Raw genomic sequence first — 57,671 nt, 5'->3', positions numbered from 1 at the left:
ATATAAATAGGTTCTATACTAAATGTTGGGGTGTCCACTTAAAAATGGGCAAAAAAAAGAGCACACAAGCTCCTAAATTTCTTATACTTGAATTGACGAGAAACAAGATAGAAATGGAGATGTGTGCACTTGCATTTTAACATGATTCTGCCCGGACTTGAAGGGGCAACCATCATCAAAACCGACATCAATGAAGGAATCTACCAAATATATATTGAAATGCCGATTAAGGACCATGCCTGCCCTTCCTGTTCGAAGGAGACCAAGCGTGTCCATGATTACCGTATCCAAAAGATTAAGCATCTGAAAATGGCGGAACGCCCCACCATGATTATCTATCGGAAAAGGAGATATGCCTGCTTGTGCGGGAAACGTTTCTATGAGGAAAATCCTTTTGTGGAGAGGTATCAGCACCATTCGAAGGAATGGAATCAACAGGTCCAGATCCGTACCGTCAAAGCCAAGACATTCACCGAAATTGCGGCCCAATACCATACATCCGTCAGTACGATCATACGGCGTTTTGACCGGATTATCCCCCAATCAATCAAGGGAGAGAAGGCCTTGCCCAAAGCGATTGCCATCGACGAATTCAAAGGGGATTCCGGAAAGGAAAAATATCAATTGATCATTGCCAATGCCGTGACCCGCGAACCGATCGACATCCTGCCAAACAGACGGAAAGACACAATTAAAGAGTACTTGCGGAAACATGGGGCCAAGGTGGAAGTGGTTGTCATGGATATGAGCCACGCCTTCAAGGCAGCTGTCAAACAGGCCTTGGACGGTCCTGTGATCGTGGCGGATGGGTTTCATTTCGTCCGGTATATGAATTGGGCGCTCGACAAGATCCGTGTGAGGGAACAAAACGAGTGGCATGCATACGACCGTAAAAAGTGTAAGAAGGTCCGTTACGTCTTTCATAAAGCTTCCCACAAGCTTACAAAAACAGATAAATGGTATCTGGAAAGATACTTTGCGCTGTCCCCTGAATTAAAAATAGCGTATGGGTTGAAAGAGGCCTTTTATGAGTGGTTTAACGAAGCCAAACGGCGGGGGCCAGGCCATATCGAGAAGACAAAAGAAGCGCTGCATGCGTTTTATGAAAAGGTGGAAGAAAGCAGGATTCCTGAGTTCGTGAAAACCGTCCAGACCTATCGAAATTGGGAAACGGAAATCCTTAACCGTTTTGAATTTGGGTACTCCAATGGGTTTGTGGAAGGGTTGAACAACTTGACAAAGGTCATGAAACGGAATGCCTTTGGGTTTAGGAACTTCGCTCGTTTTAGGGCACGAATCCTCCTGCATCACCACTATAAATCAATAGGCAATTCATTAGGATAAAGGGGCAGAGAAATGTTCTCTACCCCAACACTTGAAAAAGAACCTATAAATAAAAGTTATCTCAATAATCAATATCGTTATATTATCCACATATAAAACAAGCCTAGATTTGTTGCTGATTGGATAAAAAATATTGGCAGCAATAGATAGTATCGCCATCAAAATATTCACTAGAATAACATATCTTACTTGAATCCTACTGGAAAGGATACCAACAATAACCGTAGCGAAGAAGGGCAACCAAAAAAAGGCTACAGCTGTCGAATGATAGGACTCCATCTCCCATTCAAACATGAAAGAATCCAACCAGAGAATCAAGTATGGGACAGGGAGTATAGCTAGGATCGCCCAGATCAGTTTGCCCATTCATTCTATCCTTCTTTCATGCTTTATTTTCTTCATATATCAAATCAAAATTGTTTGATAGGATATCCGGCTTTATTTCCAGAAACGTTCTATCCAAAACCATGGATAGTCCAGAGAGGTACTAATGTGGATAACCTGCCCTTTTTATGCCCATTTCAGCACGAATATATGTTAATATAAGTAAAATAAGGTTTAATTATACATATAGAATAAAACTTTTTGATCCGTAATAGGTTTCATTCATTTACCACCGATCAATAGCAAAACAAACCTAAGTGCTTATTATCGCTTAATCTCCTGCTTATCTATCTTCGCGCATCTTCTGAGGCGGGAGGGGACTTAGTGCCAGTTAGGAAAAGAACCGTGGAAAGGATTAAACATATTGAAAACGTTCATTCCCAAAACCGTTGCTGCTTTGGCCGGCTGCCTGATTGTTTTTTTTACCATATGTTCTATCGTATCTGTACCTGCCTTGTTTTTCAAAAGCGGGAATCCGGATGCTTTCGTGACCGATTTTGGATTCTATCCCCATCAATTCTTGTCATCACTGCTAACCGTCATCAGCTCTACACTACAGCCTTCTTCCATTACAATCACTGATTTTAACGGCCAAAATCCTGTTTCTATATGGACATTTGCGAAGGAACCATTCCAATATTCAATGACCATTCTGATTGTCTCGATTATGATCACAATTCTGCTTTCATTGATTTTAACAAGCATCTATTACATATCCCACGCCAGCATAAAGAAAGGATTTTTGCGTTTTTTGACTGTCACAGAAGCCATACCTGATGTTTCCGTTATTTTAGGTTTCCAATTCATCATCATTCTTTTATTCCAAGCTACCGGCCTTAAGCTTTTTAAAGTGTTCGGTTTTTTTGGGAATGTCTATTTTCTGCCGATTGTTTGTTTGTCTCTCGTGCCCATATTCCTGCTTACGAGAACCTTGATTTCGATTGTGGAAGAAGAGCATGGCAAGACCTATGTCGATTTTGCAAAAGCAAAAGGGCTGTCTTCAAAGGAGATTTTTTACAGGCACCTTTTACGAAATCTAATCTACTCCTTTACGCAACAATTCACTATTATCTACTGGTATGCCATTTCCAGTTTGTTTTTAGTCGAGTATCTCTTCCAATTAAAAGGATTCACCTCTATGTTAGTGTACTCATCCAACCCGATCGAAATTGCGGTATGCCTGTTTGTATTCATCCTTCTCTATATCGTATTCAACCTATTTATTAGCGCGCTGCAATATATCCTGGGGGGGAAGAATACATCATGACGAAAAATAAACCGCTTCTCTTTTTAATGATCTTGCTCTTGCTATTATTATGTTCAAGCATTTTCTACAACATTGCATTTAAAGATACCGTCAAACCAGTTACCTTAAAATATAATGACAATGGAGAAATCATTATTGGCCCTCCTTTTTCGCCCTTGCATGTACCGCCCTTCGGGACGGACCGCGGCGGCAACAACCTAGCATTACGGCTTATTCAAGGGTTCCAATACACATTTCTGATTGTGGGCATTGTCACTTTATGCAGGCTTCTTTTTGGCGCTGCCCTTTCCTATCTGCTGGTTTTCCCATTAAAAAAACTAAGGAAATGGGTCCATTATTTCTTTTTGCCTTTTTTATATTTACCGGCGTTTATTCTTGTTTATATTTTTACAGGCTACCTGCCATTGATTCAAGATGTCCTGTCTACTGAGCAATTAGTCGTCTTCCAAATATGCATATTCATTCTGGTAGGAATCCCTGTGATCACCAATACGTTTACCAATGAAATGAACCAACTATTAAAAAATGAATTTATCATCGCTGCTAGAACGTTGGGAGCTTCTGATTGGCGGATATTCACTAAACATATAATCCCACTTTTCAGGCCGCGATTCACCTTAATATCTTTGCAGCAGATAACAATCAGTTTTCTTCTATTATTGCAGCTTGGGGTATTTTCCTATTATATCGGCGGATCGCAAAAATTCGCTGTTAATGAAGAAGACCGTAAATTATCGATGACAGGCGAATGGGGCGGAATGCTAGGAGAAAGCAAAAAGGATTTGATGTCAGCTCCCTGGATTTTCCTCATCCCTCTCCTTCTATCCACTTTGCTTTTAATATTCATTAATATCGCCATTCGGAATAAAAAAGAATCGGAGGACCACGCGGGAGTCCACATCATCCAAGAGAATAAAACAAGGACCGAACATACTCATCTATCATCTAAATGGAATAATATAAAAAAATAAGGTAGATCAAACGTAAACGCTTTTAGCAAAAGGAAAATATTTCTTTTTATTATTTTCAATATGAAATTATGGCGTTTTTGTGACATAAATAGTACAATAAACGTAACGAAAATGCGTATAAACTATTAGACAGAATACACGAAAAGGGGTAATTACGATGAAAGGTCCATTATTTTACTTTGGATTGTCCATGTTCATTGTGTTTGGGGGAGCTTTCCTAGTCCGTTATATGCAAAACAGCAGTTTCTATGTCGTTGAAGCCGCCATGGCAGCGATCGGTGTCATCATGTTCCTAGCCAGCTTCTTTGCCAAAAACGAGCCTGATCACCGTTCTGAAGTGGAATCGCTTTAATAACTGCTTATTAGTGATCATTCACAATACGTAAACAAAGTCAATCATAAACTTATGGATAGCAGTCAGTGCTTAAAAAGGTACTGACTGCTTTTTTATGTGCGAATAAGGGTGGAGATACTGTTTATTTTCTTCTTATATACTTTTCCGGACAGTCCATGGCAGTCGGTGTTCTAATAACATTTCCGCCTCATTTTGGGGAGCTTCTTTCTGTAGGAGTACCGGGATCCCTTTTTTCACTTGTCTGCCCCCCCTTGATTGAAAGATAAAACAAGGATTGTTAGTTATTTTTTCTCAGGACTATTGTAATCCTTTTCATTGCTGTCATTATTGATTTTTTGAATATTTTTCAAAGAAAGAGTGCGACAAAGCAGAATTTTTTCATTTGACATAACACTATATTCACAGTAATATCGTTATTTGTACAAGCATCAATACTCTAAACAGAGTATTTTTTTTAAAGTGCTTTTCTCAAAAAATAAACAGAGGGTGATATAGTGGGGTTTTTAAAATTTTTAAAAAATAAGGGCGTCATAGCAGCGATATTCATGGCGATCTTTTATCAAATCATCATGATGGGCAGCTTTATGCCTGGTTATAGTGCCATTCCAAAAAATATGGACGATTTACATGCAGCCATCGTCAACGATGACACGCAATATGGTAAGCAAATAGCCAAGCAGCTAAAAGAATCTCTTCCTTTTAAGGAAATTGCGACTGATAAGTCATTGAAAGAAAGTAAAAAAATGCTGGATGACCGCGATATTCATTTGGTGGTCCATATTCCAAAAGATTTCTCTGCCAACCTTCAAAGCGGGAAGGCACAGCCAGATATCGATTTCTATGTAAATGAAGCAAACCCGGCAATGGTTTCAAGCACAATGCAATTCATTGTAAAAGAAATCGATTCAAAAATGAGCGAACAATTTTCAATCAACAAAGCAAAAGGCATTTTCGCTACTTTGAATGTTCCTGAAAAACAAGCGGATGCAATGGCTAAATCGATTGAAAACAGCTTTGATGCAAACTTGATTTCCATTAATAAGGTTCCACAAGGATTGCATAATCAAATGGCTCCGTTCTTCCTTACAATGGTTTCATATGTTGGGGCAATGATTGCATCCTTAATGCTGGTCGGGGTATTTAACGGCATGAAGAATATCCTCGGTAAATGGAGAACCTATGCTTATATTCAAATTGTCTCTGTCATATTGTCAGTGGTAGCACCATTAATCGGGATTGCGATCGTGTATATCATGCATGGTTACGGCACCGAAACATTCTTCCAACTATGGGTGAACCATGCGTTGCAGCTATTTGTTTCATTGCAATTCACGCTGATTTTCTCCTTCCTGTTCGGCCAAGGCGGTATGTTGATAAACCTTCCATTGCTATTGATTCAAACAATCGCAGCCGGCGCAGTAATGACAAGAGAAGTCATGTTTGGATTCTTCCGGGCAGTCAGCTATATTTCGCCTATGTATTATAGTGTACAGGCAGACTTCACGACCATGTTCGGCGGAGGGCACTTAGCCGAATATCTTGGACAATTGGCATTGATCGGCGTTGTTGCTCTTGCCATTAATACGTTAGCAGTAGCTTTCGGACACAAAGACAATGCACTGCCAAGACCTTTAGACAATTCTGTAGAAAAAAATGCCTAATTCACCTGAATTTTTGCTATGATGGAATTGAACAATGCAAGGAATCGTTTTCAAGAAGGGAGTTTCATAATTGTCTATCCGTTTATTTATATTAGGGACATTGGCCAAAGGGAACAATTATCCTTATATGATAAAAAAGAAGCTGCTTGATGCTCTTCCAATTAATAATCTCACCGGAATGAGCGAAGGAAAGTTCTACTATAATTTCGAAGCACTTCAGAAAAAAGGGCTCATCGAATCGGTTGAAATAATCCACGAAAAGAACCGTCCGGATAAAACGTTGTATACGATCACAAAATCAGGAAGGCAAGCCCTTGAACTGGATATTTATGATAGCTTCAAGAGTCTTACAAATATCCAGGACCTCTATATTTCCATCTATTTATTGGATTTTGTCGATCCCGCCAAGGCTGCCTTCCTCTTTGAAGATACCATTCAAAAAGAAAAACAGCGCTGGCAGGAATATTCCGCTCTGAGAGAACAAGAAAATGACAAATTATGCGACGAAAAAGTTCAATTCATCAGTGATCATGCATTCAGTAACTCGGCATTCAACATCCAGTGGATGGAAAAACTGCTCAAGCTTATCCAAACGTATTGACTGACAACCTAATGGCCAAAAAATCACCAAATAGAAAAAGGAGCTGGCAACAGCTCCTTTTTCTATTTGGCTTTAAGCAGACATCCTTAAACCTGCTTTTGTAATAATCCTATTTTCTTTACTATAGAAGCAGCTGTTCTTCGCCCATTCGTGATGCAATCAGCAATACCAACTCCATAATAAGAACAGCCAGCAAGCATTACTCCAGGAAAAAGGGCACTCATTTTTTCTTCTAATTCCTTCACTGCTTCCGGATGAGACAAATTATAAACAGGCATTATATCCAGCCATTTAGTCACCTTGGTGAACATAGGGCGGGCCGATAAGGATAACCCTTTCTGGACATCTTGCAAGGCAGTCTCTATGAGTGTTTCTTCATCCATCTTTAGCAGTTCGTCAAAATTGCTTAACGTATTCTTATAAAAAAGCCGTACTAGCAAGCGCCCATCCCGAGACGTATTCGGCCATTTAGCGCTGGTCCATGTGCATGCATTGCACAGCAATCCGCTGTCTTCTGCAGCAATAAACCCAGTACCATTTGCAGGAAGAACGTTGCCTGCCACATCAAAAGCCATATAGATACTGATTAAGGATTTATCATGGAAGGAGTTGAATACCTGATCCAATTCCTTGGAAGCAAGCATCTGCTGCGCAGCCTGGTGCTCTGTCGCCACAACGACGTAATCCGCCTCAATACTTGCGCCATCTTCAAGCTTGATTCTATATCCCTCCGAAGCCGGCACAATTGAAGTTGACCCTTGCCCTTTATGAAAAGAGACATCGGAAAGAACTTCTTCAAAGGCATCAACCACGGTTGATAAACCATTTCTAAAAGAGATGAATTTTTTATTGCCAGCACGCTTAAACTGTGCTTGATTAGCTTCTAACCCTTTCAAAATGCTGCCGTATTCATTCTTATAATCTAGCAAAAATGGCAAGGTGGATTCGATCGATAATTGGTGCAAATCGCCGGAATATACGCCCGACAAAACGGGGGCAATTTGCCTATCCACCATTTCCTTGCCAAGGAAGTATTCCAGGAAATCTCCAATTGAATCCTCTTTAGTAAATGAACGATTGGGCAGGCTTGCCTCCTTCAGCACTTCTCTTTTTGCGTTTTCCGATAGAAGGGTCGAAGCGTGCAGTGCTTCTTCATTCAAAGGGATGCCAAAAACCGAGTCCTCAGGGATAGCATGCAATTCCCCATCCGTGCAAATATAAGAAAGCCCAGTCGCATTATATACAAGATCATCTTGAAGGCCGAGTTCGTCCACCAGGTACATCACATTATCTTTACGCGCCACAATGGAGTCAGCTCCCGTTTCCATAATGAATCCATCTTTATGATAAGAAGCAATCTTGCCGCCAAGGCGACTGTTCTTTTCAATCAAGATCAGTTCTATGTCCAGATTCTGCCTGCGCTTTGCTTTCTGCAATTCATATAAAGCAGTTAAGCCCGTTATTCCCCCGCCGATCACCGCTATTCTTTTCACATATGCCACTTCCTCTGCATTCGCTTTTTTCTTTACCTGTCTCTTTTTCTCCAAATCTATTATACTATACCTCCTCCTTAGACAATTTTGGCAGTTTCGACAATTTTACGATTGGAGTATAAAGTGAAATTCTCCACTAGTACTGCAATAAAAAAAGCTGCCCCTATAAATCACAACCGTCAATAAAGATTGTATCTATGAAATCAATAAAATCCTCAGAGACATTAAGGAAAGAAAATCGAATTATGTTAGCATTCTAGCCGTTTAAACTAAGCAACTTTTCATGGGCATACATTTAAGCTCGGATGATTTCAAATAGCTGCCTTTTGTAACATAAACAAAGACAAAAAAACCACCCGGCTTCACCAGGTGGTTGAGTTTTGTTCGTTGAGCTTGACGAATCCATATCCTCTCTTGGCAGCAAGTGTCTCCAGTGCCTGTTTGAAAGTGAGATAGGTTTCCAGATTTTTATCGTTTGCCAGATCGGACTGCAGTAAGGTAAGAGTCAACTTAGGGCCAAACCCGACAAAGACTAATTTCACACCCATCAAATGCAGGGCCTCCTTCAAGTCGTTTGCATGATGGGCAAAGCTTTCAAGGCCTTCCAGTTCCTTTTCCGTGATGGCTGTAAAATCCATGACGACAGTCGTTACATTTTCTGCATTAGCCGCTTTCAAAACTTTTGCATTAATGACATCAAACCGTTCAGGAAATAAATTGCCTACAATCGGTACAAGAATCGTCTCTGGAAGGATAGATGGTATAATCGGAGCCGATATGTCTTTAACAAGGCTCTGGCTTTTCTCCAATTCCTCTCTTAAACGATCATTCTCTTGCTGTAAAACCTTTAATTGGTCCATAGTGCCTCCTCATTTGAACACGTTCATTCTTACAATCTTTATTCATCCTATTCTATCACTTAGATGAGGCCGATCCTAAAGAATTTGTTTTGCCCCTTTTCTTCTGCTCTTAAAAACACGGCAATACCCCCCTGCTTCTTTGCCATTCCTCAATAGTCAACTGCCAATTATCTGGGCTTTTAACTGAGAAAATCCTTTCGAGGGATTGCCTCCAAAAGGATGATTGCAAAAGTAATTTGGTCTCAATAGTAGAAAGGTGCATCGCAGTAAAACCTTCTTGGATCATTAAAGGAATCACTTCGGATATATACGCTTCCCCCGTAGGCAGGTTTCCTTCCAAAATGGCGTGTTTCCTGTCAATATGCCAGATTGGAAAACCGATGAACCCAAGCAATTTTCCATTCTTTTTAGCCCAAATCTGCCATATCCTAAAGCTGACAATGCCGTTCTTGCCGTTATATGTATCAAATTTTTCGATAAAATGCTTAAACTGTCTTTCTTCTTCAAATTCCAGGAAAGATAAAGCTTCATTGAGTCTGTTACTATGGCTCAAATACAGAAGAATGGATGGATTAAACTCCCTCATGAGAGTATGCTCCGTCTCCATTATATGAAGATCGCCAGAATAATGCTCAAGTTTATCCAACATGCTGCCTTCACCCTCTGTCTCCTAAGATGATGTCTTTCCTTCATCATAGCAAAGAAGCCTATCATTTCCCACTATTTTATAATAGCGAAATATTAAAAATAATCAGAATGATGCAGCTTGGCATACCTATTATTTCGTTGATTTCTGAAAGACACACATTTTTTTGGCATCGCCTTTATTCTGAACCATATTCACCTGTTCGGACTTGCAGCTGATTTCTTTTTGGCCTTCAAAGCGATAGATGAGGTTTGCGTTTTCCACATGATTCTGCAAGTAAATAGCCGTTTTGTCAATCTGGTTCCAGAGCTTATTGTCATTGTTCAACTTTCTGTCAGTCATAAAAATAACGGTAAACAAGGCATTGCTTTCAGAATAGGAACGGTTTGTTTGGTTTTTCATATAGTAGCGTAGCCCCCCTTTGACATTGACTTTTAATGTAGTCATTTGCGGGTTAAGTTTAGTAAGGCCTTCATCCAACTCCGTATGAAACTGTCCCAGCCATTTTTGCGGCATGTAATCGTCCTGCACTTCGTTCAGAAGGCGATTCTTTTCCCCTTTAAATGTAAGTCCAGTGTTGCCTTTTGACGAAACGATGATTCCATAATCGCCTGTATGTGGATTCTTATATTGTTTATGGATAATAAATGCTTCATGATAACGATCTTCTAGTATATTTTCTATTTCATAGGCAACGGCCTTTTTTTTCCAAGGAAGTCCATTCTTCATGCCATAAACGGCCGATCCTCCGAACAATAAGAAGGCTAGTGGAATGTACTTTAAACTCTTCGATATAGTCATTGTTTTTTCCCCTTTAGCACATCTTTTCATTATACTGAGAAAAGGAGTTCATATCTATTTTAGATCATTAATCCCCTTAAATTAGGTGGATATACCGAGGCTTCCGCCAGTCACGTCTGCGACCGAGGGCCTTTCATTCAGTCATTTAGCCCCATTCCACATTCTTTTCTGTCATAGCTAGCTTATATCCACCCCAAAAGACAGAAACACAGACATAGATCGTATCAAAAAAGAAGGGGGCATCTTGGGGAAAATTCAATATTTGCTTTCTGCGAAAAAAGCAAAAAAATAAAAAGCCGCAGACAGGCATGTTCCTGTTTACAGCTTTTAATGACTCCAAAACTCTTCCAGTTGACGCTGAAAAAGAGGCGGAACAGACACGATATGATGCCCATTCCACTGTTCTGGGAAGAGTTGCCGATATGTTTGCGTCTGGTAGCGGCTATCGATTAAGAGAATAACACCTCTGTCGCTATCATCCCTGATGACACGGCCCGCAGCCTGCAGGACCCGGTTCATTCCCGGGAATGTATAGGCAAACTGGTAGCCCATGCCCCCTGCGGCATCATAATACCTTCTAAGAAGCTCTCTTTCTCGATCGAACTGCGGCAGCCCGACCCCTACAATGATAGCCCCGATCAGACGGCTTCCTTTAAGATCGACCCCCTCAGAAAATATTCCTCCCAAGATACAGAATGCAATCATTGTCTCATTTGGATCTTCAACAAATGATGATAGAAAATCCTCGCGCTCTTTTTCCTCCATGCTGCTTTGCTGGAGAATCGTTTTCACGTCCGGATAAAGTGAGGCAAAAGAGGCATGTACCTCTTCCATATATTTATAAGACGGAAAAAAGACCATATAATTTCCTGTTTTAGCTTTTGCCATCTGACCAATCGCTTGCGCAATCGGTTTAAAGCTGTCTGGACGGTCTCTATATTTAGTGCTGATGGAACCATTTATGCATATAAGGGCAGAAGCTGGATCAAAAGGAGATGAAAGCCTGTAATGTTTACTATCTTCATCCCCTCCAAGAACGGCAGAGAAATAGTCCAAAGGCGTCAGCGTGGCAGAAAAAAGAATGGTGGATTTAGCCAGCTTCATCACTTTCTTCAATAAAAGCGACGGATCTAGGCACAAGAGCGACAGGGTGGAATCATACTTATCCTTTTGAACAAAGATGCGGTATTGCTCTCCGTATAGGCCGGAAATTTTTTGGAAGGCCAATAATTGAAGATAGACCTGCAATACCTCATTTCCCACTTCTTCCCCGATACGCTGCAGTAAAAATTCCTTACATGCCAGCACTGCTTGTTCAATCACTTCATCCAAATCGGCAGGCATTTCGCTTTGTGTATAGAAACCTTCCTCCCCACACTTTTTTTCCAACTCAAGAAAATAGATGTGTAGCCTATTAATAGCTTTTCTCAGTTTCTTTTCGCTTTTGCTGATTGCTTTGCGGAGCGACAGGAACATGGATTTTTCCAATTGGAAGGAATACATCTCTCTTGCCCGGTCAACCAGATTATGCGCTTCATCAATCAGGAATACCCCCGTCCGTGCACCATCCATAAACAACCGCTTTATATAAACATGCGGGTTGAAGACATAGTTATAGTCGCAAATGATAATATCGCACCAAAATGTGGCATCAAGCGACAATTCAAACGGGCAGAGTGCATATTCCTTGGCGTAATGTTCAATCACGTCCCTTGAGAGATGATCATGGTTTGTGATCATGTCAAATAAGGCATCATTGACGCGGTCGTAATAACCATCGGCAAAAGGGCAATACTCAGGCGTACAATTGCGCTCTTCCATCAAGCATATTTTATCTTTGGCTGTCAGCACCAAACTCTTGATGCGCAGGCCTTTTTCCTTCATACGAAGAATTGCTCCTTCCGCTGCCTGTCTGGTGATGGTCTTGGCTGTCAGGTAAAAGATCTTTCCAGTTTCTCCTTCCCCCATTGCTTTAATGGAAGGAAATAGAGTAGACATTGTTTTCCCGGTTCCGGTGGGGGCCTCAGCGAAAACTTTTGCTTTATGCTTAATGCCCTTATAGACTACCCCGGCAAATTGTCTCTGGCCTTTTCTATATTGGCTAAACGGAAAATCAAGGGCCTTGATTGAAGCATCCCTTGTTTCTTTCCATTCGAGCTGGAAGCGTGCCCATTTTTCGTATAAATCAATATAACGAATAAACTCTTTTTCCAGTTCTTCATACGTATAGATATGCTCGAATGCTTTCACTTCCTCAGTACCTGCCTCAATATAGCGGAGACGGATATTCATCTCCTTCAGGCTCGTTTCCTTGGCATAAATAAATCCGTAGCAAATAGCCTGTGCCCAATGTCTCGGATTATGATATTCGTCTATCCGGTGCAGTGGAAGGCTCGTTGACTTTATTTCATCGACAGCATACATTCCCCTCTCTTCATAAATGCCGTCCGCACGCCCTTCTATATGATACGTAATGCCTTTGTAAGCATAATCGACTGCTAACGGGACCTCTGCTTGATAATGGTCTCCCTCCCGCTTCTGCAAAAGTCGATGCAGCCTTGTCCCTTCTGCGGCTCTATCCTGTCCTGCCACGAAAGCTGTATCAATGCTTCCGCTTTTCAGGACAAATTCAACCAATTGTTTGACGGATATCGAAATAATAGAGTTCATCCCATCCCCCTCTCCTGTCACGGATTCTCTATAACATAACGCCACACTAAAAAAATCGCCAGGCGATAATCTTAGCCTTGGCAGCACTTTTGTTTCATTCATCTCATGCTAACCGGCTCTAAGACATAAGCGGAGTAATCCGGTTTTCAACGAATGATCAGTGTAGGATAAACTAAAATCCCAACGATCAAGCTTCACTTTATAGCTGAAAAGCTGCCTATCGATTAGGAAGCTTTCATTAAACATCCGACCAAAGCATAGCTTTATTTTACTGGATTCGTCCTTAATCTTATACAATAACGCCCGAATTCTTTACTTATAATGATAAAGAAACGCCCACTTCAACACGGGAGTGAAGACAAGGAATAGTAAGTTTCAATTTATTGCAATTTTAGTAAATTGATACTGTTATCAATAATCTTCAAAATATGGTAAACTAAAACATATTGTTTGTAATAAAAATATAACCTTGGTAATAATATTGTAATATCGATTTCATTCCCTTGCACTTCTGTGGGTTACATCAGATTAGCAATCTACCTAACTGGAGGAATTTTATACTGATATGAAAAAAATATATATGTGGATCATCACTGCGACCATTGTTGTGTTAGCTGCTGGAGGGGCCATTTATGGATATATTTACAAGACTGCCAATCTATACAATGATACCTTCTATCCGCATGTGACAGTAGAAGGCCAAGACTTAACGAACAAAACAAAAGAAGAAGCAACAAAATTGCTTGCAGCTGTCACCGCTAAGCACGATTTAATTAAAGTGAATGTGAAGGTGGGTAATCAAACATTTACCACTTCCTTAAAAAATATAGGCGTCCAGTACGACACAAAACAAAAAATGGATCAAGCCTATTCCTTCGGCAAAAATGAGGGCTTACTGGCCCGATATAAACTCGCTAAAGAAAAAAAAGGAAAAGAATATCATTTAACGTACACAATCAATGAAAATCTCTTGAATAAATGGGTTGGAAATATCGAACAAAAAATGAAGAAAGCACCGCAGAATGCCAGCATTTCTATCCGAAACGGCTTTGTATCCATTAAGGATGACACGAAAGGTTATCAGATTAACCAAGATCAGCTACGGCAAGATTTGTCAGCAGCCCTGCAAAAAAACAACAAAGAAGATATAACAGTCGCAGCCCAGTTGCAGCAAGTACCGGCAAAAATCACAAAAGAAACATTAACGACAGTCCATAATGTCATCGGCAGTTTTACGACGAACTATACAACCGGTGCCAAGGAACTGAATAGAAACACAAATATAAAAATAGCAGCAGAGACCATTGACTCTTATTTATTGATGCCTGGCGAAAGCTTCAGCTTCAATGATTTTGTCGGAGACACAACGGCCGATAAAGGATATAAAGCAGCTGGAACCTATGAAGGGGGCAAGGTCGTAGAAAGCTATGGAGGCGGGGTTTGCCAAGTAAGCACCACACTGTACAACGCCATCATCAAAGCAGGCATCATCCCTAATAAACGCTATAACCATAGCATGACCGTAGGCTATGTGCCTGTCGGCCAAGACGCAGCTATCGCATTTCCCTATAAAGACTTGGAGTTTAGCAATCCATATCCCTTCCCTGTTTATATCGAGGGCGTTGTAGGACCGGGAACACTGACATTCAAAGTCTATTCATCCGCCAAGGCCAAACCGGCAAATGTCGATTACCGCCTGGACAGCTCAATTGTCAGCAAGACGCCTGATCATACCCAAAGTGTCACCTATCTAGAAACCCTCAAGAATGGCAAAATGATCGAGCGTAAAGTCATTAACAGAGACCATTATTTAGCGCATAAATAAAAACAAGCAGCCCCAGCTCAAAAATGGAGATGGGGTTTCTTCATTAGCTAGCTATTTTTTTGCAAGGCAGAGGAAATAAAAACGAATCATAAAATAACTCAGAAACAAATTTTTTTATATTCCAAGGTTATTTTTGTGCAAAACGGGTATTGAATAATGACAGGATAAAAGAAATAAACATCCTGTCGTGAAACATATACTGGTGGTTGGTTGCAAGCTTTTAGAAAAGGTCCATTTAAAGCATGCAGAAACACTTCTTTTCATCAGATACATGCGTTTTTGCCAGTAGCTGATGGTACTTTCCGGCAACGGCACACTTAGTGAAAAGCAAGATGTTTCGCCACGTATCTTTTTTCGTTTACACATTCTATGCTATTCAAGTAATGAAAACGGCCCAAACGATTGTACTTGTTCGGTGGCTGTTACGAAAAGACGGCACACCATGAACCAGTTCATTCCCGGGATGCAAGTTGTTGCAAGGCTACTTGATTAGATGGCGGCGGAAAAAGAGAGACAACTGAATAGAGAATAAGAGAAATAAACAAGCAGCCAAACCACCACTTTTCATACATATTTCCAAAGGATTCTTGATCAAGAATCCTTTTTTTAGTTCTCCCGGCACTCGTTCTATATGCACGATTAACCCCCATATTTCCAGAACTTAATCTAGTCTCCTTCGTTTTGCTTAATTTCCTGATTTCTTCTTCCCCAGCACTAGTTAATAGGCATTATTTATTATAATCCACGCTATTGCAACAAACATAATGCTGATTTTTCTCAAAAAAGTTGCATGCAGCAATTATGGCAAGGAAAACTCTATATTCACCGTGTAATTTTACTGAAAAGACATTCTATTTTAATTACTATATAATTTAACTATGCACCTTTGGCAGCCGGATCAGTATGTTGTTGACCTTGCATCAATAAACTCTGCATTTTAGCAAAAAGGAGAATCAACTATGAACCATTCCATCCATGAAATCTCTGCTTTATTATTGACTGAAAAAGAATCGATTACAGATGAAATCCTTAGAAAGACAATTAAAAAAAATCATTTGCATATCAATCATACCGAAATAGCCGACCATAAAAGAATGATCTGTTCATTGTTGACGAAAATCGGCAATTCACTGGTAACAGCCTCCGAGGAGATGCATACAGAAGCGGAGCATGAACAAGCAAGATTACATTTTCAAATTTACCCTCTTCCCTATACACTTAAATTATTGTCTTGGTTTAGAACTGCCCTTTTTGAAATATTGAGCAATAAATCCGATACCTTCCAATTACCAAAAGAACAAGTGATTGGGCTTATAGGGAAAATTCTTGATATATTCGATTCCGAAGCCCATAGTATCACCTATAACTCTATGATCTCCGAAAAAAGAATACTCAAGAATATGAAAAAGGAAATGAATGAATTGGCCGCACCTATCGTTCCCATCAGAACAGGCATAGCTGTGATGCCCCTGATCGGTGAACTACAGGAGGAACGGGCCAACTATATTACCACAGAAGTGTTGCCGAAAGTGGCGGGCATGGGAGTCGAAATATTGATTTTAGACTTTTCCGGCATCAAATCTTTCGATACATATGTTGCCCACCATCTCTTTCATATTTCAGATATCCTGCAGCTTTTGGGCATTGACACCATCATCACGGGAATCAATCCCCACTTGGCTCAGGTTGCCGTCCAACTTGGTATTGAAATCCGCATTAAGACGTATAAAAATGTCCAACAGGCTCTTGAAAAAATCCTGGCAAATCCAAATTAACAAAAGCGCCAATGAAAAATGGTGCTTTTTTCATTGGCGCTTTTCCCGCTCTCCACCCACTGAAATCAACTAAAAAATTCAAAAATACTTCACAGAAAACATACAAATATAAACTATCCTAAAGGTATCAAAACATCAAAAAAAAGCGAGCACTCATGAAAAAAATTTTTATCTCTTATTATACAATTTTATTACTAATAGCCACTCTCTCCATTTTCTTCACTTATATCTGTAATTCCCAGAAAAACATACACTATTTAACAAATGTATCAAACTACATTGTTAAAGAACATTCCCCTAAAAAAACCATTAGCAATCCTACTATTCAAATTAAAGAAAATACTATTAAAATTCGCTTCGATTTAAACAACAGATTCGAAAAAATGGATGCATTCTACCAATTTGCTGTGTTTGAATTTTTCACCAAGCACTTACGCTACCTATTATTTTCAGACTTTAAAAAATCAAAATTTGAAACATATGATTATGTTCTCTCAGCACATACTGAGCAGAATTCCTACGTGCATCGTAGTAAACTATCCAATAAACAATTGATTTACAGCAATGAAAGTTCATTATCCAAAAACCAAAAAGTCATCTACACATCTAATGAGTTTAAAAAACAACATAAAAAAATAGCTACTCTCTTCAAACGTGAAAAGATAAATGGATATGATGATTATGAAATATTCATATACGGCAGGAATTTTTTCAACACAATGACCAAAAACGGAAGATACTACAACCCTAAAATCGATAATCAGCTCGTCATAAATGCGGTCACCAAAAAGTTCGGCATCACCGTCGATGATTATGCACAGCTCCAAAAAAAATATTATATCCTTTATTAGCCGCTCCCGCCCATGGAAGTGCAGTCAGAATAAACAGGAGCTGATATCCGTTCCTGTTTATTCATAAATATTATCTTTTGCTAAATCTCGGAGCTTTTGAAGATTTTTAATATGAATGGAACCTTTTGCCCTTTCAATTACCTGCTCATTACACAATTTCTGAATCACCCTGTTTAAGTGTCTGTAACTAGTTCCGATCATATCGGCAATATCGGCTAAGCTTGAGTGTTTCATTTCTTCACGAAATACAGTTCCCTTGCTATCCGTCGAAATGGACAATAAATAACTGGCAAATCTTACTTCCACAGGATAAAGAACGTTGAACGTGGTGAAATTCGTCTTTGTCCTGAATTTATGTGAAATCGATTGAAGCAAGAAATAGAGAAAGCTTGGATTTTTTCCGATTGTTTCTTTTAAATAGTTGTATGGAATGCTTAGAACAAGACAATCAGTGATTGCTTCCACTGAAGTAATCGCATTTTCTTCATTTGCAAATTCAATATCCCCTAACATCGCAAAGGCTTTAAGAAATCGAATGATCAAACGTTTATCCTCAGCTGTTACTGTAAAGATTTTCACTTTTCCTTCCACAAGGAAAAGCATTTCCTGAAGGGGTTCACCTGCCGTTATCATCATTTCTCCTTTATCAAAACGGCAAAGTTTTATTTTATTTACATCCACTCGTGAAAAGTACTCATGTAACTGATTCGTTTCAAGATATGAATAAACCAATGATTGATTATCAATAATCTTCATCTTACTTCTTCCTCTTCTTTGATAATAACAGTCTGTCCCACCTATCAAAGTTAATAACCGCGAAACATCCATATTTTAATGGCAAAACTAAATAGCAAAAAGGACATATGTCCTTGTCTTCTCTTTTAAATGTAAGTACTATACTTAAGGCGAAAAAAGATGATTGCACATTACTATAGTTTTTCACCAGAATTATTTTCAGAAAGAGGGATTTTTTTGTTTGGCATTTTGCTTGGTATTATTGCAATTGCGTTATTAATAGGCGTTTCTTACTTATTATCTAACGACAAGAAAAACATTAATTTTCGAGCTGTCATTATTATGCTCGGCATTCAATTCGTTCTGACTTGGCTGCTACTCAAAACCACAATTGGCTTAAAGGTGATTGATACAATTGCCAGCGGTTTTAATAAATTGTTGGATTACGGAATGGAAGGCGTCAATTTCGTTGTAGGAGGATGGATTCCAGAAGGCGGATCACCATTCTTTATTAACGTACTGCTTATTCTTGTGTTTACATCGGCTTTCCTATCATTACTAACTCATTTGAGAATTCTTCCTTATATCATTAAATATGTAGGCGGATTATTATCGAAAGTTACCGGTTTACCGCACGTTGAAAGTTTCAACGCGGTCAATTCCATTTTCTTTGGACAAGCGGATGCTATTCTGGCCATTAAAACGCATATTAATAATCTAGATAAAAACCGATTATTCATCGTTTCCACTTCAGCGATGGCAAGTGTTTCAGCTGCGTTGATTGCCTCTTATATGGCAATGCTGCCAGCGAAGTTCGTATTGATTGCAGTCGTATTGAATGTGTTCAGCGCGTTAATATTGGCTTCTATCATCGCTCCTGTTAAAGTTTCTAAAGAAGAAGGGGCTATCGATATTAATGATATGATCCATACTAAAAATATCTTTGATGCTATCGGAAGCGGGGCGCTGGACGGCGGAAAGGTAGCTCTTATTGTAAGTGTTATGTTGATTGCGTATTTAGGCTTGCTTGCATTGATAAACGGATTGTTCACAAGCCTATTCGGAATGGATTTAACGACCATGGTTGGATATATCTTCTCACCAATCGCTTACTTGATGGGTATCCCTGGAAATGAAATGCTCACTGCCGGCTCTATCATGGGCACTAAGCTTTTGGCTAATGAATTTGCTGCAATCATGCAATTCCAGCCTCTTTTAGGTGAGCTGTCAGAAAAAACGGTGGCTATTCTGTCTACTTTCCTTATTTCTTTTGCTGCCATCGGTTCAGTTGGAATCGTGGGTGGAGCTGTACAAGCCATTAATGGAGCAAAAGGAAAAGAAGTTAGCGCATTTGGTTTAAAAATGCTGATGGTAGCAACTATGGCTTCCACTCTTTCTGCAACAATCGTCGGATTGTTTATCTAATCATTTGAATGATGGTTAAACTTCAAAACGGCATTCATCTTATATGGATGCCGTTTTTTCTTACTATGATGAATGAGATGATCATTGGCTTAGCCAATTTACAGCATGTAGATCGGAATAAAGTGGTAAAAATGCTGGAATAGAAACTTCAAAATGATAAAAATCGGTGGATCATATAATGAATTACGTGTAAAAGTAAATGAAACACAAGAAAATGAGTTGGATGAACCAACCTGAATTCTTAGCGCCAGGGATGTCTAAGAATATACAAAGACCTTTAAAGTACAGGTGAATTATCTTGGTTTGACAACAGAAAAAACACACCGTTATAAAAAAGCGATCCTTCATCACGAAGAACCGCTCCGTTTGCTGAATAGCGTAGTTTAATAACTTTCAACAATCATCCTCCCAAATGGTTAAACTTCTTAAGAATAACTCAAAGCCAGAAGCAAGTTCAATAATCTGTCCTTCTTCTGCATCAATAAATATGACAGGCGGCTCTTCTTCTGTATCTCTGTAGTCAAGAGCGACCCAGGAATGCCCACTCCCAGAAATTAATACGATATTGTTGGGCAATTCCCATTCTTCAATTAAATACGCACTCTCTAATATCCCGTTTTCTTCGCCAATCCCCAAAATATGATCTATGATGGGCGGGGGATGAACGTCCCTCAACGATCAACGGTTCACTTTATCGACTAACTAAAATGGTCATCACGTTCTTGGGCTTTTATGATGATAGATTGTATAAAAGCAGTTTTTGCTTGTGTATATGATCCTCTATCCGATCGGTATAGTTCCGCCAGTTCCTTTTTTAACAAGCTGTATTCTTTAAGCGCTACCTGATGGTTGCGTAGATAATCTCGGAACATTAGTTGCTTTTCCCATGCTTCCCCTTCAAACTCGTAAATATGCAAATGGTGTGTGCCTGCTCGCCATTTCCCTTTTCTAAAGAACCGTCTTTCCGGAAATGCTTCATGATGGACAAACTCATATCCTATTTGCTTCAAGGGCTCGATAAACTCATTTGCCTTTTCCAAGTCTTCAACACCCGCAGCCATATCGATAATCGGTTTGGATGCTAAACCTGGAACTGCCGTACTGCCTATATGTTCAACAGAGATTAATTTTCCGGGCAATAGATTGACCAGCTTTTCTTTTTCCTGTTCAAATTCGTTTGCCCACTCTATCTTATACGTTTCTATGATTATTGGCTTTTCCATTGCTCCACCCCACATATCTTAATAAAAATCGTACGAAAATTGACATTTAATCCACACGCCAACTTAACAAGCTGCGGGAAACAAAATAAGGCACGATCCCCCTACCTACAATTAGCGGAAAAAACACCTCGATCTATTGAGGTGTTTTTTCTTGGTTTATATTCGACATTTTTATGGCCAATCCTTCTTATTACCTTTCCTACAAAAAAGCCCCACCGAGGTTAATCGGTAGGCTTTCATATCTTATTCACTTAACGCTTCTGTTCTTTGTGCGCGGTTAGGGTCGAAATTGCCTTCCCATTTAGAAATAACAATGGCAGCCAGCGAGTTGCCCACCACGTTCACCACTGTTCGGCCCATATCGAGAATACGGTCGATTCCAGCAATAAAGGCCAAACCTTCAATAGGAATACCTACAGTGCCCAATGTGGCAAGAAGAACAACAAACGATACGCCCGGCACGCCAGCAATCCCTTTGGATGTAACCATTAGAGCAAGCAACAAAGATATTTGGGCTGTAATGCTTAAATCAATCCCATACATCTGGGCTATAAACATAGCCGCCAGTGCCTGATAGAGTGTGGATCCATCCAGGTTAAAGGAATAACCGGTTGGAATTACAAAAGAGGCTACGTGCTTAGGGCATCCTGCCTTCTCCATCTTTTCCATAATCTTCGGCAATACCGCTTCCGAACTGGCTGTCGAGAATGCAAGGATCATTTCTTCTTTAATTATTTTGATCAATTTGAACAAACTGAATCCGACAATCTTTCCGACTAAACCGAGCACAACCACTATGAAGAAAATCATTGTACCATATACGGAGAGGACTAGTTTTCCCAAAGGAATCAGAGAGGTTATGCCAAACTTTGAAACAGTGATCCCTATGAGGGCGAATACACCGAAAGGAGCAAATTTCATAACCTGGTTAGTGACATAAAACATGGTCGATGCGGTCCCTTCAAAGAAGGCCAACACAGGTTTTCCTTTTTCTCCGATGGCTGATACACCGAACCCAAAAATAAGGGAAAAGAAGATAATGGCCAACATATCGCCATTGGCAATGGCTGATATTGGATTAGAAGGAACTATGTTAACAATCGTATCTACGAAACTATGTGATTCTGTTTTTTCGGCCGTGTCCACATAACTGCCGATATCGGTTTGGCTTAAATGGTCCATTTCTACACCGACACCCGGCTTAAGGATATTCGCCGCCAGGATGCCTACAATGATCGCTATGGTGGTGACGATCTCAAAATAGATAATCGTCTTACCGCCGATTTTACCCAACTGTTTAATATCTCCGACGCCGGCAACGGCTACTATAATACTAGAGATTATAATCGGCACTACGATCATCTTAATTAAACGCAGGAAAATATCCCCAATCGGCTGTAGAAACGATGCGACCGTATCGCTTCCATAGAACACTGTACCAACAATAATACCGACGACAAGACCAATGAGAATTTGACTAGCTAAACTAATTCTTTTCATCTAACAACCTCACCTTCGTAAAAGTTCCTTGCTGTAAAAGCAATTAAATCGGTAAGGGAAAGATATTACCCGCCATCATGGTTATACTTCTACTGTACTCCAACAAACAAAGCAGAATAGCCCATTAGGCAAGCTGCAGGCTAGAATTGGAAAGATACCCCTTGTCCACTAATTAAATTTACCCCTAGTAGTATGCACTACAATATTCATTCCCCAATTTATTCCATAAAGAGTATAAAATAGAATATATTTTTAATGAAAAGTATATCAAAATTATTTCTGTTAATAAAGCAAAATAATTATATTCAATATCCTTATGGTGTTTACCGTTATTTTCTATACCATAGTAAGGGGCCATTTTAAACATAAATAAGAAGGAATTTTAATATAGTGTTAATGTCCCAAGACGTAAACCGACTATTTTTTTAGCAAATATGCAAATAAAATCTGATATAGCAGAGTAGTAATAGATTACGCATATAACTATCCTATTTTTACTCTACTCCAAAAGAATAATACATTTTCCATCCAACATTGGCTCCGTTTTTTCTGCTACTATATGCTTATTTTTACTGAAAGCGTGTTTTGCCATCCAAAAAATATCTCCATGCTTTTCAAACGCGGCCCAGACAAATCACTAATCTGATTTTTCGAATGGAAGCAATGCCCTGCTAATTTTTCGTTCATCCATAAAAAATTTTGCATATTGCCGAAAAATCATGTACATTCCATGTGCTAATCTTTAACGTTTTTAAACATATCGCTCCTGATTCCTGCCCTATGCATAAGCCGGCTTATAATGAAAGTAGCTGGCATGCCGGCCAAATACCGTTTGAAGGGCGTGAATGAAATGGAAAATGTCATTTTAAGTTATTTTAATATTGAAAGTGAAGCCTACCAGGCTATGTCTGAATTAAAAAAGCTGAGTACATTCGACAAAAAGATTGTCCTTTCACAGGTTGCTCTAATGAAAAAAGTGGATGGTGAAATATTGCTGAAAGATGGGTTTGATACGGGAAAACGGACAGCTGATGATACATGGAAAGGTGGATTAATCGGCGGATTAATTGGCATATTGGGCGGCCCTCTGGGCATTCTGCTGGGATTAGGCGTGGGTACCGTAATCGGCGCTTCATTGGATGCAGATGATATGGAGGAAGAAACCAGCCTTATTACATCGGTCAGCTCACGGATGCAGGATGGAGATGTAGCCTTGCTATCAGTTGTCCAGGAGGAGACAGAATCCTCTTATGATAGAGTGATGAAACCATTTGACGTCGTGACCATCCGTTATAATGCCGGTATGATCCAGGAAGAAGTAAATCATGCCAGAGAGGTGGAAAAAGATCTTCAAAAAAAAGCTAAGGCAAAAATGAGAGAAAAAAGATCTGAAGAACGGCATAGAAAAGTAGCAGAATACAAAGCAAAAATAAAGAGCGAATTCCAAGAACTGAAAGAAAAAAGAGGTTCTGAAAAATAATACAAAATCAAAAGGATCATCACGCGTTGTGGATGATCCTTTGACCCCCTTCTAACTGGAGCTAAGACTCCCACTTAAAAAGACGCGCTAAGACAAAGAAGTGTTAGTGGGAAATCGCGCCAATAAGAAGCCCATTGATCAACTAATGATCGGTAGAGAATAAATAAAAACCCCCTTAAAGTTTCACTTTATCATTTTTACTTATTAACAGGCTGCATGGTTATGGAAATAGTAACCGTACCGATATTTATCCCCGCCATCTTGATAGCCTGAGTGATCTTCTGAGGAATTGTTATCAGAATTATTATTTTCGATTACCTGGCTGACAACAGCAAGGTTTGCTCCACCGGCTTGAATCCAGTTCCCGATGGTATTGGTTACAGTGCTTTCTGTACTATTAGAAGGAAGCGTTCCGGCCAGAACCTGTAAACTCAAACCGACTATTTGAAGCAAATTGGCATACAATCCATATAGATTAGCCAAATTAGGCGTCTGCTCATATGAATAAACAAGGGCTAATCCTGTCCCCACTACCTGGACGGCATTTCCTTGCTGCAATAGCAGTTGCTGTAAAGCAGAACCTCGAGCAAATAAAAAATTAGCTGCGATTTCTTCGAGGTTCCCAGATGCAATCACGATATTGCCTATTTTATTTAATGAAAGCACTCGTTCATCATCAATTTGGATACCTGTTCCGGTAACCTGAAGGATATCGCCAATATTATCCATATCATATAATAGTGATTGGCTCAGAAATGGAATAGGCGTATTTCCGATTGCTGAAAGAATTGTACCAATTGCTTCAATCGTTAAAGCAAAAAGCGTGGATTCCGTAACTGTTTCATTGATCACCATTTTGAATCACCTTGGGTATATTGTATACAAAAAAACAGGCAACCGTTCAGGGAATCTGCAGATGATTTAAACCGTCCTAAAAGGATACAGGACTTTACTGACGTCTGGCCTTCAACCGGGCCCTCTCTTACATGCATTGATGTGGTTATTTATGATTGCTTCATATTCATCCTTAGAAATCAGGAATTTGTCTATAACTGCATCCCTGATTAACCAGTTATCCATACCAGGAACATAATCCGTTCCATTCTTGGTTATAACCTTATAGAGGCGGATCGTATAATCTAAAATATGTTCAGATTCTGCTTCCACGTTTTCTTTATTCTTGTTCTTGTTCTTGACCAGCAGCTTTTCTAAACCCTTTCCCACCATTTTCCCATTATATATATACTGAGGTTTATCCAAGTCTTGTGGACGGAAATATTCATATCTGTCTTGTTTCCATTTAGCCGATATCCTGATGTTCTCAGAGAATTTAGAAGGCAAATTCAAACTTTTAGCCATATGGGCCATATGTAACTGGAAACTTTCAAGCATGAAGAATTTCTCGGTTGCTTCCAAGTTGTTAAAAGCATCGTTGGCCGAAAACATAATCACACTTTTATCTTTGTAAAACACCGTGTTTACATCCTCTATGTATGGCTGAAAATAATGCCGGTTTACAACGACTGTGACAGCATCATTAAAAACCTCCATTATTTTAAATTGCTTTGCTACAGAAAAGTAGAAACTAGATATGACTGATATAAAGATGATGATCAAAAACAACTTTTTCATTTCAAAAATTTCCTTTACGGCATATTTCTTATCCATCATATCGAATAAATGTGTAAAAATTGTGGACCACTTCTGTCATTCTTACTACAAAATTAAAAAATTCATTAGCTAAGGCAAAAAGGGATAGACCCCTGTGGAAAGCGGGCATCTTGGAGTACTCTACCAACTCAGCTTCCCTCTTTTATAAAAACAACCTATTTGATGCTCAACAGAGCTTGCTTATTGCATAGCAAGGGCAGCAACCGTTTCTTTGCTCAACCCTTTTACAAAACAAATCCAACACTACTCCACCACTCTCGGACAAGTCGCAAATCTTCTTCCTTCCCTATTCTCTTTATTGACTATTATTAAAGATGGTTTTTAATTCAAATGTTCAGGTGAAAACATGCTGGCTGAAGCGCTGTTTTACTTCTATTTCTACATATAAACAAAAACGCCATTCAATTAAAAAGATCAATCAAAATACTTGAAAGTCAAAAAAGGTCAGAGTATAATATGATTAAAGTCAAAGATAGTCAAAGTCAAATTAGACTATCTCTTTTGGATAGGAGAAATACATGATCAATAAGGAGGAGTCACATATGTTATGTGAAAAATGCCAAAGACAACAAGCCACTGTACAATTGCAGCTTCGTATAAATGGACATCAAGAAAAACATCATTTGTGCTCTGCTTGTTATAAAGAAGAACGCTCAAAACTGGGGGCAGCAGCTCAAATGGGAAATATGCCATTCGATATGGAACCCTTTTTCAACCATGCATTTTTTAACGGCTCTGCCGATTTTTCTTCCATGTCAGGCCAACCGCAACAGCCATCCATGCCTCAAACGGGACAAGACGGGCACCGTGGAGGCGGACTGCTGGATCAATTCGGCCGAAATTTAACATCCAACGCAAAAGCTGGATTAATCGATCCAGTCATTGGACGTGAAAAAGAAATCAAACGAGTCATTGAAATTTTAAATAGACGAACAAAAAACAACCCGGTTCTGATTGGGGAACCTGGTGTAGGTAAAACAGCCATCGCTGAAGGATTGGCGCTAAAAATCGCAGAAGGGCAAGTACCTGCCAAACTGCAGGCAAAAGAAGTATACCTTCTAGACGTCGCTTCCCTTGTTTCCAATACAGGAATCCGCGGCCAATTTGAAGAACGGATGAAACAGCTAATCGGTGAATTGCAAAGCCGCAAAAATGTCATTCTTTTCATTGACGAAATCCATCAGCTTGTCGGTGCCGGCTCTGCTGAAGGCAGTATGGACGCAGGGAATATCCTTAAACCTGCCCTTGCTCGCGGTGAATTGCAATTAGTAGGGGCGACAACGCTTTCTGAATATCGTCAAATCGAAAAAGATGGAGCGTTAGAACGCCGCTTCCAACCAGTGCAGGTCGACGAACCTACAACAGAGGAAGCCATCAGTATCCTAAAAGGATTAAAGGATCATTATGAATCTTTCCACGGAGTAACTTATACAGAGGAAGCCTTGCAAGCAGCTGTCGAACTTTCAAGCAGATACATCCAAGACCGATTCCTGCCTGACAAAGCAATCGATTTAATGGATGAAGCTGGCTCCAAATTAAATTTAACGATCGAAACAGGAGATCTGGAAGCGATCAAACAGCGTCTTGCTGCCATCCATAGAGAAAAAGAAGAGGCTCTTGCCAAGGAAGATTATGAAAAAGCAGCAGTCCTTCGCGATGAAGAAGGCAAGTTGGAACACGCATTAGAAAACGGCAACCCTTCGCAACCAGTTGTTACCGTAGAACATATCCAGGAAATCATCGCTGAAAAAACAGGCATCCCTGTAGGCAAAGTGCAAGAAGACGAAGCACAGCGAATGAAAAACCTCCAAGCTGAACTGTTCAAAAAAGGAATTGGCCAGGAAGAAGCTGTCCAAAAGGTCGCCAAGGCAATCCGCAGAAGCCGTGCGGGACTGAAGGCTAAAAATCGCCCGATTGGTTCATTCCTCTTCGTTGGTCCGACAGGTGTTGGTAAAACAGAGCTTTCTAAAGCACTTGCTGAAGAACTGTTCGGAACAAAAGAGGCAATGGTCCGTCTGGATATGAGTGAATATATGGAAAAACACAGTGTATCCAAACTGATCGGTTCTCCTCCAGGATATGTCGGCCATGAAGAAGCCGGACAATTGACTGAAAAAGTGCGGAGACACCCGTACAGCATCGTCTTGCTGGATGAAATCGAAAAGGCGCATCCGGATGTCATGCATATGTTCCTGCAAATTCTTGAAGACGGAAGATTGACTGATAGCCAAGGCCGTACCGTCAACTTCAAAAATACGGTCATCATCATGACAAGCAATGCAGGCGCCGGCATGAAACGCACTACTCTCGGATTCAATGAAGAAGGTTCAAAAGTGGAAAAAGATAGTATCCTTGATTCTTTAAGCCAATACTTCAAACCAGAATTCCTGAACCGCTTCGACAGCATTATCGAATTCAACGGTCTGGAAAAAGAGCATCTAATCCAAATTGTAGACATCATGCTAGCTGAATTAGACGACATGCTTAAAGAAGAAGGCATTTCTCTTGAAGTGTCAACCGAAGTGAAAGAAAAACTGGCAGAACTCGGCTATAGCCCTGCTTTTGGGGCACGGCCTTTGAGAAGAGCGATCCAAGAGCATCTTGAAGACAATATTGCTGACTTCATGTACGAAGAGCCTGAAGTGAAAGATGTTAAAGCAATCTTGGATGACGACGACATCAAGATTATCAAACAATAATTACGTCACCTTAGCTTATTAGCTCTAAACCTCTATCCAACTTTGGATGGAGGTTTTTTTACTTTCCATAGAATCTGCTTGCAGGGTCAAAACACGCCATAAACAGAATGCCAATCGCTCTCGAAAATTTGCTTAGGATATTGGCTCTTTGGGCGTTTTTCTGGGTCTTTGATTATATTCATCCTTTCTTAAGCATGCAGTTTTAAAACTTCTGTTTTTTATGCGTTTTTAAGGTTATTTTTTTGTAGAGAGGGTATAGAGTAGTGACGGGAAAGAAACAGATCCCGTCAAAGGAAAAGCTGGTGGTTGGTTGCTTAGATGAGAATGGGTATAGAAGTTCCATCGAGTGATTAACAGGTACAGCGTGCATGCTGATTACATGTATGGTGAATCAGCTGACTTTCATTAGGTCAAGACGAAAAAGGAATGGCGGTTAAGGTTTCTGTCAAGCAAGCATTCTGGATGCGAAGTCGTGCTGGCATCCATTCCACTCCTCATTCGTATAAAGCTCATTCATCACCTATTTCAGAGATGCACATACGAAACAAAGATTTGTGAGTCGTTACCTTTCATAAGGAAAGAAAAAAGGATGAAATCTCTGTTCTCTCCCCCACGGCAAGTGGAGGACAGATGAACAAGAAGGAAAACTTCGCTCTTCCTTAATGAACGTAAGCGGCGCTACGAATCCTGCAAGAGAATGATTAAGTTGTTTAAAGTGATGACAGCACAAAGGGAAAGCAACTTAAGCAACCTTCCACCAAATAATTTAACGATCAAGGCTCACATGAGTGGGCCTTTTTTATTTGGCATTTTTTCTTGCTCTGTTGATTTTAGATGGTGGTATCATCCAGGCTGGTTTGCGGGCATACTGTAAGATAAATAACCTTCTTCACATTTATTTTCGTGCTGAAGTGGGAGTCTGATCATCATATAGAACGGATAAATGATATCTCTATCAGACTCTTTATTATGTACATACTGTTTGTCCATGGGTCCTAAGCAGATTTAATTCAAGCCGCCTGAAAGGAGAAATTGTTGATGACAACCATAGCTTCCATTCTGATCTTGACTCTTGTTTATTTATTGATTGAAGTAGTTTTGCGGAAAAAACAGCATATGACGGTTTCCCCGATCTCTAGACGGGAGGCAATAAAAGGGCGCCACCTGCCATTTCTTATTTTGGAGGCTTTTTTGCTTCTTGTTTATCTTTTCACTTCCATTTATTTTTATAAATGGATTAGCCCAAATCCCTTAATCCCTGTCTTTTTAATTGTTTTATTCCTCTTTTGCATTTATATCATCAGGGGTATGGAAGAATACTTCTTTAAAAAAGAAGATAAAGAATATGTCCATTCCTTTTTGGGTGCTTCTTTCTTCTTAATGACTTTTTTGATTATGTTCATCACCCATCCTTAAAGCCATATATCGACTTACAATAAGGCAATCTCCTATTGTGGAAGGTTGCTTTTTATCTGGCCAAAAGAAGAATCTCTACCATTTAAGTACCACGAGCCGCTTTTTTCTTATACAATAAAGGAATTGATCCTAAAACAGAAGGTTGGCTAACAAAATGAAAAAGAAACGATTCCTCGTACTCCTGCTGCTGATGGCAACCGTACTTCCGGCCTGCAGCTTTTCTGATTCTAAAGAAAACGGTATATTACTATATGGAAATCCAGACAGTGTGGATCTTGCGACCGACCCGTATCAATCCAAACTGCAGGTGCAGGCGCTTTACCATGTTAAAGAATTAGAAAAAGAAGGCTTGAAATCACTGATCATCAACAAAACCACCATCCTACAAATGATGGACAAACAGCTGCTTCGTGATGGCGCGGATCCGACTAAAGCTGCAAACATAAAGAAGCTAGACCAGCTGACTGACAAAAATGTCCTTCTTTTCGCTTCGAGCAGCAAGCAATCAGATAAGCTCCTTCCTTCCCTTCCTACGATATATGACGGGAATGTACAGGTGGGGACGAAACGGAATGGCATTACATCCATCTTTGTGGTGGAAGACGCCATATATGATTCACTGCCGCAATCCGAAAAATCGATTTCACTCATGCAATTCCATAAAGCTTCTGCTGCCAAAGATGCATATAACGATATTCATCATGTAAAAAAACAAATGATCGTGATGGATTAAAGCACACCGTCCATTCTAACTAGCGCTAAAAGATTCCCACTCCAACACGGGAGTAAAGACAAAGGAGTGTAAAGCGCCAGCAAGAACTAAGATTGGTTCAACTACTAATCGGTGGGGGATGATTAAAACCTCCACCGATTAAAGTTTCACTTTATGAAAATGGGCTTTTTCTATATTTCAGACAAAGGAAAAGACCGCAATCTCATTGACACGGCCTTTTGTTTGGCTACTATCTAATTACCAATTGTATTGAGTTAAATCTTCAATAATATCCCCTTCATGGTCAATCAGAATCCAAGTACATTTGTGAGTGACTGCATAGTTCAATACATCGAAAAACTCAACAGGCACCTTATGTTTTTCTTTTAATTCCTCAGTCACCAAACGTTCCTTCACCGGAATGAACCAACCATCATCCTCTTTTTTGAATACAGGGAAATCTACATCGTTACCCTTCGTTAAGTTAGCTTGTTGATCAAGCCATTCCCCTGTCCCTTTTTGGATATGCACACGAGATAATGTAAGAATTTTTTCAACCATGTTCGTTCTCCTCCTTAACATATGTAGACTGGCAACACAGCTCCTATACTCGCATTAAGTTGGTTTGCCTATACGATTTATACCCAAAAATTATTTTGAAATACCTATTCATCTTCAAAAGGTATGTCTATTTTTTGACGAAAAACAAATTATAACGAGGAAGGAATAATTCCCTTTACATTTAAAAATACTATTTTATAGAAGTACTTATTTTATGGTTAGACAAGGAGTGTAAGAACTTGAATAGAGATACGAAAAAAGTGGCCATTGTGGGAACCGGATTTGTAGGAACAGCAATCGCCTATTCAATTGTGAACCAAGGCATCGCCGAAGAATTGATCCTCATTGACCTCGATACAGCAAAAGCGGAAGGTGAAGCGGCCGATTTGCGGCATGGCGTACCGTTCGGCCCTTCACGTGTAAAAGTCCGTGCCGGGGATTATAGTGACTGCAAAGATGCAGAAGTGATCATCATTACTGCCGGCGTTAACCAAAAACCAGGTGAAACGCGCCTCGCTTTAGTGGAACGTAATGCAGCCATTATGAAAAGCATCATAAAAAGCATCATGGCATCCGGATTCAACGGCATTTTTATCGTTGCGTCCAATCCGGTCGATATTATGACCTATATTGCATGGAAAGAATCCGGGCTGCCGAAATCATCTGTCATCGGTTCCGGAACAACGCTAGATACATCAAGACTGCGTTCTGCGCTTTCCGAGTATTTTGACGTCGATCCCCGCAATATCCATACATACATTATGGGTGAACACGGTGATACGGAATTTGCTACTTGGAGCCACTGTTCCATCGCTTCGCAGCCTATCAAAGAGTACATTAAGAAGCATGGCGGCAAGTATAATGAAGCAGATCTGGAAGAAATTTTTATCGGTGTCCGCGATGCTGCCTATTATATTATCGAAAGAAAGAAAGCGACTTATTTCGGGATTGGCATGTGTGTAGCAAGGATTACGAAAGCCGTGCTGAATAATGAGAGAGCGATTCTTCCGGTATCCGTTTACCTGGAAGGTCTTTATGGACAACATGACGTGTATTCAAGCGCTCCAGCAGTAATTTCACGCAATGGAGTGGAATCCGTCATCGAATTGGATCTTTCAGAAGAAGAAATGAAAAAACTAGATCACTCCATCTCCGTGTTGAAAGAAACGATGAAGCCTGTCATCTAAAAAGAAATAAGCCCCCGCATGATGTGGGGGCTTATCTTTATGTCAGGATGCTTTTGCAGAAAAGAAGCGGGAAACCTTGGAAGTAAATCGTTCTCCCAAAATTCTGCTTGCCAGTGTCGTTTTCAGTGTTAGCCCGCCGTATATGGCGACCCCTGCAATTCCACCCATAACCGCCAGTAGAATGGACTGCCATTTCCCTTGGCTATAAGATAGCAAAGGAGAAAGGAAAAATTGCAACAACAGCACTCCCCCTGCCATCAACAGGGTAATCAGACAAATCAGCAGTGAACGCCTAATGACAAAGTGAAAATTCATGTGAGTATATTTTTTTATTTTGGCGAATGTATAGGCCACGGCGCCCATAAATCCAATGCCTGTTGCCAATACAGCACCGTCCGCTCCCATCAGGCGAATCAACGGAACATTCAGGACAGCCTTTAACAAAAGGCCAATCATTAACGCAACTACAGCTGCTTTTTGCCTGTTCAATCCCTGCAGGATGGCTGCATTGACTGAATAAAAAGCAAACAGGATAGCGACAGGTGCGTACCATCTAAGTATATTCCCTCCATACAAAGAGGCTGCCTCCACTTTATAAAAGCTGGCGTACAAGGGATATGCAATAGCAGACATTCCGATCACTGCAGGCAACGTTAAAAAGAGTGTGGCCTGCAGGATTTGTGAGATTTGGCGATGCAGACTCTCTCGGTCATTTCGATAATGCAGCTTGGTGATAGCAGGAACAAGCGTCAAGCTAAAAGCAGTTGCTAGAGAAACTGGTATCATAATCAATTTATGTGCATACATGGTGAAGCCGGAAAAAATCACATTGGCCGCCTCTTTGTCAAATCCCATATTGCTTAAAGTCCGGTTGAACGTCAGGGCATCCACCTGCTGGAAAGCAGGAATAGCAATGCCGACAAAAACAAAAGGAAAAGCATATAGCAGTAATTCCTTATATAACGTTTTATACGGGATCAAATCTTCAAATACCCGCTGTTTCAGGAGCAGCCTATTCAAGTGTTTCTTCCGCTTGAACCAGTAGGCCAGCAAAACCGCCAAGCCTGCCGCAGCACCGATAAAGGCTGAAAATGTTGCCCATCCGACAGCTTGGGCGATACTGCCGCCGAATACGCGCAAAATGAGAAAGGCTGCTCCTAGAAGGACAACAATCCGGACAACTTGCTCGACCATCTGCGACAGTGTCGTCGGGCCCATTGATTGGTGCCCTTGGAAAAACCCCCTAATCAAGCCCATCACAGGAACAAGCAGAAGGGAAAAACTCGTCATCCGTATGACCATGGTTGTATCTCCCAGGGTGTTTCCTTGTGTATCATCAGCAAGCATCCTCCCGGCAAACCAGGGAGCCAATCCATAAAGGGCAATGAAAGCTATGAACCCTGTCATCCCCATCAATAAAAAGCCCGATTTGAAAATGCGCCTGCTTGTCCGATAATCCCCCAACTCATTGTACTTGCTGACAAACTTTGCTACAGCCAACGGAATACCTCCCGTTGCGATACTGAGAAAAATGGTGAACGGAATATATCCGTACATGTAGAGCGCACCGCCCTGTTCCTTCACTAAATGATAAAAAGGGATGACATAAATCATCCCAATAAATTTAATGAAAAACGTACCGAGCGTTACGATCATTGTCCCTCTTATAAAGGATCTGTTTGGCGCCACATCTTTTGCCTCCCCCTGATACCTCTCCCATTTAACGTACAATAAGTCCATCCGTCACCAGTTGAAACTGATTTAAGGATAGGTACGCTTAAACCAGTCGGACACACATGTTTTTGCCCATTCCACTTATGCCAGATAATTGGACCAATGCACAAATCCTATGTAGCAGGAATACGCCGATATTGAGCATATACATACACCGTGTGCAATCATAAGCCTTTTTTTGTATTTACCCTCTGCTACCTTGAGTGCAGCCCCAAAGCCTGCCAGCGGAAGAAGAACCAATAAAAGGATTGATGCATTCAAAAATCCGAACACAGCCCAACCTAGCCATTTATTTGCGCCAATGCTGGCTATGGACAACGAACCCACCCCCACATAATTGACAATGGCAAGCAGCAACGTAGCAAGCAAGAACATATAGGATATTTTCGCGTTTTTTCCCATAGAAACCTCCACACCTAATTATCCATAATATAACTATTTTACCGCAAATACCCTCATTATTCTACAAAGTCAATGAATATTAATGAATAGGGACTGGTTATAAGCGGGCAGGACTAGATGTATGTTCTTTTGAGCATAAGATTTATGAATGCAACACGGAAGTGAAGGCAAAGAAGTGTAAGTGGGAGAATAAACGCTAATAAGAATAGGAAAAAACAGGAGAATAAAACCACTCCTGTTCATTCATCATCAAACCAGCCTTTATATTTAAACCATAAAAACATCACAAGGCCCAGAACAATCATGACGCCCAGCACAATAAAATAGCCATAATGCCATTTAAGTTCAGGCATGTTCGCAAAATTCATTCCATATAAGCCGGCAAGGAAAGTCAAAGGCATAAAAATAGTGGTGATGACCGTTAATGTTTTCATAATCGTATTCATGCGAAATGAATTCAACGAGATATAATTATCCCTGATATCCGAGCTTAACTCCCGGTTCGATTCAATCATTTCACTCAGCTTCAATAAGTGGTCATAAATATCCTTGAAATAAGCCCTTTTTTGTTCTTGGATGATGAATCTCTTTGATTCGAGGATTCTGTACATTAAATCCCTCATGGGCAAAATGGTCTTCCTGATCGTCAGCAAGTCCTTCCTAACATCAAATGTTTGATGGATAACCGAGTCATGCGCTTTTTTCATTTCATGAAGATTTTCAATCGTAAGAATTCGGTCTTCCAGTCTCTGTATGATAGGAAAGAACGTATCCACAATCTTATCAAAAATGGTGTAGCTCACTTCAACAGCCGTATGGTGAACCCCTTCTTTATTCTGTTGGAAAAGCTCCCATGTATAGTTTAATTCCTTTAAGTCCTCATAATGAAACGTCACCAAAAAATGTTCGCCGATGAATAAATCGACCTCATACGCTTCCAGCGTTTCTTCATTCAGCGCATGGATCACCAGAAAGCTCAAGTTCTCATAGTAGTCCAATTTCGGACGTTGAAGCCGATCCACACAATCTTCTATGGCTAATGGGTGAAAGTGAAAAACCGAGTCAAGTACTGTTATTTCCTCTTTTGACGGCATATTAAAATCGACCCAATACCATTGCATCTTTGCAAGTTCAGCAAATGAAGGGTTCATGACAAGCTCATTGTGTTCATTTATTGCAATCGTTCTAATCATGTTATTTCCTGACCTACTCTCCTAATCCCCTTATTCGGACATACGCCCATAACAAACAGTATAGACAAAAAATCAGGAAATGAGCTTCCTCATTTCCTGATTTCTCCCGCTCGTTCCCTGACCGAAGTAAACGGCAGGCTTACACGGTTCCAAGCCATCGACCAGAGGGCATATGAAATGGTATACATGACGGCCCCCAGTCCCAACCCAGATAATACATCAAGCAATGCATGTTGCTTGGTAAACAAAGTGGACAAGATGATCAGCACACCGATGGTCAGCGCACCTATGGACAGCCATGGCGTCTTCTTGATTCGTTTAATCGCCACCAACATAATAATAAAAGTAGTCATTACATGGATGCTTGGGAAGCAATTTACTGGCTGGTCATTGCTGTATATGAAACGGACAAGTTGCGAAAATACATCATTCCCTGTCACCTCCGGACGAGGCACAGTCGTTTGCCAGGTTGCATAGACAATAAAAGCAATGATTTTCCCAGCAATAAGGCTGCTTAGCGCCACAAAATATAATTTACGCTCTTTAAAACATAGATAGATCAGCGCACTATATATGAATGGATACCATACCACGTAAGGAATAATAAATTCCTTAATAAATGGGATGCTGTCGTCTAAAGGGACCGTAATGGGATATGCTCCTTCAGTCGACTGATTAAGGAATGAATAAACAGGTCCTAACAATATCAATGGGATTAAAAAGAGCAAAGGGTGAATACGTGTTTGCTTCTTCATTTTGTCCCTCCTACTCCAAGTGTACAGACGAGTTGAATTTTCATTTAACCGTCATATTATTCTTTATATTATCATCATTATCAATAATTATATATCTTTTTTATGCATAAGAATGGGCTTTCACCCATTCTTCATTGTATGCCATCGCCTCAATAGTGTTCCTTATTGCGGATTAGTGGTCCAAATACCCGCCGTTTTGATGAACACGCGCGGTGATAGATGGAGAATCGACAAAATCAATTCTGATACATCTTCCGGTTGCATCATCCGATCTTCATCGCCGATTTTCAATCCGCTGTTCACCGCCAAAGCCGTATTGACCGTGCTTGGAGTAATCGCTGTCACCCGCACATTCTGCTTCCGGACTTCCTGCATTAAAGACTCAGTCAGCCCCATGACAGCAAATTTGGATGCGGCGTATGCACTGCCAGTCGCAAATCCTTTTTCTCCTGCAGTGGATGCTACATTAATTACACTGCCTTCCTTCTGTTTTAGAATTTCCGGCAATATTTTACGAGTCACGTAGTAAGTGCCCATTAAATTGACTTGGATGATTCGTTCCCAAATGTTTGGATCCATTTCCAAAAAGGTACCGAATTGGGCCATGCCTGCATTATTGATTAGAATATCTATTTTTCCTAACTGTCCGATCAGGAAATCAGCCGCTTTCTCCACTTGCTCTCGATCGGCTATATCAGCTGTCGCATAAATGGCCTGAATGCCATATGTCTCCGTCAGTTCCGCGCAGAGCATTTTTAATTCTTCCTCACTTCTCGCAAGCAAGCCCAGATTTACTCCTTCTTTAGCCAAATCTATCGCCGTAGCTCTGCCTATGCCCTTGCCTGCACCTGTGATGATTGCGGTTTTGTCTTTCAATTGCTTCATTTTTCTTCCTCCTGTACAACGATTAAAAACGTTACGAAAATTTAACCTACTTATTATATATAGACTATTAGTTCATTATCAAACAACGGAACTCGCCTACTACTCTTTTGTCTTTTTTAGGCAAAACCATCCCCTCAACGATACTTTAGACGCAGTTTTTATCACATAAACATCCAATATAACCCACCATTTAAACAAACACCACATTTTAGAAAGAATAAAATGGGAAATAGCATGAAAAGGGTACATCGCCATGATGCACCCTTTTTGCTGAACCGCATTTTATTATCCCATTCTAACTGTAGGGAGAGAAGACGAAGAAGTGTAAGTGAGAAATCAAACGCCAGTAAGAACCCGATTGGTTTAACGAACGATTAAAGGTTCACTTTAAATATCATCGCCTACCCCATCGCTTTTAACCGACCGATACACATCAACATCCAAATCATGCATTAGCTTGGCGGAAACAACCCCGGCTGTCATGCTCCCTGAAACATTTACAGCAGTCCGTCCCATATCAATCAAGGGTTCAATGGAAATCAGAAGACCTGCCAGGCCTACGGGAAGGTTCATCGCGGATAATACAATCAATGCCGCAAACGTAGCGCCGCCTCCAACACCCGCTACCCCGAATGAGGAAATGGCTACAATAATAATCAACTTTATGATAAAGCCGGCATCTAAAGGGTCAATGCCTACAGTAGGGGCAATCATGACCGCTAGCATAGCCGGATAAATACCTGCGCACCCATTCTGGCCGATGGACGATCCAAATGTTGCAGCTAAATTAGCGCCTCCTTCCGGCACTCCCATGCCTTTTGTCTGCACCTGGACATTGATTGGAATAGTCCCGGCACTTGTACGTGAAGTAAAGGCAAATGTCAGGGCTGGCATTGCTTTTTTCAAAAACTGCAGAGGGTTCAATCCAACTAGGAAAATTAATAACAGATGGATCAGTATCATTACGATTAAAGCTGCATATGAAGCTACAACAAAGGCGGACAGATTAATGATCCCGGCCAACTTGGTGGTGGCGATTGTATTGGTCATCAGAGCCAAAACACCAAAGGGCGTCAATCTTAAAATAAGAGTAACTACTCTCATGACAATTGCATACAGAGCATCAACCATTTTCTTGAATGTCTCGAACTGGGCCGGCTTTTTTCGCCGTACACCTAATGAAGCAACACCGATAAAGGAGGCAAAAATCACTACACCAAGTGTCGAAGTAGGGCGTGCGCCAGTCATATCCTCAAATGGGTTGACAGGGATAAATTCCAGCACTTTTTCGGGAATAGAGGTTGTCGCATCGCCGACTTGATCCTTAAGCTCCCCGGCCCGTTCCTCCTCGGCCGCTCCTGCCTGGATATTTTCTGCGTTCAAATGAAAGACATTAGCCGACAGAACCCCGACGCTTGCTGCGATTAAGGTAGTAAAAACGAGGATGGCAATGATGAGCCCAGCTAACTTGCCTATATTTTTAGAAGATGTCACGTTAGCGATGGATGATATGATCGAAACCATAATAAGAGGCATCACAATCATCTTTAACAGTCTCACATATCCATTGCCCACAATGCCAAACCAATCTGTGGCTGTCTGAAGAATGGATGAGTCCGCGCCATATATAAGCTGAAGCACTGCACCAAAAGCAATGCCCAGGCCTAGGCCGGTAAATACCCGTTTCGGAAAAGAAATGAACTTTTTTTGCATCTTCCAAAGGATATATAGCATTCCAATAAAAATAAGGATGGTCACAACCAGATTAATCATATTCACATTCTAGGATCCTTTCTGTTTTCACATCAGCATATTCACGCTGTGAGCTTGGGAATACTGCTAATGACAGCACATTCCTTTTCATCCTAGTTTTCTTCACTGCTTGAACCCCTATGCATCTAGAACGTCAAAAAAGCCCCACATCTCTGTGAGGCCTGATATTTATCGCAATTATAACGAGCGCTAAGACTCCCACTTAAAGCAAGAGTAAAGCGAAGAAGTAAATCACACTTTATTTAGCTACGTTGCCCGCTACGTTCATGACGTCCCAAGTACGCGCAAAAGGCGGAGCATAACAGAAATCCATCATGCCCAATTGGGATGTGGTCAATCCGCTATAGATAGCTACTGCCAGCGCATCGACACGCAGTACAGCTCCATTCTTTCCGACAATCTGTCCGCCAAGGATTACCTTCGTATCGGCATGGTAAATCAGTTTTGCATGGATAGATTCTTGTCCGGGATAGTAATTAGTTTGGTTTTTGTCGGAGATGAAGACTGTTTTATAGGGGATGCCCATTTTTTCTGCTTCTTTCTCTCCGATACCTGTTCGGCCTGCTTCAAAGTCCATTACCTTCAAGCAAGCTGAACCCAGTGTCCCTTCAAATGTTGATGAACTCCCTGCCAAGTTTTCGCCGATGATGCGTCCGATTTTGTTGGCTGTAGTCGCCAGAGGGATGTAGACATCTTCTTTGCGGACAAGATGGTAAACACTCGCACAATCCCCTGCTGCGTAAACATCCTGAAGAGATGTTTCTCCGCGTTCATTAATTTTGATCGCGCCGTTGCCGAGCATTTCAATGCCTGTGTTTTTCAGGAACGCTGTATTCGGGCGCACACCTGTTGCAATCACGACGATATCGGCTTTATATTCTCCTTTATCCGTCAAGACAGCCTGTACCTTTTCTTCACCTTTTAAAGAAGTGACCATTTCAGACAACTTTAGGTTCACCTTATGTGAAAGGATTTCCTGTTCCAAGATGCTAGCGATATCGCTATCGAAGCTATCCGGCAGAATATGGTCAGTCAATTGGATCAAGGTCACGTCTTTCCCCAATTTCTTCATTGCTTCCACCACTTCAAGGCCGATATACCCTGCACCAATCACCACTACATGCTGGTGATCCTTCTGCATGGCTGCTTCCTTTAAAGCAATGCCATCTTCCATGGTCTTCAATGTGAAGACATTTTTAAGATCTTTTCCTGCAAATGGAGGAATAATCGCTTGGGCGCCTGTAGCGATAAATAGGCGATCATATTGATCGATAAATTCTTCTCCCGTAGCCAGGTTTTTAACATTCACCTGTTTGTTGTTAGCATCAATCGTTGTCACTTGATGAAGTGTTTTTACGTCAATTCCTGTTTCTCTGAACTTTTCAGCCGTTCTTGCCACCATCCGGTCTTCGTCATCGTAGAAGTCTCCTACATAATACGGCAGGCCGCATGCCCCAAAAGAGACAATATCGCTCATTTCATAGACAACCACGCTTGCTTCTTTTGCCATCCGCTTTGCTTTAGCAGCGGCGCTCATCCCAGCCGCTTCACCGCCAATAATAATGATTCTCATAGTAGTCTTCCTTTCTTTCCGGAAACATTATAGGAAAGTGGGTAGAGCCTTGCAAACTCTGCCCACTTTTTTCTTGTTTCATTAAGCAGCATCCTCTGAGTCTTCATCATCAGAGAGGTCTTTATCGCTATTATAAACATTTGTATCGATTTCACCAAGAAGCTTAGCTGATACTGCGCCTGCAGTCATTGAACCGGATACGTTTATTGCTGTGCGGCCCATGTCGATCAACGGCTCGATGGAAATCAATAGTCCGGCTAAACCTACCGGCAAGTTCAGTGCTGAAAGGACAATCAATGCTGCGAATGTTGCACCGCCGCCGACTCCAGCCACACCGAATGAAGAAATCGCTACAATCACGACGACATTCAGGATAAATCCAGGATCCATCGGGTTAATGCCTACAGTCGGAGCGATCATCACCGCTAACATGGCCGGATAAATACCTGCACAACCGTTCTGGCCGATGGATGAACCGAATGAAGCGGCGAAATTGGCGACACTTTCAGAAATACCCATGCCTTTTGTTTGTGCTTTCACGTTCAATGGGATTGTTCCCGCGCTAGTACGTGATGTAAAGGCAAATGTTAAAGCAGGGAGCGCTTTTTTAAAGAACTGAATCGGATTAAGACCAACCGCAGTCACTAATAATAAATGTATAACAATCATAGAAAGTAATGCTGCATAAGATGCAATTACAAATGTTGATAAATTAATGATCCCGTCTACACTTGTCGTTGCAATTGTGCTGGCCATCAAAGCCAATACGCCAAACGGAGTCAAACGAAGGATCAGTGTAACAATGCGCATAACGATCGCATACATGGCACCGACAATTTTATGGAACGTTTCAAATGCTTCCGGTTTTTTTCGGCGAATTCCAAGTGCTGCAACACCAACAAACGCAGAGAAGATTACAACACCCAGTGTTGAGGTTGAACGACCGCCTGCCATATCTTCAAATGGATTGGTCGGAATGAATTCTAATACTTTTTGAGGAATAGAAGTTGTAGCATCAGACAATTTATTTTCTAATTCTTGGCTACGAGCCTCTTCAGCTTGTCCAGCTTGGATGGACTCAGCATTCAGGTCGAATACGTTTGCTGATAAAATACCCACACCTGCTGAGATTAATGTTGTAAAAACTAGAACACCGATAATCAAGCCTGCCATTTTTCCCAAGCCTTTAGAAGACTTCAAGTTTGTCATGGCAGAGATGATAGATACCATAATCAATGGCATAACGATCATTTTCAATAAACGAACATATCCATTACCGATAATGCCGAACCAATCGGTTGATGTTTTAATGACTTCTGAATCTGAACCGAATGCAATCTGCAAGATTGCTCCGAATGCAATCCCCATTCCAAGACCGGCGAATACACGCTTCGAGAAGGACACATATTTCTTTTGCATGCGATATAAAACGAATACCATTGCCAATAATGCAGCGATGTTTAACCCAACAAAAACGACTGAACTATTCATTAGAGAGCACCTTATTTCTTATTAATTTATTATGATTTCTTGTTCAACATTTGCTTCAATACGATTGTGTCAAGGATCGGCGACCCTTCATTGCCGATTTGGCTAAAGTTGCGGATCGTATCGTTTACATCCTTTTCAATAAAGCCATCCGTTCCTGAAATGCATATTCCCCTCTTTGCTAACAGCGCTGCCTGTACAGCAGCTCCGGAACATGTAGCCACTTTCATGGCACAGCCAGCTTTCGCACCGTCGCATAGCATTCCCGTGACATTGCCTAGCGTATTCTGGATGGCATAATACATTTGCTCTGTATTGCCGCCCAGTAGATAGGTGATGGCTGCAGCGGAACTTGCTCCTGCAATCGTCACGCCGCACAAAGCAGATAGCCTGCCGAATTGATTTTTGATAAAAATGGCGATCAGATGAGAAATGGCAACTGCACGAATCATTTTCTCTTCATCGGCTTCTAGCTTGCGCGCTACCGCAACAACCGGCATCGTTACCGCAATTCCTTGGTTGCCGCTGCCGGAATTGGCCATGACAGGCAATGTAGCGCCGCCCATCCGGGCATCAGATCCTGCAGACGCATAGCTCATTGCATGATTGGCAAGATCATCCGATAAAAGCCCCTCTTCCATTTGTTCTTTTATCATTCTGCCGACCTGCAAGCCATATTCGTTCTCAAGGCCGTGATTGGCGACAGCCAGGTTCATGTCAATACTCTTCTTGACAAGTTCCAGTTTTGACAAAGGGCATTTCAGCGCGAAGGAAACAATATCGTCCAATGTAAAGGAAATATCCTCAGTATTGCTTTCCTTTCCCTTGTCTGCCGATTCTTGTGCCATTTGTTCAATGCCATTGACTTTCAGCGAGGTAATGTTCGTATGTTCATCTTCTATTAATACTTCTACCTTTTCGTGATCGGTTTCGATCGTGACATCAATGACAAGCACCTTTGGGGAAGTCACTTCTGTAACCTCTACCGTGCCGCTGTTACATAAGGCAACCGCTTCTTCTTCCTCAAGAGAAGTAACCCCTTCTAGTAAGGATAACGTTTTTTCTGATCCTTTTACGATAGCACCCAAGGCTCCGACAAAGGCAATCCCGGTGTATGTTCTACCTGGTATAGCTACAGCCATTGCATTTTTAATGACATTGCGGCTGCAGGCGATTTTGATTTTCCTGATTGGAGCTGTTGTCTGCTCAGCTGCCACTGCAGCTGCATAGGCAATTGCAATGGGTTCTGTGCAGCCTACTGCTACAATCAATTCTTTTTCTAGTACATGTTGCAAGTCTAAGTAATTCATTCTAACCCCCTAATTAGCATTTCTACCTACTTGTCTAAAGTTGCCTTATCTATTTATGAATAAATTCATAAATAAGAGCAAAAAACATGTGATCTTTTCGGCTGTATGTAACCGGAAAAGAAAAAGTAACTTTGTGAATTAGTGAGCATATAAATATAAAAAGAGAACGCTTTTTACGATTTCGATATTTCCTTCACTTTTTGCAAATACCTGTACACAGTTGGTTCTGACGTTTGTAGTAGCTCACTTACACGGTGTACGCTACTTTTCAGCATGAATACTCCTTGGTCATAGAGTGTTTTTATGAATACGGTCTTTTCCTCTGGCGACATGCGTTCGAACGGCATTTTACTCTTGATTAATTGGTCTGTGACGACCGTTTCCAAAGCATCATCCATATTGCCATGAAGATATTCTTCTGTTACCTTGTTCTCCATTTTTCCGGCAACGGCGTTTGTATTGGTTTCAGTGAAAGTCGTAAAATAATCCAGTATATCTTTCGCTTGTTGAAAAAAACCAATATCCGTATTCACACAAAGCATTCCTACCAACTGTCCGGAAGAATCTTTAATAAAATAACTGGAAGATCTAAAAACAGATCCATCTTTTCCAATTGCTTTATAATTGGAGACAAAATCCTGTTTTTCATATAATCGTTTTTGCTTCACTTGCAGAATGAAATTGGTTGGATTGTCTCCAATCTTCCTGCCCGTGACATGGCCATTTTCAATAGCCACGATTGTATGTTCATCACTTGTCAGATCATGCAGGGCTATTTCGGAATGTTCTCCAAGTATATTAACCAGAAATTTCATTATCGAAATATAGGGTTGTAAATACTCATTTATACATTCTTCCAATCTACCAGCTCCTCCGCCACCTCACTAAATGTGTTGATAATTTTTTATCATGATAATAATTTATTATTGCAACAAAACTTTATCACGATAATAACACGACATCAACCCTTTTTGTCTCTTTCCATATTCTACTTGTTGATCACCTTGGCATTTTACTATTTGGGGTGTATGACATTATGTATAAAAACCGCAACGATTGTTCGCTGCGGTTTTTAGGGTTAATTATTTTTAGTCATCTTTTTTTACCTATATTAAAACGCGTTGCAATATCAACCAGTTCTACTGATAATCAAAAGATATATTGATAAATCAGATAGCCTACTCCCACTGCCATCCATAACAGGACGCCCGGACAAATGGGCATGAAGATCATCCTGCCTGCCTTTTTAAAGGGGATTGCACAGTTGGAACATGAACAACTCACTGAGCGTTCTTGCTTCTTGTCCTGGCGGGAGGCCATTATTCCGTTTCTCCATCCCACTCATTCATGCCGCCCGCCATGTTTTGGACTTTAAATCCTTGGTACTCCAAAAAAGCCGTGGCTTGGGAACTTCTGCCGCCGGATTGGCAGACGATTATATATTCTTCACGTTTATTGAGCTCGTTCATTTTGAATTCAAGCAATCCAAGCGGAATATTGACAGCTCCCCGGATTTTCCCTTGGGCAACTTCGGATGGTTGGCGTACATCTATAATATTGACAGGCTCGCCCGCTTCCAAGCGTTGCTGTACCTGATCAGGTCTTATTTGTTTCATTATTGTCCCTCCTTTGGATCAATGCCAGGCGCTCATGCCGCCCTTGACATTCGTTACGCGCTGAAAGCCCATTTGCTTCAATTCTTTACTCGCTTTACTGCTTCTCATACCACTTTGGCAGATGACGACCACTTCTTTATCCTTGGACAACTTGCTGGCTTTAGTTCGCAAATCACCCAGAGGGATGTTTTGAAATTGCTTTATATGATTACCGCGGTATTCTCCCGGTGTCCGTACGTCCACAAATTGTTTATCACGATCATTCAGTTGCTCTTTCAATTGGCTTGTAGTTATCTGATTCACACCTTTAGTCGGCATCATACGCCAGACAAAGAATAAAACAATAACGGCCAAAACTATAATTGTTGATGTACTCATCCTTTATTTCCCCGCTTTCATTATCATCGCTTTCTACTCTGTATTATATACCCCTGTAGGTATAAAGGCAATTAAGAGGTTCTGATAAAGGAAACGATCCTTTTCAGCTTAAAATCGCCAGTATGATGTTTGATTGATTTCGCCAATCTTACATAAAAGCAAAAAGAGACAGCAAAAAGCCTTGCTGCCCCTCTTTATCATCCTTTTAACAACAGTGCCTGCAAACAGAGCCACTCTTTTAAACTTGTTCCTGACAAGCTTCCTTCTGCCATTTCCGCAAGAGCCTGATCTGCCCTCTGTGGTTCAATTCGTCTTCAAATACATGGAACCACATAAAGTAAGGATTGGAAGGATGGTCCCCCCACATATTCTGTCTATGAAGCCATTCGTCATCCAATTGTGTGAATCGTTCAAGCGTGATGGTGCGGGTTTCATATAGCCGATCAAGATAATAAGATAAATCATGGCCTTTGATTTTGGAACGCCCCGATTCTCCAAGCTCGAGCCCGGGAAGAAGGTCTCCCAGTTCTTCTTCAGCTGGCTCCCGTTCTTCGAATGTATAAATTTGATAATAGCGTTCCACGGCAGCCATATGCCATAACAGCGCTCCAATCGAGTTACTATTCTTTCCGTGCAAATAGTCCAATTCTTCCATCGTTAGGTCTCGAACCGCGAATAATGTTGTTTCCCTAGTGTGATCCATCATCGAAACCAAATGCCCGATATGCGGAGTGTACCCTGCCAACTCTTGAATCTTGAACTCCATTCCCATCCCCCTAGCAGACTTACTTTTATCCATATTATACCATTGTATACAATTTAATCCGTATCTTATAATGGGCGAAACTTGTCTAATCCGTGATATATCATTATAGTAGAACATACATTAAACAAGCCCGCACAGATTGATAAGCAGTAAAGGAGGACCTTATGTTAAAAGAATTCGGTTTTTCCCAGTATGAAAGCCAGGTGTATGAGGTTCTGGTCTCCAGTGACGAACCAATGGATGTCACATTGATTGCCAAATATTCCGGCGTGCCTAAAACAAAAATATATGAAGTCATTTCCCGCATGGTGGATAAGGGAATGGTGATGGAGGCTGTTTCCGACAAGAAAAAAACGTACACAGCGCTTCCGCTAGAATTGGCTGTCGAACGGTTGACAGCTGAATTCGAAAGCAATATTAAAAAATTCAAAGAAAATACGAGCAAAAAAACCTTTTCTGACGACCGCGTCTGGACATTCAAAGTGCAGTCAACCATTGAGGCCCAGAATAAGCAGCTAATCAGGAATGCTAAAAAATCAATCACTATGTCCGGCTGGAACCGGGATTTCCAAGTATATCTTCCCTTGCTGGAACAAAAGGAAAAAGAGGGGCTCGATGTCAAGATCCACGTCGTCGGCGAGATAGAAGCCGACCTTTCAAATCTCTATTATTTTATTCCGACAGAAGAAGACGTCTTCCTAGAGCCGTTCCAGCTGCTCGTCATCGATGACCGGGAAATTATTTTCGCCACAGCAGAAGAAGGATCGTGGCAAGCAATCCGGACGATGTCACAGCCCTTTGTAAAGGTATTCTCTGAATTCTTTTATCATGATGTGGTTTTGACGAAAATTCTCGGTAAATATAATGAAACATTGATGAACGACCCAGAAATCAAAAATATAGTTACAAAACTGCGATTTTAGACTAGAGAACCGTTGCCGGCGGTTCTCTTTTTTGTGTAGTTTAGCATCTTGCCCTTGAAAATGTCTTTCATTTGGGATAACATGAAAGAGTTGTTTTTACCACTATCGTGGTAAAAATGTGTTTTACGAATAAGGAGGACTTATTTTCATGAATTTTAAAGTATATATTCTGGCCGTTTCCGCTTTTGTAGTCGGCATGGTGGAGCTAGTGATTGGCGGAATTTTACCTGAGATATCAAAAGACGTAAAGATCAGCATCTCGGCTGCAGGCCAGCTGATTACTGTCTTTGCGCTTGTATTGGCAATAGCTGGTCCCATTCTGATGGCTGCCACTTCGAAAATGGAACGAAAGAAATTATATTTAATTGCATTAGCATTTTTCGCTGTCGGAAACATCTTATCTTTCATCAGTCCTAATTTTGCCACATTGATGCTTGCACGGGTGTTTACAGCGACTTCGGCTTCACTGCTGATTGTCCTCTCTTTGACAATCGCTCCTAAACTTGTCCAGCCTACATACCAGGCTCGAGCGATCGGCATGATTTCTATGGGGATCAGTGCTGCACTTGTATTGGGAGTCCCGCTTGGCGTATTAATCACCGAGACAATGGGATGGAGAATTTTATTCTTATTGATCGCTTTGCTTGCATTAGGAGCTATGGCAGTCATCTATAAATTCCTTGATGAGCTGCCACCGGATAATATGGTGCCTTTGCGGGAACAACTGTCTTCATTAAAAAGCAGCAAGATCATCTCTGCGCATCTGGTAACTATGCTGATGCTGGCCGGGCATTATGTTCTCTATGCTTATTTGACGCCGTTCTTGCAGGAGCTTATGAATTTCAGTCCTTTATGGATCAGTGCCACCTACTTTGTATTCGGGCTTGCTGCCGTTACCGGAGGCGGTGTCGGAGGCTTTATGTCAGACCGGATGGGCGCAAAGAAAAGCATCTTATTAATGACATCTGTCTTCGCCGTGGTCCTGTTCCTAATGCCATTCTCTACGCATGTTAAGATGATTTTCCCTGTATTCCTTATCATCTGGGGCGGCTTGAGTTGGGCCGTATCGCCTGCCCAGCAAAGCTATTTGATCCAGACCGCGCCTGAATCAGCTGGAATACAGCAGAGCTTTAACCAATCTTCCCTTCAACTTGGCATCGCACTAGGCTCAGCAGTAGGAGGAATCGTTATTAAAAGCAATCCGGTTTCTACCAATGCCTGGGTCGGCGGGATATTCGCCTTACTGGCAGTAGGATGTGCTGTTTATTCCCTATCCCGTCCTGCCTTGAAGAAGAAAGAACAGCAGGTAATGCATGCCAGCTAGAGTTAAAAAGCCATTTTTTAAGGATTTAGCCTAAAAAGAAAAAACACCTCTACAAGGAAAATCGGTACTCAATCCCTAACCATCCTTGTAGAGGTATTTTTTTATTACTAACCCTGATAAAGAGCGCACTACATATGAACCCTTCCTAAAATCCCCACAATATACTTACTTTCCGCTTCATTATTTTACTCATCCAATCAAAATGGCATCTTTTGCATTTATTAATATAAAGCGCATTCAAAAATCAATTGTAGTAGTATTCCAAAATGATGATAAAGGAATGAGGCATATGCGTAAACAAAAGTGTGGCCAAAATAGATCCTATTGCGGTTCCCCATTATGCGAGATATGTTCATCATGGTTTCCAGGATTCTTTCCTTCATCTGGGATCACCGGATCGACAGGACCTGCAACCAGAGTAACTGACGCTACCGGGCCTGCCGGACAAATAGGAAAGGGGAATCCAGCTTCATAGGATTCCCCCCTTTGTTAAATCGTAAATTTCCAGACTGTTTTACCGGTAGCAGCCTCGATGACTTCTCCTCTGGCCGTCACAATATGGGTGCCATCCGTAAAGAAATAGGCGTCCCCTGGATTTTTCAATATTTTTTTCACCTTGGTTTCCCCATTGGCGTCAAAGCCTACCAACAGCATGTCCTGCTCTTCTTCCACTGTAAGGTTATAAATACCCATCCATAGTTTTAGCTCATCATTCCAACGGATTTGCCCAAACTGGCCATTGGCATTTGAAATCGTCCAGCGCTTTTTCCCTTCTAGGGTATAACACTGCACATCGCCGCCAAGCCATGATATGACCAGGTGGTCTTTAGAAAAAGCCGCATCAAGCACATAAATGCTTTGATCTTCACAATCCCACTGAATCATCCAGTCTTTTGTATCGACAAGCATAGGCCGGTTATCATCCGCTTCTTCATTCGGAATCGCTAATGCCAAAGGATTGAAACGGGAAAACACTAATTTATAAATGTCAGACAAAGTCTCTTTGGTTTCACCTGTATACACATCAACGATTAAAAAAGTGCCGTAACTGAAACCAATTCCGAAAAATTGGGCATTGTTCCCGGGCATCTCAACCAACTTCTGCACATTGGTCAAGTCGGCGCGCTTCCAGAGACATTCTCCGGTAAAACCATTGTAGGCATTCACGCCTCCAAAATAGTTGCCGGTTATGATAATAGGAATATCTAAATCTAATACAAGAAGCCTTTCTCCGCCATCATCAAGATTTGTCTCGATGGTCAAATAATGGCTTTTTTCATCAATCGACCAAAGAGAAACGATATTGGTCTCCTTGGCTGTAACAAAATAGTTTTGCTTTGTCTCTGAAACATATATTTTACGGATATCATCCATTGTTTCACCTTCTCTTTTTGTATGCCTGTATGCGAATTGCCATTTACTTTCGGCAAGACTTGCTTATTGGAATAGTATATCAGTTAATCTCTAAGTCTACTGTTGTCATGCTCGGATGGCAACTAAAAGCATCTCCAGAAGATTCCCGGTGCAATTCCATGCAAATAATCAAGTATGTAGAATGGAACATAAAATAGGAATCTTCACTGTAAGCAACAATATAAAAAAACAGCTTCCTTGATCATACAGAAAGCTGTTTTAGCAGGTTTAAATTCTCTTTCCAACCGGTTCTAAGACTCTCGCTTCATGAGAATGAAGATGAAGAAATAAGAGACCAACAGGAAGAGCCCGAGATGATAATCGAACCCTCCTACCGATTTAATGTTTCATTTTATTTAGAGGCCAATACTGCCTCTTTGATAGTTTCGATTACTCCGGACTCATTATTGTCCCATTTTGTTACAAAACGAGACACTTCTTTTATTTTGTCATGGGCGTTCGCCATTGCATAGCTGTAATAGGCTTTTTCCATTAATTCAAGATCGTTCAAGTAATCTCCGAACACCATGGTGTCATTCGGTGAAATGCCAAGGCGCTCTTGAATCCGTTGCATGGCAATCCCTTTATTGGAACCCTCATTCATAATATCCAGCCAAACATATCCGCCTACAGTGACTTGAAGGTCGCCCTGAAATTTTTTGAAGGAAGGGTAACTATGTGTCTCCGCACCCTGAAAATCAAGCAATGAAATCTTTAAAATATCGTCTTCCACCTCAGAAAAATGTGTAACATGCTTCCGGCTTGTATAATATTTATCAATCTCTTTCAGGACTTCTGGACTGTTGTTTTCATAATAAGCCGCTTTTTTGCCGCAAAGGACAATATGAAGACCCTCAATTCCCCGTGCGACTTCCACCACTTCTTTGACAGCTTCGGGACGCATTGGATTCGAAAAGATTTCTTTATCTTTATAAACGACAATTGAGCCATTTTCCGCGATAAAGAGCATATCATCAGCCAAAGGCCCGAATCGTTCAGCTAAATTATAGTATTGTCTTCCGCTAGCCGCACCAAAAATGATGCCTTTTTCTTTCAATTGTTCAAAAACTGCAGGGAATTCCCGGGGAAATTGATTCTCATCATTCAAGAATGTGCCATCCATATCTGTGGCAATCAGTTTAATCATAGTTTGCCTCCTCGTTGTTGCTGATTCTCTGTTATAGCAACAAACATGCTATCTCTCATTATAGCAGATGAATGCTTCCCAGTGGATTAGCTTTTATCCCATTCAAATGGCGCTAATACTCCCACTTTAACAGCTACGTAAAGACAATGAACTGTAAATGGACACTCCAGCAAGAAGTTTTAGTGGTTCAACTACTGATCGGCGGGAGATGATCGAACTCCCCCGTCTACCAAAGTTCCACCCTTATCTTCCAACCCTCCCGCAAAGCTTTTTGTCTCAAACAATCCTTTTCTTTTCAAGACAATAAAATAGGGACATTTAATATGCCCCCATTCTCAATCGATTTAGCAGTTCCAAAGCTTACTTCACAATTCTATCGTTTCATTCATATTTGTCGAATCAGGTTCATTTCCGGTCATTCTTTTAACCAGATAAACCATCTTTTTAGCCATGTTTCCTGATTCCCAATATTCAGCTGATTCTGCTTCCACTTTTAATAAGATGATGTTTGGGTCATCATAGGAGGTTTGCAACAATTTTTCATAGGCTTCGTTCCATATCTCTTTCTTTTTATCAAGGCTTTCGACCAATTCTGCCTTGCCGCGGATTGAAACGTAGGATTTGCCTACATAGGCTACATTGACATCCGGATTTTGCTGCAATTCTTGATATTTATCTGTATCTTTTTTAGTTAAAAACCAAAGATCGCCATCAAACTCCACTTCCTGAGTCTTCATTGGACGGGAAAGCAATCCTTCTGCTGTCTGTGTTGTTAACATGGCTATATCAACATCTTTAATTAGCTCCCGCAGTTTTTCCAGTCCTTCTTGATTATACATTGCCTTCTTTGCCATGAAATATCACCTCATTTTTAGTCTTATAGGTCTATTCCCTCATCCAAACCTTTTAATCCTATATACCAGTTAAAAACACAAGTAAAGTCTTTAAACCCACAATACCCTGGAAAGATCTTTTAACTTTCAACAAAACCACATACTTTTTTCACTTCCGTCTGAGAAAATCAAATTCGTATCCTTATGAAGGAGGGCGTCAAATGAGATTTCTTAAGGATATTTTCATCATTGTATTAGGCATAAGCTTAACAGCTATCTTGATACTGATTGGTGTAAGAATCATTTTATATTATAGATAAAAAATTCCCTCTATTAGTACCTGCCATTTGCAGGTTTTTTTTTATAATCACACACCCTAACAAGCCTGCTCTCCAACTAATCGAACCCATCCGAACTAGTGATAAGACCCACACTTCAACAAATAGGCGAAGACAAAGAGAAAGGAATTCTCCTACTTTTTGGTTATCTTGCCTTCCTTTTACCGAGCAAAAATGGATAAAAAAAACGCCCACAGGAATTTTCCTAGTGGACGCCTTTCTACTTATTTCTTTTTCACTTTATCTATTTGAAACCGATTAAGCATTCAACTGAGCTAATTTAGCCGCTGCTTCCGAAACGCGGTGCAGCCCATCTTCGATTATTTCTCCCGCTTTGTCCGGCATTGCATTGTGGCCTTCGATGACTACTTCATCAATGATTTCCATGCCGAAAACGCCTCCGAACACATTACGCATATAAGTAACGGCCATTTCCATCGGCGCTGTCTCCGGTGTGGAATAAATGCCGCCTCTCGCATTCAACAAGATGGCTTTTTTATCTGTCATCAGTTGGACCATATTGCCTTCTGCATCATATTTAAAGGCATAGCCAGCTGCATATACATAATCAATGAATGTTTGCAATTTAGCAGGGATTGTGAGGTTCCATAGTGGGAACACGAACACCACTACATCCGCTGCAGTCAATGCATCCATCGCTTTTTGCTTAGCAGCCACAATTCGTTGTTCGATATCTGTTAGTTCTTCGCCCTTTTGCATCTTAGCGAATGCGTTGAATAAATCCTGGCCGAAGTACGGCATATCCTCGGCATAGACATCATAGACAGTAACATTCAAGTTGCTTGCATCTTTAATGCTCTCCATGAAAGTTTCATACATTCTACTTGATATCCCCTCAGTTGCGGGACGGTTATTTGCTTTAACGACCAATACGTTCGTCATTCTTTTTACCTCCGGTTTATTCTGTAATCATCATCCGTATTATACTGTAAACGCCCCCCCAAAAAAAAAGATTATGCTCTACAGATTAAACCCGCCTAAGGAAGGCAACTCGGTCTTTCAATTTCTGATATTAGCAAAAACCATTTTATAGATGCTCTTTAAATGTTTGGGCAGAAACAAAAAAGAAGAGAGGATAGAATCTCTCCAATCCCCTCTTCCGCTTTACCCAAGCTTACGATTAATCATTGCCGCGCTGTCTGGCTCGAGCTTCGCCGCCTTTACGTCCGGCTTCTTCTCTGCTCATTTTGCCGTTTCGATCATCATCGCTTTGATTTGCCCGAGCTTCGCCGCCTTTTTCACCGATTTCTTGATAGAATTCTTTATCGTGGTTTTCAGCGGTTGCCTCCCCGCCTTTACGCCCGATCTCTTGGTAAAATTCCTTATCATGCGTTTCAGCAGTCGCTTCGCCGCCTTTGCGTCCGGCTTCCTCAACAGTCATGTTTCGATTTTCTCTTTTGTCAGCCATCAAAAATTCCTCCCTTTAAAGAATTATTTGTCAACCTCTGTTTGTTGTTTTCCCGCTTTTCCATTTTTCAAACAATAAATTGAAAATTTATCCTGTAGGGGTTAATAGGTATAAAACTGCTATTGTCCCCCCTGTGTAACAGGCCTTCGCAGCGATAAAAAAATATATTCATATACTTTTATTGAATAGTTATTAAAGAATAAGCCGTTTTGACGAAGAAATAGAAGGAGAAGTTTATCTTCAATTTACAATAAGAGGTGCAGAGATGAAAAAAAGAAGATTCCGGATGAAAAGCTTAAAAGCAAAAATACTGTTAGGCTTTTCAGTAGTTTTAATAGCAATGGCGCTGCTGACCGTCTATAACGTTTATTCTGTCCATTCTACCAATAAGATGATGAAGGATATTATCGATAGACAGGTGCCGCTTTTGATCGCCGATGAAGACTTATCCTATAACATGGCTAACCGTACCGCATTGGTCCGTGCTTTTCTTTTATATGAAGACGATTCTTATCGGACGGAATTCGACTCTACTACGGACGAAAGCATTGAATTAGAAAAGAAAGTATTAAAAATGAGCAACAACCCGAAAATGAAGAAGCTGCTTGAAAAAAAGATAGAATGGGGTACATTACTGAATAAAGTGTTTGCAGAGTATGATAAAGGCGATAAAGTAAGGGCCCGAGAAATAATGGAAAACGAAGTGGGCCCTATAGGGAAAGAGTTGAACCAAGGGTTTAGTGACATGGCTGGCGAACGCAGCGCCAAAATCACTGCCAAAGGCCAAGATATCCTTGATAGCGGACACAAAACATTGCAATTCAGCATTGTTGTCTCAATGATTGCGATTATACTTACCCTTATTAGCGCAGTCGTGTCTGCAGGCAAGATTACAAAGCCTATCTATGCCGTCATAGCCAGAATGAAACAGATCGCTGCCGGCAATCTTAGCGGGGGAAAATTAGAAACTCATCTGGAGGATGAATTAGGCCAACTTGTAAACTCCACCAATGATATGAGGGATCAAATATACACCATGCTTATGCAGATGAGAAAGATGGCAGCCACTGTAAACAGCCACAGCGAGGAGCTGCACCAGTCTGCCGATGAAGTCAAAGAAGGCTCTGAACAAGTAGCGGCAACCATGGAAGAATTGGCGTCAGGCGCTGAAAAACAAGCGAACAGTTCTCATGAGCTCTCTGTGCAGATGGACGCAATTAATACAAAAATCCAGCAAGCAAATGATTACAGCTCATTAATCGAACGTTCAACCAACGCGATCGTCGACTTAACCTTGGAAGGGCGGGACTTAATGGACACTTCCAACCAGCAGATGGAAAAAGTGGACCTTCTCATCCAAAAAGCGGTTGATAAAGTGCAGAATTTGAACCATCAATCTCAGGAAATATCCAAAATGGTCCTAACTATTAAAGCGATTGCCGACCAGACCAATCTATTGGCTTTGAATGCGTCGATTGAAGCGGCACGGGCAGGCGAACATGGCAAAGGGTTTGCGGTTGTAGCTGAGGAAGTGAGGAAGCTAGCAGAACAAGTAGCTATATCGGTCAACAGTATCACCGGCAACGCCAATAACCTGCACGCAGAATTTCAAGATGTGACTGACACATTGCAGAATGGCTACCTGGAAGTAACTGAAGGAGCCAATCAGGTCAAAGTGACTAAACAAACCTTCAAGGAGATTAATGAATCCATCAAAGAAATGTTCTCCAGTATCCAGGCAATTTCCTCATATCTGAAGGGAATTGCTGATGATAGTAAGGATATGAATGGATACCTGCAAGAAACGGCAGCCATCGCAGAGGAAACGGCAGCAGGGATCGAACAAACCAGTGCTTCATCCCAACAAACCAGCAGCTCAATGGACGAAATTGCTAAAAGCTCTGAACAGCTGGCCCATTCAGCAGAAGAACTAAATATGCTCACCAAACGATTCCAGCTATAAGGATATTCCCTTCCGGTTCCACCCGGGAGGGCCTTTTAATATAAGATAACGATCAATCTGCCTATCCAGACAAGCGAACGTATTATTATGGATCGCCATCCATTGAAGGCTTCTCCCCGCACCCCGTAAGAAAAGCCCTGCATCCAGATGCAAGAAGGCCAATCCGTACAAAGTCCATGCATCTTCATTTTGTTTAGATATAGTACGAACGTACCGAAACAAACCAATAACGAAGCATTAAAAAACAATGAATCGTTTTTTACGCCTTGGGTCTGATTGATTATCGGCGGCCGTGCAACTATAATCATTTTATACCAGTGTAAATATGCTCCTTCACTGGTTTACCCATGCATCTACGATTGACAAAATTAATTAGACAGAGGTTAATAGATGATGAAGAAGCTCTTAAGCAAATTACTTACATTCATACTGATTGCCGCCATTATCTTCACATGCGGTATAACGGCTCTCGGTTACTTTAAATACAAGACAGTCATTTCCGAAGTTCCTTTGTTCGAAAAAGTGGCGATCGTCAAAGATAATCCCCATTATACCCAGCTAAAGGAGATCAATCCTGATTTCACGGACAGTATTGTCGCTACAGAAGACCACCGATTCTACAAACATGGCGCAATTGACGGCATATCCCTGGTAAGAGCCACAATCGTCAACTTACTAAAAGGAGAAATCAAACAAGGCGGAAGTACGATTACGCAGCAGGTAGCCAAAAATCTTTACTTCTCCAATGACCAGCATTTCATTCGGAAAGTAGCCGAAATGTTTGCAGCCTATGATCTCGAAAAGAATTACACAAAAGATGAAATCCTAGAACTCTATGTCAATATTGTGTATTACGGGGACAATAATTATGGCATCCAGCAAGCAAGCAAAAATTATTTTGGTACAACGCCAGATAAGCTTTCTTTCGACCAGGCTACCCTATTGGCCGGCCTTCCCCAGGCTCCAAGCTCCTATGCGCTGAGCCAGCATCCGGAAAGGGCCAAAGAACGGCAGAAAGAAGTCATAGAGGCCCTCGAAAAATACAGGAAGTAAAAAAAGCGGAGGAAAGAAGTATCATTTCCTCTGCTTTTTTCATGGGCAAATCGTTAAACGCCACAATGCCCCCCAGTATGTTTCAACGTATTATACACGCTTCATTTTGATTGATCTTTCCGATCTGACTCTATTATATTCATGATTTTATCCAGCTTTTGATTGATCTCCACCGATTCCTTATAGCGAGAACTCGAATTGACCAACAATCTGCGGATAAAAAGGACAAAAGAGACAGCAAAAACAACGAGAAGGGCAATGAATAGTACCTGAAAGATTATATCGCCCGCATTATAACTCATGAAGCACCTCCTTCTAGCCGTATTGCTCTCATTGGCAGCTGCTTTCCTCAGGAATTGAAATTCTGGATATTCCGCCATGTTTCCAAACGTCTGCAGAGCAATCCCTTGCCTCTAATGCATGTTCCTAAAACCTGACTGCTTCTTGCAGCATTTCCATTGAACACTAAATAAAGATACATCCCTATAATCAATCCAGCCATCCCGTTACCAAAGGCTTACAACATCCGCCATTCACATATTTCCACACAAAGCCCTTTGATTCCTTTATTGCTCATAAAAAAAAGTTTCCAAAAGTCGCATTTCCAAAAGCATACTTCTAGTTCAACACAATATGGAACGAGCATCCGTATCATTGTTGGTCCTTCTTTCATTTCGGCAACAAGTACTAGGACCATTATTCATGACGTGTAGAATACATAGCCATATTTTCTGCATCAGATGCAAGATAACGCTTGGCGCTATTAAGGGCAATCGGGCCTTCTGAAAATCCGCCGGCGATCGGTTTACCAATTCAGCCCTTCGAAACCAAAAAATCCTGGAGTATATGATGATTGTTTTATTAGCAAAGAATCTCCTTAAATATTATCTTGAAATAATTTTTATCGAAGCGTAATATATGTATGTTCAAATATTTGAATATACAAATGTGCAGGAGATGATTTTACACTTGTTTACCGACTGGTTAAGCAACTATTCATTAGAGAAAGCAAAAAAAGATGTTTTGTCCGGCATCATTGTCGGAGTGATCGCTATTCCTCTTGGCATGGCATTCGCCATTGCATCGGGCGTCAAGCCGGAATACGGGATCTACACAACGATCATTGCCGGTATCATCGTTTCCCTTTTTGGCGGATCGCGTTTCCAAATTGCCGGCCCAACAGGCGCCTTTATTCCGTTGCTTTTTGCCATAACCGCCTCTTATGGCTACAAAGGGCTTTTAGTAGCGGGCTTTATGGCGGG

General features: G+C 41.0%; 50 protein-coding genes and 3 pseudogenes. 21 read left to right on the top strand and 32 right to left on the bottom strand.

All coding sequences use genetic code 11. The annotated features are described in order from the left end of the window. Nucleotides 1–123 precede the first annotated feature (123 nt). From BN1765_RS07030 to BN1765_RS07000, 6 genes are all read left to right on the top strand, one after another. A complete protein-coding gene (locus BN1765_RS07030; RefSeq protein ID WP_082195411.1) occupies nucleotides 124–1,344 on the top strand; it encodes an ISL3 family transposase in 1,221 nt (406 codons plus the stop codon). 748 nt (nucleotides 1,345–2,092) lie between these two features. Further along, nucleotides 2,093–2,995 (top strand): ABC transporter permease subunit, encoded by a 903-nt coding sequence (locus tag BN1765_RS07020; protein ID WP_050614444.1) that lies wholly within the window; start codon nucleotides 2,093–2,095, stop codon nucleotides 2,993–2,995. Then, complete coding sequence (locus BN1765_RS07015; protein WP_050614443.1) at nucleotides 2,992–3,966, top strand: ABC transporter permease subunit; 975 nt, start codon at nucleotides 2,992–2,994, stop codon at nucleotides 3,964–3,966. The genes BN1765_RS07020 and BN1765_RS07015 overlap by 4 nt, the downstream gene beginning before the upstream one ends. Nucleotides 3,967–4,123: 157 nt before the next feature. After that, on the top strand, nucleotides 4,124–4,318 hold the full coding sequence (locus BN1765_RS07010) for a hypothetical protein (RefSeq protein ID WP_050614442.1): 195 nt from the start codon (nucleotides 4,124–4,126) through the stop codon (nucleotides 4,316–4,318). A 497-nt stretch (nucleotides 4,319–4,815) separates the two neighbouring features. Further along, the gene (locus BN1765_RS07005) at nucleotides 4,816–5,982 is read left to right on the top strand and encodes a YhgE/Pip domain-containing protein (protein ID WP_050614441.1); all 1,167 of its coding nucleotides are present in this window, start codon (nucleotides 4,816–4,818) and stop codon (nucleotides 5,980–5,982) included. Between the two features lie 70 nt (nucleotides 5,983–6,052). After that, entirely contained in the window at nucleotides 6,053–6,583 is a 531-nt protein-coding gene (locus tag BN1765_RS07000; protein ID WP_050614440.1) for a PadR family transcriptional regulator, read from the top strand. 86 nt (nucleotides 6,584–6,669) lie between these two features. Here the strand turns inward: BN1765_RS07000 and hemG are convergent, their stop codons facing one another. From hemG to BN1765_RS06975, 5 genes are all read right to left on the bottom strand, one after another. Beyond that, the gene (gene hemG / locus BN1765_RS06995) at nucleotides 6,670–8,076 is read right to left on the bottom strand and encodes a protoporphyrinogen oxidase (RefSeq protein WP_050616699.1); all 1,407 of its coding nucleotides are present in this window, start codon (nucleotides 8,074–8,076) and stop codon (nucleotides 6,670–6,672) included. A gap of 362 nt (nucleotides 8,077–8,438) precedes the next feature. Next, entirely contained in the window at nucleotides 8,439–8,936 is a 498-nt protein-coding gene (locus BN1765_RS06990; RefSeq protein ID WP_050614439.1) for an STAS domain-containing protein, read from the bottom strand. A gap of 109 nt (nucleotides 8,937–9,045) precedes the next feature. Next, nucleotides 9,046–9,585 carry a GNAT family N-acetyltransferase gene (locus tag BN1765_RS06985; RefSeq protein ID WP_050614438.1) on the bottom strand — a complete coding sequence of 180 codons (540 nt, stop codon included), beginning with the start codon at nucleotides 9,583–9,585 and terminating at the stop codon, nucleotides 9,046–9,048. A gap of 129 nt (nucleotides 9,586–9,714) precedes the next feature. Further along, nucleotides 9,715–10,383 carry a hypothetical protein gene (locus BN1765_RS06980; RefSeq protein ID WP_050614437.1) on the bottom strand — a complete coding sequence of 223 codons (669 nt, stop codon included), beginning with the start codon at nucleotides 10,381–10,383 and terminating at the stop codon, nucleotides 9,715–9,717. Nucleotides 10,384–10,710: 327 nt separating this feature from the next. After that, nucleotides 10,711–13,053: an ATP-dependent DNA helicase gene (locus tag BN1765_RS06975; RefSeq protein ID WP_050614436.1), complete on the bottom strand. Its 2,343-nt coding sequence runs from the start codon at nucleotides 13,051–13,053 to the stop codon at nucleotides 10,711–10,713. A 565-nt stretch (nucleotides 13,054–13,618) separates the two neighbouring features. Between BN1765_RS06975 and BN1765_RS06970 the strand changes: the two genes are divergently transcribed. The 3 genes from BN1765_RS06970 (at nucleotide 13,619) to BN1765_RS19975 (ending at nucleotide 17,504) form a co-directional block, all read left to right on the top strand. Further along, nucleotides 13,619–14,878 carry a VanW family protein gene (locus BN1765_RS06970; RefSeq protein WP_050614435.1) on the top strand — a complete coding sequence of 420 codons (1,260 nt, stop codon included), beginning with the start codon at nucleotides 13,619–13,621 and terminating at the stop codon, nucleotides 14,876–14,878. Nucleotides 14,879–15,837: 959 nt separating this feature from the next. Beyond that, nucleotides 15,838–16,653 carry an STAS domain-containing protein gene (locus BN1765_RS06965; RefSeq protein ID WP_050614434.1) on the top strand — a complete coding sequence of 272 codons (816 nt, stop codon included), beginning with the start codon at nucleotides 15,838–15,840 and terminating at the stop codon, nucleotides 16,651–16,653. A 521-nt stretch (nucleotides 16,654–17,174) separates the two neighbouring features. Further along, a complete protein-coding gene (locus BN1765_RS19975; RefSeq protein ID WP_147554163.1) occupies nucleotides 17,175–17,504 on the top strand; it encodes a hypothetical protein in 330 nt (109 codons plus the stop codon). 57 nt (nucleotides 17,505–17,561) lie between these two features. On the opposite strand, the gene BN1765_RS06955 is transcribed toward BN1765_RS19975, so the two are convergent. Continuing rightward, entirely contained in the window at nucleotides 17,562–18,260 is a 699-nt protein-coding gene (locus tag BN1765_RS06955) for a Crp/Fnr family transcriptional regulator (RefSeq protein WP_050614432.1), read from the bottom strand. Nucleotides 18,261–18,476: 216 nt separating this feature from the next. On the opposite strand from BN1765_RS06955, the gene BN1765_RS06950 reads away from it, so the two are divergent. Beyond that, a complete protein-coding gene (locus BN1765_RS06950; protein WP_050616698.1) occupies nucleotides 18,477–19,664 on the top strand; it encodes a NupC/NupG family nucleoside CNT transporter in 1,188 nt (395 codons plus the stop codon). Nucleotides 19,665–20,057: 393 nt separating this feature from the next. On the opposite strand, the pseudogene BN1765_RS06945 reads toward BN1765_RS06950, so the two are convergent. The 3 genes and pseudogenes from BN1765_RS06945 to BN1765_RS06935 form a co-directional block, all read right to left on the bottom strand. Beyond that, nucleotides 20,058–20,285 (bottom strand): annotated as a pseudogene (locus tag BN1765_RS06945) (SMI1/KNR4 family protein); the annotation flags it as partial. Nucleotides 20,286–20,362: 77 nt separating this feature from the next. After that, nucleotides 20,363–20,887 carry a GrpB family protein gene (locus BN1765_RS06940; RefSeq protein WP_050614430.1) on the bottom strand — a complete coding sequence of 175 codons (525 nt, stop codon included), beginning with the start codon at nucleotides 20,885–20,887 and terminating at the stop codon, nucleotides 20,363–20,365. Nucleotides 20,888–21,130: 243 nt separating this feature from the next. Next, nucleotides 21,131–22,387: a cation:dicarboxylate symporter family transporter gene (locus BN1765_RS06935; protein WP_050614429.1), complete on the bottom strand. Its 1,257-nt coding sequence runs from the start codon at nucleotides 22,385–22,387 to the stop codon at nucleotides 21,131–21,133. Nucleotides 22,388–23,186: 799 nt separating this feature from the next. Here BN1765_RS06935 and BN1765_RS06930 point away from each other — a divergent pair. Continuing rightward, nucleotides 23,187–23,867: a DUF1269 domain-containing protein gene (locus tag BN1765_RS06930; protein WP_050614428.1), complete on the top strand. Its 681-nt coding sequence runs from the start codon at nucleotides 23,187–23,189 to the stop codon at nucleotides 23,865–23,867. A 204-nt stretch (nucleotides 23,868–24,071) separates the two neighbouring features. Here the strand turns inward: BN1765_RS06930 and BN1765_RS06925 are convergent, their stop codons facing one another. Next, nucleotides 24,072–24,722 carry a DUF6944 family repetitive protein gene (locus tag BN1765_RS06925; protein WP_050614427.1) on the bottom strand — a complete coding sequence of 217 codons (651 nt, stop codon included), beginning with the start codon at nucleotides 24,720–24,722 and terminating at the stop codon, nucleotides 24,072–24,074. Between the two features lie 111 nt (nucleotides 24,723–24,833). After that, a complete protein-coding gene (locus BN1765_RS06920) occupies nucleotides 24,834–25,499 on the bottom strand; it encodes a hypothetical protein (protein WP_147554162.1) in 666 nt (221 codons plus the stop codon). A gap of 205 nt (nucleotides 25,500–25,704) precedes the next feature. Between BN1765_RS06920 and BN1765_RS20395 the strand changes: the two are divergent. From BN1765_RS20395 to BN1765_RS06905, 4 genes and pseudogenes are all read left to right on the top strand, one after another. Continuing rightward, nucleotides 25,705–25,815: pseudogene (locus BN1765_RS20395) on the top strand (cupin domain-containing protein); the annotation flags it as partial. A gap of 265 nt (nucleotides 25,816–26,080) precedes the next feature. Continuing rightward, entirely contained in the window at nucleotides 26,081–28,237 is a 2,157-nt protein-coding gene (locus BN1765_RS06915; RefSeq protein ID WP_050614425.1) for an ATP-dependent Clp protease ATP-binding subunit, read from the top strand. 1,038 nt (nucleotides 28,238–29,275) lie between these two features. Next, nucleotides 29,276–29,653, top strand: coding sequence for a DUF4181 domain-containing protein (locus BN1765_RS06910; RefSeq protein WP_050614424.1), 378 nt, complete (start codon nucleotides 29,276–29,278; stop codon nucleotides 29,651–29,653). A gap of 154 nt (nucleotides 29,654–29,807) precedes the next feature. Then, complete coding sequence (locus BN1765_RS06905) at nucleotides 29,808–30,386, top strand: lipoprotein BA_5634 family protein (protein ID WP_050614423.1); 579 nt, start codon at nucleotides 29,808–29,810, stop codon at nucleotides 30,384–30,386. Nucleotides 30,387–30,623: 237 nt separating this feature from the next. On the opposite strand, the gene BN1765_RS06900 is transcribed toward BN1765_RS06905, so the two are convergent. Next, on the bottom strand, nucleotides 30,624–30,926 hold the full coding sequence (locus BN1765_RS06900; RefSeq protein WP_050614422.1) for a DUF5983 family protein: 303 nt from the start codon (nucleotides 30,924–30,926) through the stop codon (nucleotides 30,624–30,626). 239 nt (nucleotides 30,927–31,165) lie between these two features. On the opposite strand from BN1765_RS06900, the gene BN1765_RS06895 reads away from it, so the two are divergent. Beyond that, entirely contained in the window at nucleotides 31,166–32,113 is a 948-nt protein-coding gene (locus BN1765_RS06895; RefSeq protein WP_050614421.1) for an L-lactate dehydrogenase, read from the top strand. 42 nt (nucleotides 32,114–32,155) lie between these two features. Here the strand turns inward: BN1765_RS06895 and BN1765_RS06890 are convergent, their stop codons facing one another. The 13 genes from BN1765_RS06890 to BN1765_RS06830 all read right to left on the bottom strand — a co-directional run bounded on the left by BN1765_RS06890 (nucleotide 32,156) and on the right by BN1765_RS06830 (nucleotide 45,986). Next, on the bottom strand, nucleotides 32,156–33,769 hold the full coding sequence (locus BN1765_RS06890) for a putative polysaccharide biosynthesis protein (RefSeq protein ID WP_050614420.1): 1,614 nt from the start codon (nucleotides 33,767–33,769) through the stop codon (nucleotides 32,156–32,158). 159 nt (nucleotides 33,770–33,928) lie between these two features. Further along, a complete protein-coding gene (locus BN1765_RS06885) occupies nucleotides 33,929–34,249 on the bottom strand; it encodes a hypothetical protein (protein WP_050614419.1) in 321 nt (106 codons plus the stop codon). A gap of 239 nt (nucleotides 34,250–34,488) precedes the next feature. Then, nucleotides 34,489–35,442: a magnesium/cobalt transporter CorA gene (gene corA / locus BN1765_RS06880; RefSeq protein ID WP_050614418.1), complete on the bottom strand. Its 954-nt coding sequence runs from the start codon at nucleotides 35,440–35,442 to the stop codon at nucleotides 34,489–34,491. 89 nt (nucleotides 35,443–35,531) lie between these two features. Next, on the bottom strand, nucleotides 35,532–36,197 hold the full coding sequence (locus BN1765_RS06875; protein WP_050614417.1) for a phosphatase PAP2 family protein: 666 nt from the start codon (nucleotides 36,195–36,197) through the stop codon (nucleotides 35,532–35,534). Between the two features lie 162 nt (nucleotides 36,198–36,359). Next, the gene (locus tag BN1765_RS06870) at nucleotides 36,360–37,082 is read right to left on the bottom strand and encodes a 3-ketoacyl-ACP reductase (RefSeq protein WP_050614416.1); all 723 of its coding nucleotides are present in this window, start codon (nucleotides 37,080–37,082) and stop codon (nucleotides 36,360–36,362) included. A gap of 387 nt (nucleotides 37,083–37,469) precedes the next feature. Continuing rightward, nucleotides 37,470–38,861 (bottom strand): L-cystine transporter, encoded by a 1,392-nt coding sequence (locus BN1765_RS06865; protein WP_050614415.1) that lies wholly within the window; start codon nucleotides 38,859–38,861, stop codon nucleotides 37,470–37,472. A gap of 232 nt (nucleotides 38,862–39,093) precedes the next feature. Beyond that, the gene (locus BN1765_RS06860) at nucleotides 39,094–40,428 is read right to left on the bottom strand and encodes a CoA-disulfide reductase (RefSeq protein WP_050614414.1); all 1,335 of its coding nucleotides are present in this window, start codon (nucleotides 40,426–40,428) and stop codon (nucleotides 39,094–39,096) included. An 81-nt stretch (nucleotides 40,429–40,509) separates the two neighbouring features. Further along, nucleotides 40,510–41,919 carry an L-cystine transporter gene (locus tag BN1765_RS06855; protein ID WP_050614413.1) on the bottom strand — a complete coding sequence of 470 codons (1,410 nt, stop codon included), beginning with the start codon at nucleotides 41,917–41,919 and terminating at the stop codon, nucleotides 40,510–40,512. Nucleotides 41,920–41,948: 29 nt separating this feature from the next. Next, nucleotides 41,949–43,226 carry an L-cysteine desulfidase family protein gene (locus BN1765_RS06850; protein ID WP_050614412.1) on the bottom strand — a complete coding sequence of 426 codons (1,278 nt, stop codon included), beginning with the start codon at nucleotides 43,224–43,226 and terminating at the stop codon, nucleotides 41,949–41,951. A 173-nt stretch (nucleotides 43,227–43,399) separates the two neighbouring features. Next, nucleotides 43,400–44,086 carry a helix-turn-helix transcriptional regulator gene (locus BN1765_RS06845; RefSeq protein WP_050614411.1) on the bottom strand — a complete coding sequence of 229 codons (687 nt, stop codon included), beginning with the start codon at nucleotides 44,084–44,086 and terminating at the stop codon, nucleotides 43,400–43,402. Nucleotides 44,087–44,545: 459 nt separating this feature from the next. Continuing rightward, on the bottom strand, nucleotides 44,546–44,842 hold the full coding sequence (locus BN1765_RS06840; protein ID WP_050614410.1) for a rhodanese-like domain-containing protein: 297 nt from the start codon (nucleotides 44,840–44,842) through the stop codon (nucleotides 44,546–44,548). A gap of 18 nt (nucleotides 44,843–44,860) precedes the next feature. Continuing rightward, nucleotides 44,861–45,220 carry a rhodanese-like domain-containing protein gene (locus tag BN1765_RS06835; RefSeq protein WP_050614409.1) on the bottom strand — a complete coding sequence of 120 codons (360 nt, stop codon included), beginning with the start codon at nucleotides 45,218–45,220 and terminating at the stop codon, nucleotides 44,861–44,863. A 238-nt stretch (nucleotides 45,221–45,458) separates the two neighbouring features. Continuing rightward, nucleotides 45,459–45,986 carry a DinB family protein gene (locus BN1765_RS06830; protein WP_050614408.1) on the bottom strand — a complete coding sequence of 176 codons (528 nt, stop codon included), beginning with the start codon at nucleotides 45,984–45,986 and terminating at the stop codon, nucleotides 45,459–45,461. A gap of 164 nt (nucleotides 45,987–46,150) precedes the next feature. On the opposite strand from BN1765_RS06830, the gene BN1765_RS06825 reads away from it, so the two are divergent. Both BN1765_RS06825 and BN1765_RS06820 read left to right on the top strand, forming a co-directional pair. Next, nucleotides 46,151–46,909 carry a TrmB family transcriptional regulator gene (locus tag BN1765_RS06825; RefSeq protein WP_050614407.1) on the top strand — a complete coding sequence of 253 codons (759 nt, stop codon included), beginning with the start codon at nucleotides 46,151–46,153 and terminating at the stop codon, nucleotides 46,907–46,909. 148 nt (nucleotides 46,910–47,057) lie between these two features. After that, complete coding sequence (locus BN1765_RS06820) at nucleotides 47,058–48,233, top strand: MFS transporter (protein ID WP_050614406.1); 1,176 nt, start codon at nucleotides 47,058–47,060, stop codon at nucleotides 48,231–48,233. Nucleotides 48,234–48,722: 489 nt separating this feature from the next. Here BN1765_RS06820 and BN1765_RS06815 read toward each other — a convergent pair whose 3' ends face one another. The 5 genes from BN1765_RS06815 to BN1765_RS06795 form a co-directional block, all read right to left on the bottom strand. After that, nucleotides 48,723–49,607: a hypothetical protein gene (locus tag BN1765_RS06815; RefSeq protein ID WP_050614405.1), complete on the bottom strand. Its 885-nt coding sequence runs from the start codon at nucleotides 49,605–49,607 to the stop codon at nucleotides 48,723–48,725. Between the two features lie 391 nt (nucleotides 49,608–49,998). Beyond that, entirely contained in the window at nucleotides 49,999–50,793 is a 795-nt protein-coding gene (locus BN1765_RS06810) for a Cof-type HAD-IIB family hydrolase (protein WP_050614404.1), read from the bottom strand. A 365-nt stretch (nucleotides 50,794–51,158) separates the two neighbouring features. Next, nucleotides 51,159–51,647: a pyridoxamine 5'-phosphate oxidase family protein gene (locus tag BN1765_RS06805; protein WP_230199506.1), complete on the bottom strand. Its 489-nt coding sequence runs from the start codon at nucleotides 51,645–51,647 to the stop codon at nucleotides 51,159–51,161. Between the two features lie 575 nt (nucleotides 51,648–52,222). Beyond that, on the bottom strand, nucleotides 52,223–52,867 hold the full coding sequence (locus BN1765_RS06800; RefSeq protein ID WP_050614403.1) for an FMN-dependent NADH-azoreductase: 645 nt from the start codon (nucleotides 52,865–52,867) through the stop codon (nucleotides 52,223–52,225). Between the two features lie 238 nt (nucleotides 52,868–53,105). Then, entirely contained in the window at nucleotides 53,106–53,393 is a 288-nt protein-coding gene (locus tag BN1765_RS06795; protein ID WP_050614402.1) for a KGG domain-containing protein, read from the bottom strand. A 265-nt stretch (nucleotides 53,394–53,658) separates the two neighbouring features. On the opposite strand from BN1765_RS06795, the gene BN1765_RS06790 reads away from it, so the two are divergent. Together BN1765_RS06790 and BN1765_RS06785 are read left to right on the top strand one after the other, a co-directional pair. Next, nucleotides 53,659–55,356 carry a methyl-accepting chemotaxis protein gene (locus BN1765_RS06790; RefSeq protein WP_050614401.1) on the top strand — a complete coding sequence of 566 codons (1,698 nt, stop codon included), beginning with the start codon at nucleotides 53,659–53,661 and terminating at the stop codon, nucleotides 55,354–55,356. Between the two features lie 390 nt (nucleotides 55,357–55,746). Beyond that, nucleotides 55,747–56,409 carry a biosynthetic peptidoglycan transglycosylase gene (locus tag BN1765_RS06785; protein WP_230199505.1) on the top strand — a complete coding sequence of 221 codons (663 nt, stop codon included), beginning with the start codon at nucleotides 55,747–55,749 and terminating at the stop codon, nucleotides 56,407–56,409. A 101-nt stretch (nucleotides 56,410–56,510) separates the two neighbouring features. Here BN1765_RS06785 and BN1765_RS06780 read toward each other — a convergent pair whose 3' ends face one another. Together BN1765_RS06780 and BN1765_RS20390 are read right to left on the bottom strand one after the other, a co-directional pair. Next, on the bottom strand, nucleotides 56,511–56,711 hold the full coding sequence (locus BN1765_RS06780; protein WP_050614400.1) for a DUF4083 domain-containing protein: 201 nt from the start codon (nucleotides 56,709–56,711) through the stop codon (nucleotides 56,511–56,513). Nucleotides 56,712–57,105: 394 nt separating this feature from the next. Then, nucleotides 57,106–57,210 (bottom strand): annotated as a pseudogene (locus BN1765_RS20390) (thioredoxin reductase); the annotation flags it as partial. 156 nt (nucleotides 57,211–57,366) lie between these two features. On the opposite strand from BN1765_RS20390, the gene BN1765_RS06775 reads away from it, so the two are divergent. Next, nucleotides 57,367–57,671, top strand: a 305-nt coding sequence (locus BN1765_RS06775) for a SulP family inorganic anion transporter (protein ID WP_261797566.1), incomplete at its 3' end; no start/stop codon positions are given.

It is taken from the genome of Bacillus testis (genome assembly GCF_001243895.1).
Classification (GTDB): domain Bacteria; phylum Bacillota; class Bacilli; order Bacillales; family DSM-1321; genus Bacillus_AD; species Bacillus_AD testis.
Note: the sequence above shows the minus strand (reverse complement) of the source record. Positions and strands in the feature narration are given on the sequence as shown.

Bases quoted from the DNA above. Each gene is read 5' to 3' on its own strand.
- BN1765_RS07015 (WP_050614443.1), top strand. From the start codon at position 2,992: ATGACGAAAAATAAACCGCTTCTCTTTTTAATGATCTTGCTCTTGCTA.
- BN1765_RS07010 (WP_050614442.1), top strand. From the start codon at position 4,124: ATGAAAGGTCCATTATTTTACTTTGGATTGTCCATGTTCATTGTGTTT.
- BN1765_RS06990 (WP_050614439.1), bottom strand. From the start codon at position 8,936: ATGGACCAATTAAAGGTTTTACAGCAAGAGAATGATCGTTTAAGAGAG.
- BN1765_RS06985 (WP_050614438.1), bottom strand. From the start codon at position 9,585: ATGTTGGATAAACTTGAGCATTATTCTGGCGATCTTCATATAATGGAG.
- BN1765_RS06980 (WP_050614437.1), bottom strand. From the start codon at position 10,383: ATGACTATATCGAAGAGTTTAAAGTACATTCCACTAGCCTTCTTATTG.
- BN1765_RS06975 (WP_050614436.1), bottom strand. From the start codon at position 13,053: ATGAACTCTATTATTTCGATATCCGTCAAACAATTGGTTGAATTTGTC.
- BN1765_RS06970 (WP_050614435.1), top strand. From the start codon at position 13,619: ATGAAAAAAATATATATGTGGATCATCACTGCGACCATTGTTGTGTTA.
- BN1765_RS06965 (WP_050614434.1), top strand. From the start codon at position 15,838: ATGAACCATTCCATCCATGAAATCTCTGCTTTATTATTGACTGAAAAA.
- BN1765_RS06955 (WP_050614432.1), bottom strand. From the start codon at position 18,260: ATGAAGATTATTGATAATCAATCATTGGTTTATTCATATCTTGAAACG.
- BN1765_RS06940 (WP_050614430.1), bottom strand. From the start codon at position 20,887: ATGGAAAAGCCAATAATCATAGAAACGTATAAGATAGAGTGGGCAAAC.
- BN1765_RS06935 (WP_050614429.1), bottom strand. From the start codon at position 22,387: ATGAAAAGAATTAGTTTAGCTAGTCAAATTCTCATTGGTCTTGTCGTC.
- BN1765_RS06930 (WP_050614428.1), top strand. From the start codon at position 23,187: ATGAAAGTAGCTGGCATGCCGGCCAAATACCGTTTGAAGGGCGTGAAT.
- BN1765_RS06925 (WP_050614427.1), bottom strand. From the start codon at position 24,722: ATGGTGATCAATGAAACAGTTACGGAATCCACGCTTTTTGCTTTAACG.
- BN1765_RS06920 (WP_147554162.1), bottom strand. From the start codon at position 25,499: ATGAAAAAGTTGTTTTTGATCATCATCTTTATATCAGTCATATCTAGT.
- BN1765_RS06915 (WP_050614425.1), top strand. From the start codon at position 26,081: ATGTTATGTGAAAAATGCCAAAGACAACAAGCCACTGTACAATTGCAG.
- BN1765_RS06910 (WP_050614424.1), top strand. From the start codon at position 29,276: ATGACAACCATAGCTTCCATTCTGATCTTGACTCTTGTTTATTTATTG.
- BN1765_RS06905 (WP_050614423.1), top strand. From the start codon at position 29,808: ATGAAAAAGAAACGATTCCTCGTACTCCTGCTGCTGATGGCAACCGTA.
- BN1765_RS06900 (WP_050614422.1), bottom strand. From the start codon at position 30,926: ATGGTTGAAAAAATTCTTACATTATCTCGTGTGCATATCCAAAAAGGG.
- BN1765_RS06890 (WP_050614420.1), bottom strand. From the start codon at position 33,769: ATGATCGTAACGCTCGGTACGTTTTTCATTAAATTTATTGGGATGATT.
- BN1765_RS06885 (WP_050614419.1), bottom strand. From the start codon at position 34,249: ATGGGAAAAAACGCGAAAATATCCTATATGTTCTTGCTTGCTACGTTG.
- corA (WP_050614418.1), bottom strand. From the start codon at position 35,442: ATGATTAGAACGATTGCAATAAATGAACACAATGAGCTTGTCATGAAC.
- BN1765_RS06875 (WP_050614417.1), bottom strand. From the start codon at position 36,197: ATGAAGAAGCAAACACGTATTCACCCTTTGCTCTTTTTAATCCCATTG.
- BN1765_RS06870 (WP_050614416.1), bottom strand. From the start codon at position 37,082: ATGAAGCAATTGAAAGACAAAACCGCAATCATCACAGGTGCAGGCAAG.
- BN1765_RS06860 (WP_050614414.1), bottom strand. From the start codon at position 40,428: ATGAGAATCATTATTATTGGCGGTGAAGCGGCTGGGATGAGCGCCGCT.
- BN1765_RS06855 (WP_050614413.1), bottom strand. From the start codon at position 41,919: ATGAATAGTTCAGTCGTTTTTGTTGGGTTAAACATCGCTGCATTATTG.
- BN1765_RS06850 (WP_050614412.1), bottom strand. From the start codon at position 43,226: ATGAATTACTTAGACTTGCAACATGTACTAGAAAAAGAATTGATTGTA.
- BN1765_RS06840 (WP_050614410.1), bottom strand. From the start codon at position 44,842: ATGAAACAAATAAGACCTGATCAGGTACAGCAACGCTTGGAAGCGGGC.
- BN1765_RS06835 (WP_050614409.1), bottom strand. From the start codon at position 45,220: ATGAGTACATCAACAATTATAGTTTTGGCCGTTATTGTTTTATTCTTT.
- BN1765_RS06830 (WP_050614408.1), bottom strand. From the start codon at position 45,986: ATGGAGTTCAAGATTCAAGAGTTGGCAGGGTACACTCCGCATATCGGG.
- BN1765_RS06825 (WP_050614407.1), top strand. From the start codon at position 46,151: ATGTTAAAAGAATTCGGTTTTTCCCAGTATGAAAGCCAGGTGTATGAG.
- BN1765_RS06820 (WP_050614406.1), top strand. From the start codon at position 47,058: ATGAATTTTAAAGTATATATTCTGGCCGTTTCCGCTTTTGTAGTCGGC.
- BN1765_RS06815 (WP_050614405.1), bottom strand. From the start codon at position 49,607: ATGGATGATATCCGTAAAATATATGTTTCAGAGACAAAGCAAAACTAT.
- BN1765_RS06810 (WP_050614404.1), bottom strand. From the start codon at position 50,793: ATGATTAAACTGATTGCCACAGATATGGATGGCACATTCTTGAATGAT.
- BN1765_RS06805 (WP_230199506.1), bottom strand. From the start codon at position 51,647: ATGGCAAAGAAGGCAATGTATAATCAAGAAGGACTGGAAAAACTGCGG.
- BN1765_RS06800 (WP_050614403.1), bottom strand. From the start codon at position 52,867: ATGACGAACGTATTGGTCGTTAAAGCAAATAACCGTCCCGCAACTGAG.
- BN1765_RS06795 (WP_050614402.1), bottom strand. From the start codon at position 53,393: ATGGCTGACAAAAGAGAAAATCGAAACATGACTGTTGAGGAAGCCGGA.
- BN1765_RS06790 (WP_050614401.1), top strand. From the start codon at position 53,659: ATGAAAAAAAGAAGATTCCGGATGAAAAGCTTAAAAGCAAAAATACTG.
- BN1765_RS06785 (WP_230199505.1), top strand. From the start codon at position 55,747: ATGATGAAGAAGCTCTTAAGCAAATTACTTACATTCATACTGATTGCC.
- BN1765_RS06780 (WP_050614400.1), bottom strand. From the start codon at position 56,711: ATGAGTTATAATGCGGGCGATATAATCTTTCAGGTACTATTCATTGCC.